The following is a 56,294-nucleotide window of genomic DNA, read 5'->3' as shown; positions in this document are numbered from 1 at the left end:
CTTTTTCGCCCTCGGGGTCAGCGAAGAGGGGCGCTTCCTGCTCTATCTGGGTATTTTGCTGCACGGCGTGTGCTATGACTTTTTCTTTGTCGTCGGCTTTATCTACACCGACCGCGTGGCGGGCGAGAAGGTCAAAGGCCAGGCGCAGAGCATGATTGTGATGTTCACCTACGGGATCGGCATGCTGCTGGGCTCGCAGATCTCCGGCGCGCTGTATAACCATCTGGTGGCCGGCCAGAGCGTGCCGCAGGCCTGGGTGACCTTCTGGTGGATCCCGGCGGTGGCCGCCGCGGTTATCGCGCTGATTTTCCTTTTCTCTTTCCAGTACAACGAGAAAGAGCCGCACTAATTTTACAGGAGGGGGTATGAAAACGATCAAGGGACCGGGCATTTTTCTGGCGCAGTTTATCGGCCCGCAGGCGCCGTTCAACACCCTGGCGGGGATGGCGCAGTGGGCCGCCGGCCTGGGGTACAAGGCATTGCAGATCCCCTGCAACCACCCGGCGATTTTCGATGTCGAGCGGGCGGCGGCGAGCCAGACCTACTGCGACGAGGTCCGCGGCACCCTGGCGGAGCATGGGCTGGTCATCAGCGAGCTGTCCACTCATCTTGAAGGACAGCTGGTGGCGGTGCATCCGGCGTATGACGCGGCGTTTGACGCCTTCGCCCCGGCGGCGCTGCACGGCGATCCGCAGGCGCGCCAGCGCTGGGCGGTGGAGAAAGTGCGCCAGGCGGCGGTGGCCTCCGGCCGCCTGGGGCTGCAGGCGCATGCGACCTTTTCCGGGGCGCTGGCATGGCCCTTTTTTTATCCGTGGCCGCCGCATAATCAGTCGCTTCTGGATGAGGCCTTTGCCGAGCTGGCCCGGCGCTGGCGGCCGCTGCTGGACCTCTTCGACGAGCAGGGGGTCGATGTCTGCTACGAGATCCACCCCGGCGAAGACCTGCACGATGGCGTGACCTTTGAGCGTTTTCTCGCGCGGGTGGATAACCATCCGCGCTGCAATATGCTCTATGACCCGAGCCACCTGCATCTGCAGCAAATGGATTACCTGACCTATATCGATATCTATCATGCGCGTATTAAAGCGTTTCACGTCAAGGACGCCGAATTTCGCCGCAACGGGCGCAATGGCGTCTACGGCGGCTATCAGCCCTGGCAGCAGCGGGCTGGCCGTTTCCGCTCTCCCGGCGACGGGCAGATCGACTTCAAAGGGGTGTTCAGTAAGCTGACCGAATATGATTTTGACGGCTGGGCGGTGCTGGAGTGGGAGTGCTGCCTGAAGGATGCCGAGACCGGCGCGCGCGAGGGCAGCGAGTTTATTCGTCGCCATATCATTCCCGTTGCCGGACGGGCCTTCGATGACTTTGCCGCCGGTGGGAGGGAATAACATGATTCAGGTTGCGATTATTGGGGCTGGGTTTATTGGCCCGGCGCATCTGGAGGCGCTGCGGCGGCTGGGGGATATCGAGGTGGTGGCGCTGTGCGACAGCAGCCTTGAGGCGGCGCAGCGCAAGGCGCAAGCGTTGAATATTGCCCATGCCTACGACAGCGTGGAAGCGCTGCTGACCCATCCGGGGCTACAGGTGGTGCATAACTGTACGCCGAACCATCTGCATGCCCAGATTAACCGGCAGATCCTCGCCGCCGGGCTGCACGTCTTCTCCGAAAAACCGCTGTGTATGACGGCGGAGGAGGCGCGGGAGCTGGTGACGCTTGCCGCCCGGGCCGGCGTGGTGCATGGCGTCAGTTTCGTCTATCGACAGTTCGCCATGGTCCAGCAGGCGGCGGCGATGATCCGCCATGGCGAGGTCGGCAGGATCTTCGCGGCGCACGGCAGCTATTTACAGGACTGGATGCTGCTGGAGACCGATTACAACTGGCGGGTTGATTCGGCGCAGGGCGGCGCATCGCGGACGGTGGCTGACATCGGCTCCCACTGGTGCGATACCGTGCAGTTTATGACCGGTCGGCGGATTGTCGAGGTGATGGCGGATCTGTCTATCGTCTGGCCGACGCGTAAAGCGCCGGTCAATGGCCAAGCGACCTTCAGCGCCGTTCACGAGGCGCAGGGATATGAAACCCGGCCTGTCGATACCGAGGACTTTGGCTCGGTGCTGTTACGTTTTGACGATGGCAGCAAAGGCAGCTTTATGGTCTCTCAGGTGAGCGCCGGGCGGAAAAACCGTCTGGCGGTGGAGGTTAACGGCAGCCGCTGTTCTCTGGCCTGGGATCAGGAAGTGCCCCAGCGGCTGTGGATCGGCCACCGCGAGCAGCCGGATCGGCGGCTCAGCGACGACCCCAGCCTGCTGCGGCCGGAGATCGCTGACAGCGCCCATTACCCCGGCGGCCATATTGAGGGCTGGCCGGACGCCTTTAAGAATATGATGGAGCATTTTTATCAGGCGGTGCGCGCCGGGAAGATGCCGGAGGCCGGGGCCCGGCGCTTCGCCGCTTTCGACGACGGCGCCGATGTGATGTACATCATCGAGGCGATCGTCAAAAGCCATCAGCAGCAGCGCTGGGTGAGCGTCGAACGCTGAGGGCGGGGGAGCGAAGGATTATTTCACCCCAAGATAGCCGTCGAGATAGGCACCGGAGAGTTCGTTGCCGAACAGGACGGCATCTTTATTTTCCATTGCATTATCCCATTTGTCGCTGGCGTTGCCGGTAAAGGCGTGCTCGGTGCGGGTGCCCTGCGCCGCCTGCTGTTTGATGGCCTCCGCGGTGCGGCGGGCGTCGCTTTCGCTCATGCCAGCGGCTTTATCCTGCTGGCCGCGGGCGTACATCGCCGTGAAGGTCGGCAGGTTTAAACGGTAATTTTCCTGGCGGTTGACGGTGAAGTTGCCGCCGACAAAATCGGAGCGGTGGGCGACGAACGCGTAGGCGTGGCGTTCCGGTGACGATTTTGACGAGGTGCAGCCGGTGATCGTTGCCAGGGCACAGCTGAGGGCGAGAATCGCGGTGGAGAGCCTCATGGGGATATCATCCTTAATCATAAAAGAACAAATGGGGCGCAGGCGGTCTGTTGCGCCTCCTGCGCTAATGAGAATATGAAACGGCAAAAGGATGCGCGTTATCGGGGCGGGAGAGAAGCCCTGATTATTAATAGTGTCCCGAGACGCCGTCTTACTGAGCCACGCTTTCGCGCCAGGCTGGCAGGCCAACCAGAGCTCATTTATGATAGCCTGCAGGATCCACCTCTATCGCAGGAAGTGCAGGGTTTATGTCTATTCAGAAAATTGCTCGTCTGGCCGGCGTCTCGGTGGCCACGGTGTCGCGGGTGCTGAACAACAGCGATACGGTAAAAGCCAAAAACCGTGAGCGCGTGCTGCAGGCGATCAAAGAGAGCAACTATCAGCCGAACCTGCTGGCGCGTCAGCTGCGAACCGCCCGCAGCAATATGATCCTGGTGATGGTCTCCAATATCGCTAACCCTTTTTGCGCCGAGGTGGTGAAAGGGATAGAAGAAGAGGCGGAGAAGAACGGCTACCGCATTTTGCTGTGTAATTCCGGGTCGGATCTGGCCCGCTCGACCTCGGGCCTGCAGCTGCTCTCCGGCAAAATGGTCGACGGCATTATTACCATGAACGCGCTCTCCAGCCTGCCGGAACTGACCACCATGATTGGCGATGCACCTTGGGTGCAGTGCGCGGAGTATGCCGACACAGGCAGCATCTCCTGCGTCGGGATTAACGACGTCGAGGCGGCCCAGGGGGCGGTGTCCCGGCTGGCCGACGGCGGCCGCCGTCGCATCGCGCTCATTAATCACGACCTCAGCTATCGCTACGCCCGCCTGCGCGAGCGCGGCTATAAAAGCGTGCTGCACGTGCACGGTCTGGCGTATCAGCAGGTGACCTACGCGCAGGATCTTAGCGCGGCGGCCGGTAAACGGGCGATGGAGCAGCTACTGTCGCAAGACGAGAAGCCCGACGCGGTGTTTGCCGTTTCGGACTCCCTTGCCGCCGGGGCGCTGCGGGCAATTGACCAGGCTGGACTGCGGGTGCCGGAGGATATCGCGGTGATCGGCTTCGACGGCACCGAGCTGGCGGAAGTGGTCTCCCCGCAGCTGACCACCGTCGAACAGCCCTCCCGGGCGATCGGCCGCACGGCGGTGGATCTGTTAATGAAACGCATCGACGATCCCGACGCTGCCGTCGAGCGGGTGATGATGGACTGGCGCGTGATAGACCGCGCCAGCGCTTGAGGTCAGCGGGAGAAGGCGCCCGCCAGCGCGCGAATGTCGTTGCCGGTGGGCGTCTGATGAATGCGTAAGCCAAACTCCTCCACCACGGCGAAGACATGATCGAAAATATCCGCCTGGATCCCCTCATATTCCGCCCACACCACGGTGTTGGTGAAGCAATAGATCTCGATCGGCAAGCCGTTGGCATCCGGCGCCAGCTGGCGCACCATCAGGGTCATATCCTGGCGGATGCGCGGATGATGACGTAAATACTCCTGCAGATAGGCGCGGAAGGTGCCGACATTGGTCATTCGCCGCTCATTGAGAACCGACTGTTCCCCGGCATACTGCTGGTTCCAGGCGCTAATCTCCTCGTGGCGCGAATCCATATAGGGTTTAAGCAACTTCGCCCGGATCAAGCGCTGCTGCTCCTGTTCATCGAGGAAATGAATGCTGGTGGTGTCGATGTTGAGGCTGCGCTTAATGCGGCGGCCGCCGGAGGCCGACATGCCGCTCCAGTTTTTAAACGAGTCGGAGACCAGCGACCAGGTCGGAATGGTGGTGATAGTATTATCCCAGTTACGTACCTTGACCGTAGTGAGGCCGATATCGATCACCGCGCCGTCGGCGCCGTACTTCGGCATCTCCAGCCAGTCGCCAAGCTTGAGCATATCGTTGGCCGAGAGCTGGATACCGGCCACCAGACCAAGGATCGGATCTTTAAATACCAGCATGAGCACCGCGGCCATGGCGCCGAGCCCGCTAATCAGGATCGCTGGCGACTGGCCTATCAGCAGGGAAATAATCAGGATGCCGATAATAATCGCCGTAACCAGCTTAATTCCCTGGAATATCCCCTTCAGCGGCAGCTGAGAGGCGGCGGGAAATTTCTGCGCCAGCTTTAAGATCACATCCAGCAGCGAGAAGAAGGACAGCATGGCATATATCATCACCCATAGCTGAGCCACGGTGGTTAATATTTCCGCAGCCTCGCTGCCTTTTTGCAGCCACAGCACCGCCTGCACGTTGACGATGATCCCCTGCAGGGTAAAGGCCAGTCGGTGAAAGAGTTTATTCTGCGTGATGATTTGCAGCCACAGATGGCTGCTGGCCAATGCCCGTTTTTCAAAAGCGCGCAGCACCACTTTATGCAATATCAGATGCACGACGACGGCGGTGAACAAGATAATGCCGAAGATAATCATCAGCGAGCGGGTGGGAGTTATTTCGATTCCTAAGGCGGCAATTTGCGATATTAATTCCTGCATAACGTCTCCTGAATATCCAGCGGGTATGATGACCGCTGGATAACGATTATGCAAATCACCGCCGCCGGTATTACGACGCTACCGTCGCCGGCTGTCGGTTGAGATGATGACGCAGCCACAGCGCGATGGCCCCCAGCAACAGCATCATAGCCACCTCGACCAGCAGAAAATCAATCAGCGCCTGCGGATAGTTTCCGCCGCCGCGACGGGCCAGCGCCAGGAACAGCGAGCCGAGGATAGCCGGCCCAAGGCCGAGAGTCGCCTGCTGCAGGGTACTGAGGATGGCGCTCCCGGCCCCGGCGTCGCTGGCGCTGATATCGCGCATACCAATCCGGTAAAAGCTGTTGACGATCAGCGCCTGGCCGTAGCCGATCAACGCTGTGGAGGGGACCAGCGTCAGGGCGGTGGTGGCGATCCCGAAGCGGGAGAAGGTAGCGCACAGCAGCAGTAGACCGGCGATCTGCACCGCCAGACCGGTCAGCAGGATCCGCCCCATGCTGTAGCGGGCGATAAGCCGCGGGGCATACAGCGCCGAAATAAAATAGGCCACGCCGAGGGCGATAAAGCTATTGCCGGACTGCCACGGCGCCATCCCCAGCCCTTCCTGCATGGTCAGCGCCATGCAGAACATAAAGCCGGACCAGGCGCTGAAAAACAGCAGGGCGATGGCCATCCCGAAGCGGATACTGGTCAACTGAAGCAGACGCGGCGGCAGCAGGGGATGATCGCCGCGCTGCTGCTGGCGCAGGGCGCTCTGACGCATGGCGAACAGCAGCGGCAGGACCGCCACCAGCATCAGCTGCAGCCACAGCGGCCAGCGCAGCTCCGGACCGAGGGCCATCGGGAACAGCAGGCAGCAGAGGATGAGGGCGAGGTACAGCGTGCCCTGCCAGTCAATCCGCGACGGCGTCTCACGACGGGTTTCCGGCACATAGCGGCGGCTCAGGGCCAGCACCAGCAGGCAGATCGGCACATTGATAAAAAAGGCGTTGCGCCAGCCCAGCCCGGCGATGTCCGCCGATACCAGCCAGCCGCCGCCCATCTGTCCGACAATAAAGGCGATCCCGCCGATCCCGCCGTACAGGCTGATAGCCCGGGCGTGGGCCGGGCCTTTGAGGGTGACGTGCAGGGTGGCGAGGATCTGCGGCACAATCAGCGCCGCACCGGCGCCCTGCAGAGTGCGGGCGGCCAGCAGGGCGCTGATGCTGTTCGCTATGCCGCACAGCAGGGAAGCAATGCCAAAGAGCGCGACGCCCCACATAAACAGGCGCCGGCGGCCATAGTTATCGCCAAGCTTACTGCCCATCGCCAGGCAGACGGCAAAGGCGACACCGTAGAGCGCGACGATAAGTTCCAGCTGCGTGGCGCTGGCCGCCAGGGTATGGGTGATGGCGTCCAGCGCCACATTGGTGATCGAGGTATCAATAAGCGGCAGCATCTGGCCGCCCAGCAGCAGCAACAGACCGGCGCGGCCGGGTGAAACAGCAGACGTTTTCATGGGAATCTCCATTGCGTCATTCAGCAGACCGACGTAGCATTACCGATAAATTAAACGGGTACCAGTTCCTGTCTATACTGGTACTGGAACTACCATGCTGGAGGGGTGATGACCACGATGCCGCAACGGGAGTCGACGTTCGCCGTGCCGGACGATCGGCGCAAACAGCTGGGGGCGTTTCTGCGCGCCCGCCGTGAAAGCCTCGATCCGCAGCGCCTGGGGTTACCCCGGGTGGGCCGCCGACGCACGCCGGGTCTGCGCCGGGAAGAGGTGGCGATGCTCGCCGACGTCGGCGTTACCTGGTACACCTGGCTGGAGCAGGGGCGGGAGGTGAATCCGTCGGAGGCAGTGCTGGTGGGGGTGGCGAATGCCCTGCAGTGCAGTCCGCTGGAGACCCGGCATCTGTTCGTGCTCGCCGGGCTGACCCCGCCGGAATCCACCCAGGTGACGGCGTGCGAAGGCATCAGCCCTGGCACCCGCCGCATGCTGGACAGCCTGATGCCGCAGCCGGCCAGCATTCAGAAACCGAACTTTGATATTGTGGCCTGGAACGATAGCTTCTGCCGCCTGATGGGTGTCGATTTCGCCACCCTTGCGGAAGAAGATCGCAACTGCATTTATCTGTATCTGACCCATGAGACCTGGCGCAGCCGGATTGAAAATCGCGATGTGCTGCCGACTTTTGTCTCCTATTTCCGCGCCGCGATGGCCGAGCACCGTGGCGATCCGGCATGGGAAAACAAACTGGCGCGCTTTTTCGCCGCCTCGTCGGAGTTTGAAGCGCTGTGGCATCAGCGCTACGAGGTGCGCGGCGTGGAAAACCAGATTAAACATTTTAACCACCCGCAGCTCGGGCAATTCAGCCTGCAGCAGATGTACTGGTATTCGGCGCCGCGCAATGGTTCGCGTCTGCTGGTCTACCTGCCGATGGACGAGGCGGGCGAGCAGGCGTTGACGTGGCTGGACCAACATTAATCACAAGGAATCAGATGGCTGGTAATGTGCCATCTTCGGGTATTGCCCGGCCGGCGCTGCTGGACGGTTCCCTCTCCCGCCGGGAGAGGGCCAGGGTGAGGGAAAGCACTGCAGGGAAGTCTTTTATGTTATCTGCGACTTCAGCGCACATTGCGCTCCCGGTTAATTTTTCTTCATTCTGTTTTCCGTGGCGCAGGGAGCGCACAGGGGGCGGCCAGTCGCCGCCGCCACCTGTACCCCGGGCTCCGGCCAGCAACATCGCCACTTCGTGGTGCCTTCGACTTATCCCTGCAGGCTTCGGGTCGGGCCGAGGCAGCGTCCATGCAAAACACGGCCCCTCAGCCCGCATCCATGCGGGCTGCCCCGGCCTTCCGGGAACGTCTCAGCGATGTTGAGGCCGCCAGCACCGGCAGTTTCAGCAGCCCCAGGACCCGCGGTGATTTGGGTTTGTAGGCCGGGTAAGGCGTACGCCGCCACCCGGCAAAGAGGCGAGCATATTAGCGAAAACAGGTTTGTCATCAGTCTCAAGGAATGCCTATGAACGTAACCCGAAAAGAGCAGCGCATTATTCAGCGCGCGCTGAATGCCTGGCAGGCCAGCGGGGAGTTAACCCCGGCGGACAGTCAGCGGCTGGCGCACACGCTGCGCGTCTCCCCCTTCGACTGGCGGCGCCTGAGCCGCTATGCCTTCTGGACCGCGCTGGCCTGCGTGCTGATTGCTCTGGGCAGTCTGTTTGCCGACAGCGAACTGGTGGCGTGGCTGCTGAGCCTGTTCAGCCACTCGGCGCTGACGCGGATCCTGCTGCCTGCACTGCTGGCAGTCGCCTGCTACGGCTGGGGTTTTCGCCGCCAGCGGCGGGAGACGCAGTGGCACTACAGCACCGAGGCGATTTTGTTTCTGGGCGTCGTCTTTACCGCGGTGGCGCTATGGCAGTTGGGTGAACGGCTGGATAACGGCAGCGGCCATATCGCGCCGCTGTTTCTGGCCGGATGCATGATTTACGGCGCTATCGGCTATGTTGCCCGCTCCGGGCTGGTGTGGCTTTTTTTTCTGCTGGCGCTGGGCAACTGGTTTGGCGCAGAAACCGGCTACGTCTCGGGGTGGGGCGCCTACTGGCTGGGCATGAACTACCCGATTCGCTTCGTCCTGTTCGGCGGCGCGCTGCTGGCGCTCTGCTACGGCGCGCAGTCCTTGCTTCGCCAGCGTCAGCTGTTTACCGTCAGCAAGGCGATGGGCCTCACGTACCTGTTTATTGCGCTGTGGATCCTGTCGATTTTCGGCAATTACGACGCTGACAGCTGGTACAACGTAAGCCAGGCGCGACTCCTGCCGTGGGGGCTGCTGTTTGCCGCGGCGGCCGGCGTCTGCATTTTTATCAGCCTGAAAACCGATGACGCAATGCTGCGCGGCTTTGGGTTAACCTTTCTGGCGATCAATCTCTATACCCGCTTCTTTGAGTTTTTCTGGAACGGGATGCACAAGGTGCTGTTTTTCCTGATCCTTGCCGTCTCGCTGGCGGTGATTGGCCGCTATGCCGAGCGCATCTGGCACGCGGGTGAAGGGCGGGGGAAGAACAACTAACCTCGTTTTGAGCATGCTAACCACTCAGGCCGCGCTAAGTCGCGGCTTTTTTTCGTCCCTGATTCCAGTTTTAGCGCATTTTTCTGCGATTGGCTGCAAATGAGAATAGGCTTGCCGGGTATCTCAAAGATTAGCCTTTAAGGCAATTTATCTTCTATGCTAACATTCAGAGGAAGGGAGTCTGATGTTCAGAATGGTTGTGCATGTGGACGTTAAAAAGGAGTTGCAGGCGCTTCCGGCTATTGTCCAGGCTAAGATGATCAGGCAATTAGACAAGTTACGCCAAAATCCCACCGCGCTGAGAGAACCTGATAGTAAACCGCTTGGACAAGGGCTATTTGAAATTCGAGCGTTAGGTTCGGTACAGGGGCGGGGGATCTACGTTTTTCAGCAAAACAAAACGCTCTTTCTGCTACGGGTTTTTGTCAAGAAAACGCAAAAAATCCCGTTATCGGAAATTCGCCTGGCGCTGAAGCGATTAGAGGAGATGCGCAATGAGTAAAAAGATCATTGACTGGGATACGTTAAAAACAGAACTGCTTAGCCAGCCTGAGGTTCAGGCTGCGTTCGATGCGCAAGAACGTAAGCACCGATTACGTACTATGCTGGCACAATGGCGCGAGCAGGCGGGGCTGACCCGAGCCCAGGTGGCGCAGAGGATGGGGGTGAGTGCGCCAACGGTCTCCAGAATGGAAGCCAATATCACCCGCACCAGCCTGGATACCTTAACGCGATACGCGCTAGCGTGCGGTATAAAGCACCCGCAAGTTTTACTTTACTAAATTAGCGCGCCCGGCGGTGCTGCGAGGTGTAAGCCTGTAAGAGGATCCCGTATGCCGGGTCAGGCGCAGCCGCCACCAGGCATAAAATCGGCTCCGTGCCCATTGTCATCGCCCGGCGGCGCTGCGCTTGCGCGGGCCTACGGCGAGGAGTAACTATCTGATATATGGATGGTTATGTGGGCCGGTTAAGGCCTGGCCGCCATCCGGCACTGACAAGCGGCACCAGAGGCGCCCGGTTAAAGGCGCCCGTGGAGAGATTAAATCTCGGTAATGGTCGTCGACTGCGGCAGACGCGACTTCGGCAGGGTAGCGTTGAAATCTTCCACGCTATGGTGGCCAACCGGGACCACCACCAGGCTGGTGTAGCCCTTGGCTTTCAGGTCAAACTCCTCATCGAGGAGCGCAAAATCAACCCCTTCGATCGGCACGGCGTCGAGGCCCATCGCCGCTACGCCCAGCAGGAAATTGCCGACGTTGAGATACACCTGCTTCGCCATCCACTGATCGTCATCTTTCAGCTCTTTGCGGTGCATATCGGCAAAGAAGGTGCGGCCCTTGTGGTTAGCGGCTTTTGCGTCAGGAGTGGCGAAACGGCCATCGGCCTCTTCCTGATCCACGACGCGCTGCAGCCAGGCGTCGTCCATCGCGGTTTTCGCGCAGAACACCACCACGTGCGAGGCGTCAAGAATTTTACGTTCGTTGAACACGTAGGTACCGCTGGCGGCTTTCGCCACGCGGGCTTTGCCTTCATCGGTGCTGGCAACGATAAAGTGCCACGGCTGGGAGTTGGTGCTAGACGGGCTGTACTGCAGCAGCGTTTTCAGCTGTTCCGCTTCCCCGGCAGTCAGCTTTTTCGTGGCGTCAAAGGCCTTGGTGGAATAGCGCTTCAAAGCGACCGATACGATATCCATAACTCTTCCTCACAGTTTACAGCACCTTACCGGTGCGTTCAGGAGAGGAAGAGTACAGCGAAGATCGCAAAATGATAAGGGTGAAAAATGCGATAACACTTATCGCGTTTGGCTGAAAATCAGCGCGGACGCAGGCGCTGCTGCGCCTTTTTGCTCAGCTTGTTCACCACCTGGTGCCACGAATCGTCAATCAGCTCGGCCAGCAGATCCTCGCTGATGTCGTCGCCCGGCACCACCGTGATCCAGTGTTTCTTGTTCATATGGTAGCCGGGTTCGATACTGCGATAAATTTCCTGATTGAGCAGCGACTTCTGCGGCTCGGCCTTCAGGTTGACCAGCGCCCGCCCGCGAATGGTCATGGTGATCATAAAGATGCGGCCGTCGACCTTAAACACATCGTACTCCGGCCCAAAGGGCCAGCAGTGTTCGGTAAACGGGTAGGTCAGGGCGATACGGTGAGCGCAGGGATGCAGTGTTTCCGGCGTCATTAGGCGTCCGCCTCATGCAGGGCGTTCCACATGGCTTCAAAACCGAGGGCGATAATCTCCCGGGCGCGCTGCGGATCGTGGCTGGCGAATTCGATGGTGGTTTCCGCCAGCGACAAAAACAGGGCGTCGCCAAAGGCGCGATACGCCTCGCTGAGGAATATCTCTTTCACCGACAGCTGGCACATTTCGTTGAGCTCCGGAAAGCTCTCTTTCACCTGGCGGCGGGTTTCGTCAGTGATGCGCTCGCTGAGCGCCATACGGCGGATCGCCTTGTGCTCCATCGGGTTGCGCACGCCCCAGTCGATATAGCTGTTCCAGATATTGCGCGCGTTCTCTTTCGGGCGCTTCTCGTCCGGATCCAGCCCGGCGATCATGGTGCGCACCAGGCGCAGCTTAATGGCGAGGTACAGTTCGTTGAGCAACTCATCCTTGGTAGCGAAATAGCGAAACAGCGTCCCCTCGGCCACACCGGCGCTGCGGGCGATGGCCGACGTCGAGGCGGCGATGCCGGACTGGGCGAAAGCCGCGGTGGCAGCTTCCAGTAACGCTTGCTTTTTATCTTCACTCTTTGGACGAGCCACTACTTTTTTCCTCACGCAGGTTTAAACAAACCGCCGATCTTTGCACGTCTGACCTGGTTGCTGCAACGGCGGAACGCAAAAATTGAAAATCGTCTTGACGACTTTCATCACATTCCTAATAATGAGTGCGTACTCACTCATAATCAAGTTATATCATAAAGCCTCCGGGATGGGGGCTTTTGTCTGGTCAGGATATGAACCGTGTCACTTTCAGCGTGGTCGCCATCATGTTACTCGCAGCAGCAACGACATTGCCGTTTGTCCTCAATGCCGGTTTTGGTAAGGCGCCGCAGGGGGCACAGCTTAGCCAGGTGGAAGCGTCCCCCCACTACCGGGATGGCCAGTTCCATAACCAGCTGCCCACGCCGGGGTTCACCGGGCAAAAGAATATGCTGGCGGCATGGTGGGATTTCCTGATGACCAAACGGGAAAACGCCCGTCCCGCGCAGCCGCTGCCGCTGGTGAAGACCGATCTGGCGACGCTGCCCCTCGGGCAGGACGTGATGGTCTGGCTCGGCCACTCCTCCTGGTATCTGCAGCTGGCGGGAAAACGCATCCTGATCGACCCGGTGTTCAGCGATTACGCGGCGCCGTTCTCCTTTATTAATAAAGCTTTTCCCGGCGACTATCCGTGGCGTGCGGAAGGGATGCCGGAGATCGATCTGCTGATCATCTCCCACGATCATTACGACCATCTGGATTACGCCACCATCCGCGCTCTGCTGCCGAAAATTAAGCGGGTCATTACGCCGCTGGGGGTTGGCTCGCACCTGCGTTACTGGGGGATGGACGGGGCGCTGATTACCGAAGCGGACTGGCAGCAGGCGATTCCGGTTAACGACGAGCTCACCGTCCACGTCCTGCCGGCGCGGCACTTTTCCGGCCGTGGGCTGAAGCGCAACCAGACGCTGTGGGCCAGTTTTCTGTTCGTTACCCCGCAGCAAAAGATTTATTACAGCGGCGACAGCGGCTATGGGCCGCACTTTAAAGCGATAGGCGATGAATTTGGTCCGGTCGATCTGGCGATCATGGAGAACGGGCAGTATGACCAGGACTGGAAATATATTCACATGATGCCGGATGAAACAGCTCAGGCCGCCGACGACCTGCGCGCTCGCGCGGTGCTGCCTGGGCATGCAGGACGATTCGTTTTGGCGAAACACAGCTGGGATGAACCGTATCAACGGCTGGCGGCTGCCAGCGAAGGAAGGGCCTGGCGTCTGCTGACGCCTGTGCAGGGCGAGCCGGTGTGGGTCGCCGATAAGACGCAATCATTTAACGCCTGGTGGCGCTAAGCGCCAGTGCAGTATCAGAGGAGAGAGCATATGACGATTTCCGCTCAGGTGATTGATACTATCGTCGAGTGGATTGATGACAACCTGCATCAACCGCTGCGTATTGATGATATCGCTCGCCATGCCGGGTATTCGAAATGGCATCTGCAACGGCTGTTTTTACAGTATAAAGGGGAGAGCCTGGGGCGCTATATTCGCGAAAGGAAGCTGCTGCTGGCCGCCCGCGATCTGCGTGACACCGATCAGCGGGTCTACGATATCTGCCTGAAGTATGGCTTCGATTCGCAACAGACCTTTACCCGCGTCTTCACCCGGACCTTCAATCTGCCGCCGGGCGCCTACCGTAAAGAGAACCACAGTCGCGCCCACTGAGGCGCGCCCTTCCTGGTTTAGCGTTCGAGCGAAAACCAGCGACGCCACACCCAGCGCAGCACCAGATACTCAATGGCGCCCAGTGCTAAGAACCACAAACAAAACAACACCGTATAAAGCTGGTTGAGATCCATCATATGGAATGTCTCAACCAGCTTTTGCGCCAGCGTCAGGCCCAGCGACGGCGCGGGCAACAGCAGACAGGAGAGCAGAGCCAGGAGCAGGATCCCGGCGGCGGAGAGGAGCGTTTCCAGCGGATGTTTCATGTCATGTTAATCATCAGTTAAAAAACATATTGTCCGGCAAAATAATCCCTAACGCAATATGCTTTGTATTTTACTCGCCTTAATGCGCCTCTGTTTAATATTATGGTCTGCCTTTTATTCCCATGTTAATTAATCTGAAATAATTTGTAATTAAATTAAAATCAGTCTCCTGTAAATTACTGTCATTATTATGCCAGCGCTTTTACAAAACTATAAGTGCTATATCCCACCAGCGTGGCAGCGATGATGGCCAGCAGGATGTACAGCGCCAGACGGCGTCCGCGGTAGATTCCAAACATATTTAACCTCGTTTAGTTTTGGTTTATTAATATTCTGTAATAGTTGGCTCGTGGAATTAACTTACCACATATTTTTTATTTTGCGAAAAATTTAGGCTTGTATTGGTTCACATTTTTATCGGCTTTTTCGCCACCTTTTACTGCATTGGCCAGGAATGATTTCAGGCTTTCCGACTCACGGAATTTATAAGGAAAATGTAATTTGACCAAGATGAATAACCCAAAGTTTACGACGCCCTCGGGCGACACCGCGCCACGGCAGGTCTGGCAGCAGACCGTTGACGCAGTGCTGGCGCAGACCAAAAGCCAGGCCGCTGGGTTAAGTTCCGCAGACGCCGCCGAGCGCCTGAATAGCTGTGGGCCGAACGCGCTGCCGGAAAAGAAAGGGAAACCGGCCTGGCTGCGCTTTCTTGCCCACTTTAACGACGTACTGATTTACGTGCTGCTGGCCGCGGCGGCGCTGACCGCCATCATGGGGCACTGGGTCGATACCCTGGTGATCCTCGGCGTGACGGTGATTAACGCCCTGATCGGCCATATCCAGGAGAGCAACGCCGAAAAGTCCCTGCAGGGGATCCGCAACATGCTCTCCAGCGATGCCCGCGTCCAGCGTAACGGCAAACATGAGACTATCCCGACGCGCGACCTGGTTCCGGGGGATATCGTTATCCTGCGCGCCGGCGACCGCGTGCCGGCGGACATGCGGCTGATTGAAACGCACAACCTGCGGGTGGAAGAGGCGATCCTCACCGGCGAGTCGACGGTGGTGGATAAAATCACCGACGCGCTGGAAGGCGACCTGCCGCTGGGCGACCGGGTGAACATGGTCTTCTCCGGGACCACCGTCAGCGCCGGCGGCGGCGTCGGCGTGGTGACCGCCACCGGCGCGCAGACCGAACTCGGCCACATTAACCAGATGATGGCGGGCATTGAGAAGCACCGCACCCCGCTGCTGGTGCAGATGGATAAGCTCGGCAAAGCGATTTTCGTCATTATCCTCGCCATGATGGTGGCGCTGTTTATCTTCAGCCTCGCGCTGCGGGATATCCCGATGGGCGAGCTGCTGCTGTCGCTGATTAGCCTGGCGGTGGCCGCGGTACCGGAAGGACTGCCGGCGATCATCTCAATTATTCTGTCGCTCGGCGTGCAGACGATGGCGCGCAAGCGGGCGATTATCCGTAAGCTGCCGACCGTGGAAACCCTCGGCGCCATGACCGTGGTTTGCTCGGATAAAACCGGCACCCTGACGATGAACGAAATGACCGTCAAGGCGATCATCACCGCCGACTGCTGCTACCGGGTGGAAGGCGACAGCTATGAGCCGCAGGGGCGGATCTTCCTTGAGGGGAGCGATGAGCCCGTGCAGGTTCAGCCGGGTACCGTGCTGGAGACCTGGCTGCGCACCATCGACCTGTGCAACGACAGCCAGCTTATCCAGGATGAGCGCGGCCTGTGGGGGATCACCGGCGGGCCAACCGAAGGGGCGCTGAAGGTGCTGGCGGCGAAAGCGCAGCTCCCGGCGGTGGAGGCCCGTCTGGTGGCCAAGATCCCCTTTGACTCGCAGTACAAATATATGTCGACGCTGCAGCACATCGATGGCGATGCCCGGGTGTTAATCACCGGTGCGCCGGATGTCATCTTCGGCATGTGCCGTGAGCAGATGAGCCGCCAGGGCGCGGTGCCGTTCGAGGCGCAGTACTGGGAAGAGGAGATGGCGCGCTTCGCCCGTCAGGGGCTGCGCATGGTGGCGGCGGCCTGTAAGCCGGCCAGCCTTGATGCCACCACGTTGAACCATGAGGATCTGCAGGAGGGACTGATTTTCCTCGGCATCGCCGGGATGATGGATCCGCCGCGTCCGGAAGCCATTGACGCTATCCACGCCTGCCAGACCGCCGGCATCCGCGTGAAGATGATCACCGGCGACCACCCGCAGACGGCGATGAGCATCGGCCAGATGCTGGGGATCACCAACAGCAGCCAGGCCATGACCGGCTACCAGCTGGAGCATATGGACGATGCGGCGCTGGCAAAGGCGGCGGTGGAGTACGACATCTTTGCCCGCACCAGTCCGGAGCATAAGCTGCGCCTGGTGAAAGCCCTGCAGGATAACGGCGAAGTGGTCGGCATGACCGGCGACGGCGTCAACGACGCGCCGGCGCTGCGCCAGGCCGACGTGGGTATCGCGATGGGTATCAAAGGTACCGAAGTCACCAAAGAGGCGGCTGACATGGTGTTGACCGATGATAACTTCGCCACCATCGCCAGCTCGGTAAAAGAGGGCCGTCGGGTCTATGACAACCTGAAGAAGACCATCCTCTTCATCATGCCGACCAACCTGGCGCAGGGACTGCTGATCATCATCGCCCTGCTGGCGGGGAACATGATTCCGCTGACCCCGGTGCTGATCCTGTGGATGAACATGGCGACGTCGGCGACGCTCTCCTTCGGCCTGGCCTTTGAGGCCGCGGAGCGCAACGTGATGAACCGCCCGCCGCGTAAAACCGGCCAGCACGTGATGGATGGTTTCGCCGTGTGGCGGGTGGCTTTTGTCGGGTCTATGATTGCTATTGCCGCCTTTATCCTTGAGGCCTGGCTGGCGCCGCGCGGCCACAGTCCGGAGTTTATCCGCACCGTGCTGCTGCAGATGCTGGTGACGGCGCAGTGGGTCTACATGATCAACTGCCGCAGCAGCGACAGCTTCTCCCTGAGCATGGGCCTGCTGCGCAACAAAGGCATCTGGCTGGTGACCGGTGTCCTGCTGCTGATGCAGCTGGTGATTATCTATGTCCCGCTGATGCAGAACATGTTTGGCACGGAAGCGCTGCCGCTGCGCTACTGGTTTGTCACCCTGGTCATCGGCATCGCCATGTTCCTGGTGGTGGAAATCGAGAAGCGTCTGACGCGCCGGTTCCGCAAAACGGCCTGATCGATCTCGCGCGCCTCGCCGCAGGCGCGCGTTACTGTCGCAAGGATCCCCTATGATTAAAACCTTCCGCTTTGCGCTGCTGGCTAGCGCCCTGGCCAGCAGCGCCCTGACGGCCACCGCCGCGCCGGCGGTGCCGGTCCGCGTCGCCACGGCCGAACTGGCTCCTCATGCTGAAGAACGCGCCATCCCCGGACGGGTCGAGGCAATCCGCGCCGTCGACATTCGCGCGCGCACCGAAGGGGTGATTGTTCAGCGCCACTTCCAGGACGGGCAGTATGTGACCGAGGGCGACCTGCTGTTTACCCTCGACGACGCACAGCCCCGCGCGGCGCTGGCCCTGGCGCAGGCCGAGCTGAAAAGCGCAGAGGCCTCATTACGCCAGTCGCAACAGCTGCTCACTCGCTACGAGCGACTTATCAACAACCACTCCATCAGCCGCAACGACGTCGACACAGCCCGGATGCAGCGCGACGTCGCCGCCGCCGCCGTGCAGCAGGCGAAAGCCCGCGTCGAGGCCCAGCAGATTGTGCTCAGTTATACCCGGATTGCGGCGCCGGTGACCGGACGGGTGGGCCACAGCGCCTTTCACGTCGGGACGCTGATTAACCCATCCAGCGGAGTGCTGGTGGACATTGTGCAGCTGGATCCGGTGCGGGTCTCGTTCGCCCTCGACGAAGCCGCGTTTTTCAGCAAAACCGGCCAGCATGCCGACATCCACGCTCTGAAGCAGGCGTGGCTGGCGCAGATTGACGTGGATGGCAAACGGCGCGATGGGGTGTTGACCTCCATCGATAACCGGATTGACGCCCGCACCGGCAGCGTGGCGGTGCGGGCCGAGTTCGCCAATCCGCAGCACCGTCTGCTGCCGGGCGGCAGCGTAACAATCCTGTTCCGTCCGCAGGAGCTGCAGTCACGGGTGATGATCCCGGCCGCCGCCGTGCAGCAGGATCCGCAGGGCTTTTTCAGCTGGGTGCTGAAGCCGGACCATACCGCCGGGCAGCGTCGTCTGACCCTCGCGGGGCAGCAGGGGCAGCAGTTTGCGGTTGAGAAAGGGCTGCAGGCGGGCGAGCAGGTGATCACCGACGGCGCGCAGCGTTTACGCGAAGGCGCCGCGGTACAGGTGCTGAACTAAGTAAGGAGAAGGGATGCTGACCTTTTTTATCCGTCGTCCGCGATTTGCCATGGTGATCGCGCTGCTGCTGACCTTTGTCGGCGCGGTGTCGCTGAAGCTGATCCCGGTGGAGCAGTACCCGGCGATCACGCCTCCGGTGGTGAACGTCAGCGCCAGCTGGCCGGGCGCCAGCGCGTCAGACGTGGCGGAGGCTATCGCCGCCCCGCTGGAGACCCAGCTCAACGGCGTCGATCATATGCTGTATATGGAGTCCACCAGCTCGGATGAGGGAACGTACCGTCTGAGTATTACCTTCGCGGCGGGCACCGACGCCGACCTGGCGGCGATCGACGTGCAAAACCGGGTGTCGCAGGCGCTGGCGCAGCTCCCGGCGGAGGTGCAGCAGAATGGGGTCCAGGTCCGCAAGCGCGCCAGCAACCTGCTGATGGGGGTGAGCCTCTACTCGCCGCTGGGCACGCTGTCGCCGCTGTTTGTCAGTAACTACGCCAGCACCCAGGTGCGCGAGGCGCTGGCGCGCCTGCCCGGCGTCGGTGAGGTGCAGATGTTTGGCGCCCGGGATTACAGTATGCGCATCTGGCTGCGTCCGGACCGCATGAACGCCCTCAACATCACCACGGATGACGTTGCCCAGGCGCTGCGTGAGCAGAATGTGCAGGGCGCGGCGGGGCAGGTGGGCACCCCGCCGGTATTCAACGGCCAGCAGCAGACGCTGACCATCAACGGGCTGGGGCGTCTGAACGAGGCGGCCAGCTTTGGCGAGATTATCCTCCGTCGCGGCGCGCAGGGGCAGCTGGTTCGCCTCGCTGACGTGGCGACCATTGAGCTGGGCGCCCGCAGCTACAGCTCCGGCGCGCAGCTCAACGGTAAAGCGTCGGCCTATCTGGGTATCTACCCGACGCCCACCGCCAATGCCCTGCAGGTCGCCAGCGCAGTGCGCGCTGAGCTTAACCGCCTGCACACCCGCTTTCCGGCGGATCTCACCTGGGAGGTGAAGTTCGATACCACCCGCTTTGTGGCGGCGACGATCAAAGAGATCGGCGTCTCGCTGGCGCTGACCCTGCTGGCGGTGGTCGTGGTGGTGTCGCTGTTCCTGCAGAGCTGGCGGGCGACGCTGATCGTAGTGCTGGCGATCCCGGTGTCACTGATCGGCACCTTTGCGGTGCTCTATCTGCTGGGCTACAGCGCCAACACCCTCAGCCTGTTCGCGATCATTCTCGCCCTGACGATGGTGGTGGATGACGCCATTGTGGTGGTGGAGAATGTGGAAACCAAAATGGCGGAAGGGCTGGATCGCCTGCAGGCCACCGCCCAGGCGCTGCGGCAGATCGCCGGGCCGGTGATCGCCACGACCCTGGTGCTGCTGGCGGTGTTTGTGCCGGTGGCGCTGCTCCCGGGGATCGTCGGCGAGCTGTACCGGCAGTTTGCCGTGACGCTCTCCACCGCGGTGGCCCTGTCGAGCCTGGTGGCGTTAACCCTAACCCCGGCCCTCTGCGCGCTACTGCTGCGCCCGCGTCCCGCCCGGCCGGCGGCGGTGTGGCGGGCGTTTAACCGTCTCCTCGACGGCACCCGCGACGGCTATGGCCGGCTGGTTGGCTGGATGAACCGCCGCCCCTGGCTGGCGCTGGCGGCGACGGTCGCGGCGGGCGCGCTGGTGGCGTTCAGCTTTAGCTCAATGCCGAAAGGCTTCCTGCCGCAGGAAGATCAGGGTTACCTGTTTGCCAGCGTGCAGCTGCCGGAGGCGGCGTCGCTGGAGCGTACCGAAGCGGTGATGGCCCAGGCGCGCAAGCTGCTGATGGCTAACCCGGCGGTGGAGGATGTGATTCAGGTGTCCGGCTTCAACATTCTCAACGGCACCAGCGCCTCTAACGGCGGGTTTATCTCGGTAATGCTCAAGGACTGGCATCAGCGGCCGCCGCTGGATGCGGTGATGGCGGATATCCAGCGCCAGCTGCTGTCGCTGCCGGAGGCGACGATCATGACCTTCGCGCCGCCGACCCTGCCGGGCCTGGGCAATGCCTCGGGATTTGACCTGCGCATCCTGACGCAGGCCGGTCAGTCGTCGGCGGAGCTGGAGCAGGTGACGCAGGAGATCCTTCAACTGGCGAAACAGCATCCGCAGCTGAGCCGGGTGTTTACCACCTGGAGCAGCAACGTGCCGCAGCTGACCCTGACGGTCGACCGCGATCGGGCGGCGCTGCTGGATGTGCCGGTGGCGCAGATCTTCAGCAGCCTGCAGACGGCGTTCGGCGGCACGCGCGCCGGTGATTTCAGCCTTAACAACCGTGTCTATCATGTGGTGATGCAAAATGAGATGCAGTGGCGCGAGCGGGCTGAGCAGATTAGCGAGCTGTACGTCCGCAGCCGCGACGGCGAGCGGGTGCGGCTGAGCAATCTGGTCACCATTACGCCGACGGTGGGGGCGCCGTTTATTCAGCAGTACAACCAGTTCCCGTCCGTGTCGGTGAGCGGTTCAGCGGCCGAGGGGGTCAGCAGCCGTACGGCGATGGCGGCTATGGAGCAGATTCTGCAGGCCCATCTGCCGCCGGGGTATGACTACGCCTGGAGCGGCATCTCCTGGCAGGAGCAGCAGACCGGCAATCAGGCGGTGTGGATCGTGCTGGCGGCGGTGGCGATGGCGTGGCTGTTCCTGGTGGCGCAGTATGAGAGCTGGACGCTGCCGGCGAGCGTCATGCTTTCGGTGCTGTTCGCCATCGGCGGAGCGCTGCTCTGGCTGTGGACGGCGGGCTATGCCAACGATGTGTATGTCCAGATAGGACTGGTGCTGCTGATCGCCCTGGCGGCGAAGAATGCGATTCTGATCGTTGAGTTTGCCCGCAGCCGGCGCGAAGAGGGATTGTCGATAGTCGACGCCGCGCGCGAGGGCGCCACCCGCCGCTTCCGCGCGGTGATGATGACCGCGGTGTCGTTTATTATCGGCATCATGCCGATGATGCTCGCCACCGGCGCCGGGGCGCAGAGCCGGCGGATCATCGGCACCACGGTGTTCAGCGGAATGCTGGTGGCGACGATGGTTGGCATCCTGTTTATTCCTTCGCTGTATGTTCTGTTTCAGCGTATGCGCGAGTGGGCGCATCGGCGGGGGTAAGCGCGGCGCTAACCGTCGGTAACGGGGATACTCCAGGCTGCAACGACTACCGGGCGGTCACCTCTCCCTTTGGGAGAGGGGTAGGGTGAGGGGGGGTTTTGCGTTCACGTTGCGTTTGGGCGTGAGCCCCGCCTTATCTGCCGACCTCCGGTTCGCCGATTTCAGCGGGAATCGGCCCTGCTGCACGCCCGTAGATTTCAGGGGCCATATCATAGCGAACAGACTCTGTAGGCCCGGTAAGCGCAGCGCCACCGGGCAAGGACATCGGGCACGGCGGCAATACCTTGCCCGGCCTGTCGTTAATTTATTCACTCTCCTGGCTGGAATGGCCGCCCCCAAACGCGCCCGCTATTTCCTCTCCACCGTTATCATGGTCACGAACGGATGATATTGCCACGGCACGCTGCCGCCTTTGCGGTACATCTTCGACAGGGTGCCGTCGAGATAAAGCATCTGCCGCACCCCAAGCTTTGACTGCGCATAGCAGGCAAAATCATAGAAGTTGGTCTCGCGATCGCTGAGCATAAACACCACCCGGCCCTGCTTATCGATGCCAACCCCGTTGCGCAGTTTGCGCGAGCTGGCGGAGGGCTTCAGCCGCCAGTTGATGACGCCATTCTCAATCAGCATCGGGCCGGACTGCACCGCATAGCGGATGGCGGGAGAGCGTTTGTACGCCGGCAGCGGCACGATTTTCGCCCGGCCGTTCTCCACCAGGAATACGCCGCCGGGGCGGATAAAGAAGTTCCCGCCGCCGGCGGAGCGGTTTACCGGCGTCAGGCGTTTGCCGTCTTCGATATACAGCCCCAGCGGCGCGTAGGCCTTATCGTAAATGCCGCCGTTCATCGCCATCTGCACCCGGCCATCGCCATCGATACCCGCCAGCAGCGAACGCAGGGAACCCCAGGCTTTACCGTGCCGATCCTGCCAGTACATTGCAATGCGCTCTTTCTGCGCATCCACCCGATAGCTCTGCAGGGTTAGCGTCGGGTCGGTGAGGGTACAGGCGGCGCTGGCGACGGCGGCCAGGGGCAGCAGCGCCAGGGGGAGCAGGCAGCGTAATAACATGGGCAATCCTTTCTATGGTCTGCGCCGAGTATACCCGCCTCGCTGTCTTATGCCGCCCAAATCTCACAGTGTTTTTGCACCAGCCCGGAAAGCGAACCGCCGTTGGCGATAAACTCGCGCATCTGCTGCGCCTCGCTGTGCGGCGATTTCGCCTGGCGAACCACCGCCTCCAGCGCCGGCGTCGCCTTCAGCTGATGGGCGAAAGGTGCCAGCCGGTCGGCGAGCTGCAGGATCTCCTGACGGATGCTGCGCTGCTCCCCGCTGCGCACGTCGGTAAGGGTTCCGTCCAGCCCGTAGCGGCAGGCCTGATAGCGGTTAAAAGGATACAGCAGATAATCGTCAGGCTGGTGCTTAAAAGGACGCTCCGTCAACAGCCAGCAGGCCAGGGTCTGAATAAAGCCAGCGATATGGATCGCCTGGGCGAGGGTCAGGGGGGTGTCCATCACCCGCACCTCGACGGTACCAAACTGCGGGCTGGGGCGAATATCCCAGTGCAGATCCTTCATGCTGTCGATCATGCTGGTGTAGCTCAGCTGGCGGAACAGGCGACGAAACCCTTGCCAGTCGGCCACCCACGGCATCGGACCGTTGTCGGGATAAGAGGAGAAGCGGTTGAGGCGCGAACAGGCGAAGCGGCTGTCGGTGCTGTCGAACCACGGCGAGGCGGCGTTGAGGGCGATGAAGTGCGGCACAAAGCGCGACAAGCCGTGCAGCAGATAGATGGCGTCGTCGCCGCTCTGGCAGCCGACGTGCACATGCTGGCCAAAGACCGTCGCCTGTTGCGCCAGATAGCCAAAATGCTCGACGGTTTTGACATAGCGCGGATTGTCGCTGATCTGCTGACGCTGCCAGGCATGAAAGGGGTGGGAACCCCCGCCGCAGATCTGCAGATGATGATGCAGCGCCGCGCGCTGGACCGCCTGCTGGATGGCGCTGAGCTGGATTTGCGCATGGCTGATGTCGCGGCACACCCCGGTGGCGATCTCCAGCATGCTCTCGGTGATATCGTGCTTGGCTTCTCCCACGGTCAGCTCATGCTGGACGTCGGCAATCAGCGTCGAGGCATCCTGGCTGAGGTCGTAACCCGGCGGGTTCACCACCTGCAGCTCCAGTTCGATACCGAGGGTAAAAGGATCGGAGCGGTGAAAATCGGCTAAAGGCATAGTCTCTCCCGGTCGATGTGTTCCCTGAAGTATAGAAGGGATTGATCCCGACGGAGAATACGCCGCGGCGGAGGACGGGGATGAATAAAAAAGTGACGCAGAGTGATTATTTGAAATTTGCCATATAGCGACTGGTGCAATTCTGCAACATATTTCCCGCTGGCGGTGCGACGGAATAAGGTGCAATTATTTTCCCATAATTATCATGGTGATAATATAAGTCCTTCTTATTTTACCGGTCGGTTTCGGCCTATTTCCGCCCGCGCAAGAGCTGGTACGCATTTTGCCTGTTAATTCGTGACACTTTATTTAACAGGGATCATGTGATGCACAAAACAACGTTATTTTCGCGTGCCGGTCGTCTCGCCGTGGCGGTGAGCGGCGCACTGGCCCTGGCGGGCGCCGCCTTACCTGCCAACGCCTCCACGCTGCGGATCGCCATGACCGCCGCGGATATTCCGTTAACCCTCGGCCAGCCGGATCAGGGCTATGAGGGCAACCGCTTTACCGGCATCCCGCTGTATGACGCGCTGGTGGAGTGGGATCTGTCGCAAGGTGAAAAGCCCAGCGGTCTGGTGCCAGGGCTGGCGACCGAGTGGCACATCGATCCGCAGAACACCAGCCGCTGGATTTTCACCCTGCGTCCGGGGGTGAAGTTTCATGATGGGACGGAGGTGAACGCCGACGCCATCGTCTGGAACGTGGATAAGGTGCTGAATAAAGCGGCGCCGCAGTACGCCCCGGGCCAGATCGGCAACACCCTGTCGCGCATGCCGACCCTCACCGGCGCGGAGAAAATTGACGACCACACTGTGGCGCTGACCACCTCGGAACCGGACGCGCTGCTGCCGTACAACATCACCAACCTGTTTATTGTCTCGCCCACGGCGTGGCAGAAGCAGTATGACGCGGTGCCGGCCAGCGCGGGGGATAGCGCCGCGCGCAGCAAACAGGCATGGACCGCCTTCGCCGCCCATGCGGTGGGCAGCGGCCCGTTCAAACTGGAGAAGCTGGTGCCGCGTCAGCAGCTGATCCTCGCGAAAAACCCCGACTACTGGAACAAAGATCGCATTCCCCGGGTGGATAAGGTGGTGCTGATCCCTTTGCCGGAGGCCAACGCCCGCACCGCGGCGCTGCTGTCGAAGCAGGTGGACTGGATTGAAGCCCCGGCGCCGGACGCCATCGATCAGATCAAGTCTCAGGGTTTTCACCTTTACGCCAACACCCAGCCGCACCTGTGGCCCTGGCAGTTCTCCTTTGAAAAAGGATCGCCGTGGCAGGACATTCGGGTGCGCAAAGCGGCCAACCTGTGTCTGAACCGCGCCGAGCTGAAAAGCTACCTCGGCGGCTACATGACCGAGGCCACCGGGGTCTACGAGGCCGACAGCCCGTGGCATGGCAAACCCACCTTCCAGATCAAATATGACCCGGACGCCGCCCGTCAGCTGATGACCGAGGCTGGATACAGCGCCGGCAAGCCGCTGCACGTCACGGTGGCCACCTCGGCCTCCGGCTCCGGGCAGATGCAGCCTTTGCCGATGAACGAGTATATCCAGCAGAGCCTGAAGAGCTGCTTCTTCAATGTGGATATTAAAGTGGTGGAATGGAACACCCTGTTCACCAACTGGCGCCTGGGCGCCCGGGATCCCTCGGCAAAAGGGATCGACGCGATCAACGTCAGCGCCGCGGTCAATGATCCCTATTTTGGCCTGATCCGCTTCTCGACCGCCAAAGCGTTTCCGCCGGTGGCGACCAACTGGGGCTACTTCGCCACCCCAGAGACGGAAAAACTCGCCGCCGCCGTCAAGCACGCCTTTACCCCGGAAGCGATGAATAAAGCCGCCGGCGATCTGCACGCCGCGCTGGTGGATCAGGTGCCGTTCCTGTTTGTCGCCCACGACGTCGGGCCGCGCGCGATTTCGCCCGCGGTGACCGGAGTGGTGCAACCGCAGAGCTGGTTTATCGACCTCAGCCTGGTGAGCAAAAAAGAGTAATCGCGAAAGGGGCAACCGATGATCAATACGCTGCTATACCGCATTCTGCTGGCTATCCCCACCATGCTTGGGGTGGCGGTGATCTGTTTCATGCTGGTGCAGATCGCGCCGGGCGACCCGCTGGTGTCGGTGATGCCGCCGGACGCCTCGGAGGCGCTACGCCAGACGCTGATGCAGGCCTACGGCTTTGATAAGCCGCTGCCTCTGCAGTTTATCCACTGGCTGTGGCGGGCACTGCACGGCGACCTCGGTATGTCGGTCGCCACCGGCCGCCCGGTGATAGACGAGGTGATGACCGCAGTGGCTTACTCCCTGCGCCTGGCGCTGCTGGCGACGGCGATCGGCTTCGTCCTCGGCAGCCTGTTTGGCTTTGTCGCCGGCTATTTTCGCAACAGCGTCATTGACCGTCTGGCCTCGGTGTTGTCGGTGTTTGGCGTCAGCGTGCCGCATTACTGGCTGGGGATGCTGTTGGTGATCCTCTGCAGCGTCAAGTTCGCGCTGCTGCCGGCCACCGGCGGCGGGCCGATAGGCGAGGTGGGCTGGCAATGGGACTGGGCGCACCTGCAGTTCATGCTGCTGCCGGCCATCACGCTGTCGGTGATCCCGACCGGGATTATCGCCCGCACCGTGCGCTCGCAGGTAGCCGATATCCTCAGCCAGGAGTTTATCGTTGGCCTGCGCGCCCGCGGCCTTAACGAATCGCGCATCTTTGTCCACGTCATGAAAAATGCCGCGCCAACCGCGCTGGCGGTGATGGGGCTGCAGGTGGGCTATCTGATGGGCGGCTCGATCCTCGTGGAGACCGTCTTCTCCTGGCCGGGGACCGGGCTGCTGCTCAACACCGCCATCTTTCAGCGTGACCTGCCCCTGCTGCAGGGCACTATCTGGGTGCTGGCGCTGTTTTTCGTGTTGCTCAACCTGTTGGTGGATATTCTGCAGGCCACCCTCGACCCGCGCATTAAGAGGAGCTGACCATGGTGGATACGGCAACGACGAAAGCGGTCCCGGCCGCGCCGGCCAACGCTTCCCGGCAAGGTTACTGGCGCGGCGTGCTGCGCCGCTTACTGCGCGATCCCGGCGGCGTGGTGGTGGGGGTAGTGATCCTGCTGCTGCTGGCCCTGGCGCTGTTAGGGCCATGGCTTATCGTCAAAGACCCCTATCAAACGTCAATGTTCCTGCGCCTGAAGCCCATCGGCAGCGACGGCTTCCCGCTGGGCTCTGATGAGCTGGGGCGCGACATGCTGTCGCGACTGATTCTCGGCACCCGGCTGTCGCTGTTTATGGGGATTGTCCCGGTGGTGTTCGCCTTTTTTATCGGCGGCGCCATCGGGATCATCGCCGGCTACATGGGCGGCAAAATCAATACCGTGATTATGCGCACCGTGGATGTGTTCTATGCCTTTCCCTCGGTCCTGCTGGCGATTGCGCTGTCGGGGGCGCTGGGGGCGGGCATCGGCAATGCGCTGCTGTCGCTGACCCTGGTGTTTGTCCCGCAGGTGGCGCGGATTGCCGAGAGCGTGACCGCCCAGGTACGGCATATGGACTATATCGACGCCGCCCGGGCCACCGGCGCCAGCGCGTTGACCATTATCCGCGTCCAGGTGCTGGGTAACGTGCTCGGGCCGATCTTCGTCTTCTCCACCGGGCTGATTTCGGTGTGCATGATCCTCGCCTCCGGCCTGTCGTTTCTCGGCCTCGGCGTGCGGCCGCCGGAGCCCGAGTGGGGGCTGATGCTCAATACCCTGCGCACGGCAATCTATACCCAGCCGTGGGTGGCCGCCCTGCCGGGCCTGATGATTTTTATCACCTCCATTTCGTTCAATATCCTCGCGGACCGCCTGCGTGCGGCAATGGCGATTAAGGAGTAAGCGATGCAACCCTTTATCAATATCGATCTCGGCGGGCCGGCGCAGCCGCTGCTGAAGGTCAATCACCTGCTGAAGTACTTCCGCGGCGGCAAAGGCCGGGAGGTGGTCCAGGCGGTGGACGATATCAGCTTCACGGTGATGAAAGGCGAAACCCTGGGGGTGGTCGGCGAGTCGGGCTGCGGCAAATCGACCACCGCCCGACTGCTGATGCAGCTGCTCACCCAGGACAGCGGCGAACTGATCTTCGACGGGCTGGAGGTTGGCTCGTCGCGTCTGCCCATGAAAGCCTACCGTCGCCAGGTGCAGATGGTTTTCCAGGATAGCTATGCCTCGCTCAATCCGCGCATGACCATGGAGGAGAGTATCGCCTTCGGCCAGCGCGTCCACGGCGTCAGCGCCAGAGAGGCCAGCGAATACGCCCGCTATCTGCTGGCGCACGTCGGCCTTGAACCGGCGCGCTTTGCCGACCGCTACCCGCATGCGCTCTCCGGCGGCCAGCGGCAGCGGGTGAATATCGCCCGCGCGCTGGCGATGAAGCCGCGGCTGGTCATTCTTGATGAGGCGGTGTCGGCGCTGGATAAATCGGTGGAAGCCCAGGTGCTGCAGCTGCTGCAGGAGCTAAAACGCACCCTCGAGCTGACCTATGTGTTTATCAGCCACGATCTGCACGTGGTTCGCTGGCTGTCGGATCGGATCCTCGTTATGTACCTTGGCGAAGTGGTAGAGATCGGCCCGGCGGAGCAGCTGTTTACCGCCTCCGCCCACCCCTATACCCGGGCGCTGTTAAGCTCCATGCCCTCCATGGACCCGGAACACCGCACCCTGACCTCGCCGCTGAGCGGCGATCCCCCCAGCCCCATCGCGCCGCCGAGCGGCTGTCGCTTTCACACCCGCTGCCCGCATGCGAAGGCGGTCTGCGCCGAAGTGAAACCGCGGCTGGAGGCGGTCGGGGAGGGGCACCAGAGCGCCTGCCTGATGGCGCAGCCGGCCTCGCTCTGGCATCAGAGCATCCCCCTTAAGGAGGTCAGCCATGTCGGATAACGCCTTTGTCCATGTGCGCGACCTGCGGGTCGTCTTTCGCCGCGACGGGCAGACCATCAACGCGGTCAACGGGGTCTCCTTTGACGTACAAAAGGGGGAGGTGATGGCGCTGATTGGCGAGTCGGGTTCCGGCAAGAGCGTGACCCTGCGGGCGCTGATGCGCCTGCACCCGCCGGGGAGCAGTGAGCTCTCCGGCACCCTGCGGGTGGGTGACGACGCGGTGCTGACGATGAGCGCCAGCCAGCTGCGGCGCTACCGCGGCGGGCGCTGCGCGATGATTTTTCAGGAGCCGCTGCTGGCCTTCGACCCGGTCTACACCGTTGGGCAGCAGATTATTGAAGGGCTGCGTCGCCACGAAGGGCTGTCGCGCCAGGCGGCCCGGGACAGGGCACTGGAGGCCCTGCGCCAGGTGCGCATTCCCAGCCCCGAGCGGCGGCTGGACGCTTACCCGCACGAGATGTCCGGCGGGATGCGCCAGCGGGCGATGATCGCCCTCGCGCTCTCCTGTAACCCGCAGCTGCTGCTGGCGGATGAGCCGACCACCGCCCTCGACGCCACGGTGCAAATCCAGATCCTGATCCTGCTGCGCGAGCAGCAAAAGCAGCGCGGGCTGTCGATCGTGTTTGTGACCCACGACATCGGCGCCGCGGTGGAGATCGCCGACCGGGTGGCGGTGATGTACGCCGGGCGGATCGTCGAGGAGGCTTCTATGAGTGAGATCCTGCGCCACCCACGCCATCCTTATACCCGGGTGCTGCTGGGCAGCCGGCCGAAAGAGGGGCTTAAGAAAGGCGATGCCCTGCACTGCATTCCCGGCGCGCCGCCGGATCTGGCGCGCTTGCCGCCCGGCTGCGCCTTTGCCGAGCGCTGCCCGCACCGTCGCCCGGTCTGCGAGCAGAGCCTGCCGCCGACGGAATCCGTCGCGGAGCGCCATGCGGTGAGTTGCCACCGCTGGCGCGAGCTGGCGATTGACGCCAACTCGCAGGCCCTGGCCGTCTGACCGGCGGCAACACACCACGATGAAGACCAGGCGCTGATGCCTTTTTTCCCACCGCCGGTTGCGCTGGCGGCGACCTTGATGTCAGGAGACCACCATGAGCTGTGATGTACTTTTTACCCCCGCCACCGACACCACCGGCTGGCGCATCAATGGCGACCGCCTGTGGGCGTCGTTAATGGATCTCGCGCAGATCGGCGCCACGCCGAAGGGCGGCTGCCGCCGTCTGACCCTCACCGACCTCGACCGTCAGGGGCGGGACCGGGTGATTGGCTGGGCGCGGGAGGCCGGGATGAGCGTCACCATCGATAAAATCGGCAATGTGTTTATGCGTCGGGAAGGGCGCAACCCCAGCCTGCCGCCCATCGTCTCCGGCAGCCATATCGACACCCAGCCCACCGGCGGCAAATTTGACGGCAACTACGGCGTGCTGGCGGCGCTGGAGGTGGTGCGCACGCTCAACGATCTGCAGATTGCCACCGAGGCGCCGATTGAGGTGGTGTTCTGGACCAACGAAGAGGGGTCGCGCTTTGTGCCGGTGATGATGGGCTCCGGGGTCTTTGCCGGGGTCTTCCCGCTGGAGGAGACCTGGGCCGTCACGGATAAAGAGGGCGTCAGCGTCGGCGAGGCGCTGGCGCAGATCGGCTATATCGGCGAGCAGACCCCGGGAGAGCATCCCGTAGGCGCCTATTTTGAGGCGCACATTGAGCAGGGGCCGATTCTCGAAGATGAAGCGAAAACCATCGGTATCGTGCAGGGCGTGCTGGGGATCCGCTGGTACGACTGCGTGGTGACCGGTCAGGCGTCGCATGCCGGGCCCACGCCGATGCGCCTGCGTCAGGATGCCCTGCAGGTGGCGACCCGCATTATGCAGGAGGTGGTAGCGATTGCCGGACGCAGCGAAGAGGGACGCGGCACCGTCGGCAGCGTGCAGGTGTGGCCCAACAGCCGCAACGTGGTGCCCGGAGAGGTCACCTTCTCCATTGATATGCGCAATCTCAGCGATGCGCTGGTGGATGAAATGGATCGCCAGCTGCGGGCGTTTATCGCGGAGGTTGAGCGGGAAAGCGGTCTGCAGGTGGCCCTGAAGCAGGTGAGCCACTATCCGGCGGCGCCCTTCGATGGCGAATGCCAGCAGGCCATTGCCGATGCCGCGCAGCGGCTGGGCTACCCGGCGCGGCCGATCGTCTCCGGCGCCGGGCATGACGCAGTGTATATGAGCTACCTGGCGCCGACCGGGATGATTTTTATCCCCTGCAAGGATGGGATCAGCCATAACGAAATGGAGTATGCCTCGCCGGAGCACGTCGCCGCCGGCGCCAACGTGCTGCTGCAGGTGATGCTCCAGTACGCGCGGCCGCTGTAGGCGGTCGCCATCCCCGGCGGGGCGACCTGTTTCCAGCCGTTTGTCATGTGGTAGCCCGGGTCAGCGGTTACGCCGCCGAAACCCGGGACGGCGGATGTAGGGGCGGTCAATCACTGCTCCTGCTCTCTGCGCTAACCCGCCGGCGGCCACATTTGCGCGAGCCCACCACGCACAGCACCACGCCGAGGGTAACCGCCAGCATCAAGGGGCTGACGGTTTCGTGCAACAGCGCCGCCGACAGGCCAAGCCCGAAGAACGGCTGCAATAGCTGGAGCTGGCCGACGGCGGCGATCCCGCCCGCGGCCAGCCCTTTGTACCAGAAGATAAAACCGATCAGCATACTGAAGAGCGACACATAGCCGAGCGCGGTCCAGGAGGAGGCCGATATGGCATGCCAGGACGCAGGCTGAACCATCAGCGAGGCGGGGAGCATCAACGGCAGGGCAATCACCAGCGCCCAGCAGATCACCTGCCAGCCGCCGAGCTCCCGCGTCAGCTTCGCCCCTTCCGCATAGCCGAGGCCGCAGGCGATAACTGCCGCCAGCATCAGCAGATCGCCGCTGAGCGACGTCGCCGCACTTTGCGTCAGGGCGAATCCCATCACCAGCAGACTGCCCAGCAGCGAAAAGATCCAGAAAGCGCGCTGAGGACGCTCGCCGCCGCGCAGCACACCAAAAATAGCGGTCATCAGCGGCAGCAGACCAATAAACACAATCGAATGCGCCGAGGTGATGCGCTGCAGGGCCAGCGCCGTGAGCAGGGGAAAGCCGATCACCACCCCTGATGAGACGATGATCAAGGGCACAAGCTGCGCCAGGCGCGGGCGTTTCTGGCGAAAGCCGACCAGCAGGGCGACGGCAAGCAGCCCGGCGATGGAGGCGCGCAGAAAGGTCAATAACAACGGATCCATATCCTGCACCGCCAGCCGCGTCGCGGGCAGGGAACCGCTAAAAATAATCACCCCCAGTAAACCATGAAACCATCCGGACCAGGGGCCGGGCGCCGATTTATCCAATATTGAATCTACCACGTTAACCTCGCGTTATCTGATTGGGCTGCGCCCGCTTGAGCATCGTCAGTGGCGATGGTAATGTGGCCAATCTGATACAATCAAATTATTGTCATAGATACATTTCACGATGAAAGCTCGATACAAAGCCGTTGTCGACCGATACGCGCAGGCGATCCGCAGTGGGCAGCTGCCCGCCGGCAGCCGTTTGCCAACGCACCGTACCCTTGCCGCCGATGAACGCCTCTCGCTGGCCACCGCCACCCGCGTCTACCGTGAACTGGAAGAGATGGGGCTGGTTAGCGGCGAAACCGGCCGCGGCACCTTCGTGCGCGACCTCGCGCTGCCGCCGGGGCATGGGGTCGATCAGCAGGTGGTGGCCGCTGACGTCGTGGATCTTAACTTCAACTACCCTTCGCTGCCGGCGCAGGGCGATGCGCTGCGCGAGGCGCTCAGGCAGCTGGCGATGGCGGGCGATATTGATTCGCATCTGCGCTATCAGCCTCACGCCGGGCGGCTCGCCGAGCGGGACATTATCGCCCGCCATTTGACCTGCCGACACTTTGCGCCGGCCGCGGAAAATGTCCTGATCGTTAACGGCGCACAGCACGGGCTGGCGGTGACCGTTATGGGGCTGTTACGTCCGGGCGATGTGGTGGCGGTTGATGCTCTGACCTATTCGGGCTTCAAGGTTCTGGCGGCGCTCTATCATCTGGAGCTGGCGGCCATCCCCTGTGGGGCCGAGGGGCCGGACCTGCAGGCGCTTCATGCGCTGTGCCAGCAGCGGCGAGTGCGGGCGGTGTATACCATGCCGACGCTGCACAATCCGCTGGGCTGGGTGCTCAACGCCGGGCAGCGGCAGGCGCTGGCCGACCTCGCGCGCCAGCACGATCTGCTGATTATTGAAGATGCGGCTTACGCCAGGCTGGTGAGCCGCCCGCCGCCGCCGGTGGTCAGCTATGCGCCGGAAAGAACGGTGTATGTCACCGGATTTTCGAAAAATATCGCCACCGGGCTGCGCGTGGGGGGGGTGATTTCTCCGCCGCGCTATCGGCCGGAGATTGAGCGCGCCATCCGGGCCACGACGTGGAATACGCCGACGCTGATAAGTTCGCTGATTTGCGCCTGGATTGAAGATGGCACGGTGGCCCGCTTTGAAACACAGAAACGCCAGGATGCGCGACAGCGGCAGCAGGTGGCCCGCGAGGTGCTTTGCGGGCTTCCCGTTGTCAGTCATCCCGATTCGTACTTCGTCTGGCTGCCTCTGGGGGAAGAGAGCCGGGCCGATCGGCTGGCGAACGCGCTGATGGAACAGCGTATTTCGGTGTCGACCGCCGAGCCGTTCTGCGTCTCCGCCACGATTCCACAGGCGCTGCGCATTGCGCTCGGATCGGTGCCTTTCGACAGTCTGCGCCCGGCGTTGCTCAGCGTGCGCGATGCCGTTGAGTACGAACAATATCGCTAACCCATCTGCTCCAGCTGGCCGCGCAGGACCTCCACCCCCTGGGCGATGGCGTCGGGGTTAATGGCGTGGAATCCCATGCGAAAGTAGTTATCCGGCGGCGCGGCGCTGAGAAAATGGCGCGCCCCGGGCTCAATCAGCACGCCGGCGTGGGCGGCGCGCCAGGTGAGCTGCTGGGTGTTGATCTGCGCCGGGGTCTGCAGCCAGAAGGCGTTAGCGTGTTCGCTCCCCGCCAGCGCGCGACAGGACGGCAGATAGCGCTGCAGGGCGGCGTGCAGGCGCTCCCAGCGCTGGGCGGAGTCGTAGTGGTAGCGCCGCAGATGGGTTTCATAATGTCCCTGGGCGAGGAAATGGGCCATCTGGTACTGAATGTTGGTCGGCGGATGGCGATAGACCAACCGGCGCAGGGCGCGCGCCTCGTCGATCAGGTCCGGGTCGGCGACCATAAATCCCAGCCGCAGCCCCGGCGATAGCGCCTTTGACAGGCTGCTGACATACACCACCCGGCCGCTGCGGTCGCTGGCCTTCAGCGCCGGCAGCGGGTTGAGGGTAAAGTTACTCTCCGAGTCATAATCATCTTCAATGATCACCGCGTCATGGCGGGCGGCATGATCCAGCAGCTGGCGGCGGCGCACGCTGCTCATTGCCACCCCGGTGGGCACCTGGTGGCCGGGGGTGACATAGTAGTAATCGCAGGGACGTTCGTTAAGCACGATCCCCTCTTCATCCACCGGGTGCGGCACCACCTCGGCGTCGGCGAGCAGAAAGGTGTTGATGGCTTCGCGAAAGCAGGGGTTTTCGACGCCAATGCGGGTGGTGGAGGAGAGCAGCAGCCGGGTCAGCAGGTAGAGGGCGTTTTGCGAGCCCAGGGTAATGAGAATTTCGTCCGGGGCGGCGACAATGCCGCGCTTGGGCAGCACCCGGGTGCGGATCTGCTCGATGAGCATCGGCACATCCTGGTCAATATGGTCGATGACCCACGCCGGGTCGCGCACCCCGCCGTGCAGCCAGTTCGCCGCCGAGCGCCAGGTGGCCAGCGGGAACTGCCGGGTATCGGGCTGGCCGTAGATAAACGGGTAGCGGTAGTGCATCCAGCCCGCCGGTTTGAGGATCGACTCCTGCTGGCTGGGGGTCATCTGCAGCCGGTCGCCCCAGCGTGGTGCAGCCGCTTCGCGCTGCGGTGCACTCTCGACCGCGGGCGGCGAAGCATCGTGATAGTCGGGGTGCAGGTAGTAACCACTTCGCGGGCGGCTAATCAGGTAGCCCTCGTTGACCAGGCTTTCGAACACCAGGGCGGTGGTGTTGCGCGAGACGCGCAGCTGGCTGGCCAGCTGGCGGCAGGAGGGGAGCGGGGTGTCGGCGGCGAAGATCCCGCTGAGAATGGCATTCACCAGCGTCTCTCGCACCTGTTCCTGCAAACCGCGGCCAGGCTCAAAATCAACGTGTAACAGGTGACGGATCATACGGGGCTCCTCTGGCAATAACGCATCGCGACCACCCGCTAAGCTCAGCAAATTCCATACCACCCTTCCGCCATCTGACACAGCGATGCGGCCCATCTGGCTCTATACGGAATTGCAAAACGCTCCCACATTAAAAACGCATTCAGCCGCCGTGGACCGGAACCTCCCGGCCTCTATTTTGCATAAACCTTTTCGCGTTCTGGAATGAACCCGTCTGGCCAATCCATCAGGGGTGAAATAATGAAAAAATCATTGGCATCAATATGTCTGAGCGCTGTATTAACGGTTGCTTTTTCTTATCACGCCGTCGCGGCCGATCTGCCGGAAATAGAAAAATCCGGCACCCTGAAAGTGGCGACGGAAGATGATTATGCGCCGTTTAACTTTATGAATAATGGCCAGGCCGATGGCTTTAACAAGGATATGCTTGAGGAGTTACGTAAATACGCCAAATTTCATGTCGACCAGAGCATATTACCATGGACCGGATTATTAGCGGCTGTCTCCACCGGGCAATATGATATGGCCTTAACCGGGGCGGTTATTACCGATGAGCGGCTGAAGGTTTTTGATTTCACCCCGCCGTGGGCCTCTGCACAGCACTATTTCGTCAAACGCGCTGGCGATACCTCGCTAAATACCATTGCCGATCTCAGCGGCAAAAAAGTGGGCGTGCAGGCAGGCAGCGCGCTGCTGGCGCGTTTGCCGGAGCTGAAGGCGATGCTGGAGAAGACCGGCGGCAAGCTGGGACCGGTGGTGGAGTACCCCTCCTATCCGGAAGCCTACGCCGACCTGGCGAATAAGCGGCTGGATTACGTGATTAACGTGGTTATCTCGGTAAACGACCTGGCGAAAGCCAAACCGAAGGTCTTCGCCAAAGGGCTGGCCGTCTCCGGACCGGGCTATATGGCGTGGCCGATCCCGAAAAACTCGCCGCAGCTGCTGGCCTATATGACCAAGTTTATGAACCACATGAAGGAGACCGGCAAGCTCGCCGAGCTGCAGAAAAAATGGTTTGGCGAAACCTATGACAACCTGCCCACCGAGGCGATCACCAGCCCGGAACAGTTTCATAAGCTTGCCGGTCTGTAATGTTCCGCGGCGGGCGACCGCCGCCTGTTGCTGAGAAGGAGGGCCTCATGGATGCAATTTCCTGGCAGTTATTAATCGAAGGCGCATGGACGACCCTCTGGATTTCGGCCATCGCTATCGCCTTCGGGGTGGTGGCGGGGCTGCTGATCGCCCTGGTGCGGATGCTGCGTCTGCCGGTTATCGACCAGCTGCTGGTGGTCTATATCAGCCTGGCCCGCGCGACGCCGCTGGTGACGCTGGTGCTGTTTCTGTTTCTTTCGCTGCCCGCGATGGGTATTAACCTCGACAAGAACGTGGCCGCGATTGTGGCGCTGACGCTTAACACGTCGGCGTTTAACGCTGAGATCTGGCGCAACGCCTTCCGCACCTTTCCGCGCGAACAGCGGGAGGCGGCAGAGTCGGTGGGGATGCGCCGCTGGACCTACTTCCGCTACATCATGCTGCCGCAGATGTGGATCGAGAGCCTGCCGGCGCTGGTCAATGAGATGTCGTTTTTGATCAAAGGTAGCCCGGCGATCGCCGTGATTGGCGTGGTGGATCTTACCCGGGTGACCAACCGTATCTCCTCGGTCACCTACGAGCCGCTGTCGCCGATCCTTGCCGCCGGCCTGCTGTATGTGGCGATCATCGGCTGTTTGTTGAAGCTGCAGGGGATCGCGGAACGGAAAGCCAGGCGCCTGGCGCGCTAGCAACGGGAGGTATTATGAATCAGTGGGGCGTTATCTGGTCGGTACGCGATAGCTTTATTGCCGGGTTATTCGCGACCCTCGAACTGTTTATTACCGCCGCCCTGGCGGCCCTTATTATCGGTATTGCGCTGTGCTATTTGAGTGAATATCAAAAGAAAGTCCTTAACCGGGTTATCATTGGCTTTGTCAGCCTGATGCGCGCGATCCCTTTTTTGATCCTCGCCTATCTGCTGTATTACGGACTGCCGCAGCTCGGTATTAGCATGGAGCCGTGGACCGCCGGTTTATTGGCCCTGATTATTTATCATGGCGCCTACTTCTTTGAAATATTGCGCAGCCAGCGGCGGGTATTTTCCGGCGGGTATATTGAAGCGGCGATTGCTCAGGGCTTTTCTCGCTATGCCATTTTTCGGCGGATTATTTTACCCAATATCGTCTCTTCCGCCTTACCGCTGATCGGCAATCAGCTGATTATCTGCCTGAAGGACACCGCTTTCCTGAGCATTATTACCGTTCAGGAGATCACCGCCGCCGCCAACAGCGTCCAGGCGACCTATTTTATTCCGTTTAACGCCTTTATCGTCGCCATTGGGCTCTACTGGGCGATCAGCATTCTGCTGGAACTGCTGATTAAGCGCCTGACCGCCTGGGGAGCCAAACGAGGAATGAGCCATGCCTGAGTCTATTGCCGTAAGCGTCAAAAACGTCTCCAAGCAGTTCGATAATGTGGAAGTCCTGCGGGATATTAACCTGACGGTGGAGAAGGGGACCGTGGTGAGTATTCTCGGCTCGTCCGGGTCGGGAAAATCCACCCTGCTGCGCTGTATGAACTGGCTGGAACAGCCGGACCGCGGTGAAATTCATATCGGCGGTCAGCGGCTGGGGATTGATGAACAGCGCGGCCGGGCGATGTCGCACCGCCAGCTGGCCAAAATCCGCGAGCGGGTGGGGATGGTGTTTCAGAGTTTTAACCTGTGGCCGCATCTGACCGTGCAGCAGAACGTCAGCGAGGCGCTGCTGCGCGTTAAGGGCATGAAGCGGGACGAGGCGAAGGCCATGGCCATGCAGCAGCTGGAGAAAGTCGGCATGGCGCACAAAGCCGATGTCTACCCGATCACCCTCTCCGGCGGGCAGAAGCAGCGGGTGGCGATCGCCCGTTCGCTGGCGATGTCGCCAGAAGTTATCCTCTTCGATGAACCGACCTCGGCGCTGGATCCGGAGCTGGTGAACGAGGTGTTAGGAGTGATGAAAGCCCTTGCCGCCGAGGGCTACACCATGGTGGTGGTGACCCACGAGATGGATTTTGCCCGCCAGGTGTCCAATGAGGTGGTGTTTCTGGAGAAGGGGCTGCTGATTGAGAAGGCGCCGCCGGAGAAGTTCTTCACGCAACCTGACTCCGAACGCGTCAGGCAGTTTCTGCAAAGCAGCCGCTAGACCGGCCTGTCCCCCCTGCCGGCAACGCGGCAGGGGAAGCGTCGGGCTTCTCTTAATCCCGATCGATGGCGAACGGCTGCCACGCCTGACGCACCGGCATCACCTCTACCCGGTTAATGTTCATATGCGCCGGCAGCGTGGCGATATAAAACATCTGCTCGGCGATATCGCGCGCGCTCAGCGGCGTGGTGCCGCGATAGAGTTTATCCGATGCCGCCTGGTCGCCCTTAGTGCGCACCAGGGTAAATTCGGTCTCGGCAATCCCCGGCGCCAGATCGGTGACTCGCACGCCGGTGCCAAGCAGATCGCAGCGCAGGTTATAGCTGAACTGTTTCACGAAGGCCTTGCTGGCGCCATAGACATGGCTGCCGGGATAGGGCCACTGTCCGGCGATCGAGCCGATATTGATAATGCTCGCTCCGGCGCCATGGCGAATCAGCGTCGGCAGCAGGGCGTGGGTGACCGTCACCAGACCGGTGACATTGGTGTCGATCATCGTTTTCCAGTCCTCCAGCGCCACCTCCTGCGCCGGCAGCGGCGACAGCGCCAGCCCGGCGTTGTTGATCAGGGTGGTGACATCGGCGAAATCGGCGGGCAGCGACGCCACGGCGGCAGCCACTGCCTCGCTGTCACGAACGTCAAGCTCAATAATATGCACCGGCACCTTAGCGGCGAGGCTGTCCTGCAAGGCCTTCAGTCGCGGATAGCGGCGCCCGCTCAACACCAGCGACCAGCCCGCGTCGGCAAACACCTGCGCTGCCGCTTCGCCAAAACCCGAGGTCGCCCCGGTGATAAACACTACGTTGCTCGTTGCCATCTCATTCTCCTGTGCGGTTGTCTCTTCACTATAAAAACGCCGGACGGCAAGGCACAGGGCCAGACGACGGGCGGGGATGTGACACCGTGTCACATCGTTTTGCGCGCACTGGCTCTATCCGATTTGCGCGGCCGCGGCCAATGATGAAGCCAACCACTACGACATGAGAGAGGGCAGGGTATGAAGCTGGCAATTCACAACGAGGTCGCGGTAAGCAATGACGAAGTTCGGCAATTGGATCGCGCCTATGTGTTTCATTCATGGTCGATGCAGGGCAATCTCAACCCGCTGGTCATCGCCGGGGCGCAAGGCTGCGAGCTATGGGATTACGAGGGGAATACCTGGCTCGATTTCAGCAGCCAGCTGGTGAACGTCAACATAGGCTATCAACATCCCCGGGTGCTGGCGGCCATGAAGGCGCAGCTGGAGACCCTGGTCACCATCGCGCCCGCCACCGCCAACCTTGCCCGCGGCGAAGCGGCGAAGCGCATCGTCGACCTGGCGCCGGCGGGCTTCAGCAAGGTGTTCTTCACTAACGCCGGGGCGGATGCCAATGAGAACGCGATTCGCATGGCGCGGCTCTATACCGGGCGCGACAAGGTGCTCTCGGCCTATCGTTCCTACCATGGCAACACCGGCAGCGCGATCGCCGCCACCGGCGACTGGCGCCGGGTGCCGAATGAGTTCTCCCGCGGCCATGTACACTTCTTCAACCCCTACCTTTACCGCAGCGAGTTCAACGCCGCGACCGAGGAAGAGGAGTGCCAGCGCGCGCTGGCGCATCTGCGGCGGATCATTGAATGCGAGGGGCCGACGTCCATCGCGGCGATCCTGCTGGAGTCCATCCCCGGCACCGCCGGGATCCTCGTGCCGCCGGCAGGCTATATGCAGGGCGTGCGCGCTCTGGCCGACGAGTTTGGCATCGTGCTGATCCTCGATGAGGTGATGGCCGGCTTTGGCCGCACCGGCAGCTGGTTCGCCTTCGAACAGGATGGCGTGGTGCCGGATCTGGTGACCTTTGCCAAGGGGGTTAACGCCGGCTACGTGCCGGCGGGCGGGGTGCTGATTAGCGAGCCGATTGCCCGCTACTTTGACGACCACTTCTTTGCCGGGGGGCTGACCTACTCCGGCCATCCGCTGGCGATGGCGGCGATTGTCGCCACCATCGACGCGATGAAAGAGGAGAAGGTGGTTGAGAACGCGGCCTATATCGGCAACGAGGTGCTGCGACCCGGCCTCGAGGCGCTGGCGGAGAAGCACGCCATTATCGGCGAGGTGCGCGGTCGCGGCCTGTTCCAGGCGCTGGAGCTGGTAAGCAGCCGTAAACAAAAAGCGCCGCTGACCGCCGCCGACATGGCCGCGATCAAAGGGGCCTTAACCGAGGCCGGACTGTTGGCCTTTGTGGTGGAAAACCGCATTCACGTGGTGCCGCCGTGCACCATTACTGCTGAGCAGGTGGCGCAGGGGCTGGCGATTTTTGATGCGGTATTCGCCCGCTTTGCCAGCCTGGCGAAGTAGGGGAGGGGGCCGGATACTGTTGCCCGGCGGCGCTGCGTTTGCACGGGCCTACGGGGTGCGAGCCTGTGTGTGGATCCTGTAGGCCGGGTAAGGCGTCAGCCGCCACCCGGCGAAATAACGTCACAACTGAATATTTCCCTGTTCGCGCTGCGTCTGGCAGGGCTACAGCTTCTGTGTTAATTCCGGGCAGATTGCGCTCCCAATATTTCTTCTGCGTTATGTCATTCATGGCGCAAGGAGCGCACAGGGGGCGGCCAGTCGCCGCCGCCCCCTGTACCCCCGGCCTTCCGGGAACGACTCAGCGATTTTGAGGCCGCCAGCACCGGCAGTTTCAGTCGCCGCAAGTGGGTAAATTAACGGCAGGTCGCACGAATCGTAGGTCGGGTAAGCGAAGCGCCACCCGACAAAACAACCGCGCATCCGCTGCCTTCACCTCATTCGGTGTTCCCCGTTGACCAGCGCGTCGCGATCGAAAAAGCGCTGGATCACGCCCTCCGCCATAAACGCCGCCCGATCGGACATATGGGCGATGACGTCGGCATCATGGCTGACCAGCAGATAGGTCATGCCGTGCTCCTGTTTCAGGCGGTTAAGCAGATTGAGGATTTCCGCCTGTACCGACATATCCAGTGCCGAGGTCGGCTCATCCAGCAGCAGGAGCTGCGGGCGCAGCAGCAGGGCGCGGGCAATGGCCACGCGCTGCCGTTGACCGCCGGAGAGCTGATGCGGATAGCGGCGCGCGGCGTCGGCGGCCAGACCCACCCGCTCAAGGGCGGTGGTCACCAGCGAGGCAACGTCGCGGATGCCGTGGATCTGCAGCGGCTCCGCCAGGGTGCGCCACAGGGTATGGTTGGGATGCAGCGAAGCATACGGATCCTGAAACACCATCTGCACGTTGCGCCGCAGCTCGCCCTGAAAGCGGGCGCCCGGCGTAATGGCCTGGCCAAGTAGATCCACGCTGCCGCGCCATTCGCGCTGCAATCCGGCGAGCACGCGCAAAATCGTCGATTTACCGCAGCCCGAGGCGCCGATCAGGCTGAAGGTTTCCCCGGCGTCGACACGGAAACTGGCGGCGGAGACCGCCGTCTTCGCGCCGAATGTTACCTGTAAATCCTGAAGATTAACGATCGCCATGGGCCGTCTCCGTAAAGTCCTGAGTTCTGTCGAGGGTCGGCAGCATCTGGCCGTAAGTATGCGCATTCGGCCGGCAGGTCCACAGGGTGCGGGTATAAGGGTGCGTCGCCGTCGGTAGCGCCCGCGCTGGCATCTCGTCGACCTGTCTCCCCTGGTACATCACCAGCACGCGATCGCAATGCGCGGCCACTAACGGCAGATCGTGGCTGATCAGTAACATGGCCATCTGCCGCTGCGCGCACTGCTCCACCAGCAGCTCGAGGATCTGGTTGCGCAGGCGGGTGTCAAGGGCTGAGGTCGGCTCGTCGGCTATCAGCACCTTCGGGTTATTGAGCAGCGCGAGGGCGATCATTACCCGCTGCCCCATCCCGCCGGAGAGTTCGCCGGGATAGCGGCTGAGGACCGGGAGATCCAGACCGACGGCGGCGATAGCGTCTTTGACCGCCTCGGCGCGCCCGCGGCGGCTGAGACGCTGATGCAGGGTTAACGCCTCTTCCAGCTGCGTCTGAATGGATTGCACTGGATTCAGCGCATAGCGCGGGTCCTGCAGCACCATAGCGATATCGTTGCCGCGCAGCTCGCGCCAGCCGCGGGCGCTAAGGGTCAGCACATCACGCCCCAGCACCTCCAGCCGTTCGGCGCTCACTATCCCGGGCTTGCGCACCAGGCCCATCAGCGCCCGGGCGGTCATGGATTTGCCGGAGCCGGATTCGCCCACCAGCGCCAGCCGCTCGTTGCCGAGGGTGAAGCTGACGTTGTCCACCACCCGGGCGGTGGGGTAGTCGACAGCGAGTCCCTGCACGGTCAGTCGGATGTCAGTCATGTTGCGGCTCCAGAATATCGCGCAGGCCATCGCCCAGCAGGTTAAACGCCAGGCTGGCGAGCAGGATCGCCGCGCCGGGGATGGCAGCGATCCACCACTGGTCGAAAATCACCTGCATCCCGTCGGCAATCATCGCTCCCCACTCCGCCATCGGCGGGCGAGCGCCAAGGCCGAGAAAGCCGAGCCCGGCGGCGGCGAGAATAATACCCGCCAGATCGAGCGCCAGCCGGACAATTGCCGACGGCAGACATAGCGGCAGAATATGGCCGACCAGCAGCCGCCCGCCGCGGATGCCCAGCATCTCCGCCGCGGCGAGATAGTCGCTATGGCGCAGGCGCTGAATTTCGCTGCGCGCCTGACGGGCATAGGCCGGCCAGGTAGTCAGGGCTAACGCCAGCGCGCCGTTGACCAGCCCCGGGCCGAGCATCGCCACGAACGCGAAGGCGAGGATCAACCGCGGCATCGACATCACCACGTCGGTAAACCGCATCAGTATTCGCTCCAGCCACCCGCCATAGTAGCCGGAGAGGATACCCACCAGCAGCCCGACGGGCAGGGTAATGGCGGTTACCAGCGCCACCAGACCCAGCGCCGGACGGGCGCCGTAGAGCAGGCGCGACAGCAGGTCACGGCCGTAGCTGTCGGTGCCGAGCCAGTGCCCCGCGCCAGGTCCCTGCAGACGGGCGGCGGCATCCTGCCAGTTGGGATCGTGCGGCGCCAGCCACGGGGCGAACAGCGCGGTCAGCACCAGCAGGATCACCAGGGCCAGGCCGCTGAAGGCGGCGGGTGATCGGCGCAGACGGCGTAAAAACAGATAAGTCGGCATCAGCGCACCCTCGGGTCGGTTAACCGCACCAGCAGGTCGGTCAGGTTATTGATCAGCACAAAACTCACGCCAATCAGCAGCGTGCCGCCCATGATCGCCGTGGTATCCCCGGCGAACAGCGCGGTGGTGAGATAGCGGCCGATCCCCGGCCACGAGAAGACGGTTTCGGTGAGCACCGCCCCTTCGAGCATCGAGGTCCAGGCGAGGGCGGTCACCGTCAGCAGAGTGCCGCGGATATTGGGCAGGACGTGGCGCAGCAGAATTGTCATCTCACCAGCCCCTTTGGCCCGCGCCAGCAGAATGTACTCTTTGTTCATCTCGCTCAGGCAGGCGGAGCGGGTCAGGCGGGTGATGCTCGCCAGCGAGTAATAGGCCAGCACCAGCACCGGCAGCAGCAGATGGCCGATGGCATTTTTAAACGCCGCCATATCGCCGGAGAGCCAGGTGTCGATCAGCGCAAAACCGCTGCGCGGCTCGACGGTGTACTGATAAATATCGTCGAGGCGACCCGGGCCCGGCGCCCACTGTAGCCGGGCGTAAAACAGGGCCAGCATCAGCAGGCCGAGCCAGAAAATGGGCACCGAGTTGCCCAACAGGGTAAAGGTGCGCATCGCCAAATCCCACGGCGAACCGGCGTAACGGGCGCACAGCACCCCGGCGACGATGCCCAGTACCGCGCCGACGATCAGCGCCAGGGTCGCCAGCTCAAGGGTTGCCGGAAAGACCGCCAGCAGGTCATGGAGCACCGGCTGGCCGGTGGCGCTGGCGATGCCAAGATCGCCATGGGACAGGTTGACCAGGTAGTGCCAGAACTGGACCGGCAGCGGTTGGTCAAGACCCAACTGATGGCGAACCTGGTCGTAAGTCGACTGACTGGCATGGTCGCCGACGATCTGCAGCACGCGGTCGACCGGCGACAGCGCGGAGAGCGCGAAGGTGACCAGCAGCAGCCCGAACAGCGTCAGCAGCAAGGTAAACAGCCCCTGCAGCAGGCGGGTAAGATGAGTGGAAAACGATGGCATGGAAAATGGAAATTCCTGGTATATCAACATGGTTCCCGGCGGCGCGACGCCCACCGGACTCGGGTGGCGAAACGGTCATCCGGGCAGGGCGAGGCCGCCATGCCCGGTGACATAACCCGCTTACTTGGTGACGTTATCGTACCAGACCATATCGGCGTTCAGCCCCTGCTGATAGCCCTTCACGTTGTCGCGCACCACGATCTGGGTTTTCCCCTGGTCAATAAAGACGTATGGCGAATGCTGCAGCAGGGTTTCCTGCATCGTTTTGTACAGGTCGAGGCGTTTCGCCGGGTCCGGCTCCGCCACCGCGGTGAGGGTGGCTTTATTCAGCTCAGGGATCTGCCAGCCGTTGAGCCCGGCCACGGTGCTGGATTTACCATCGTTCCATGCAAAGGCGCTGGCGTTGGAATGGGCATCAAAGTAGTCCGGGATCCACAGGCGGATCGCCGCCTGATGCTGCTTCGCGCGCACCCGGGCATAGACCTGGCTGCCGGCGGCGGGTAGCAGATCCACCTTCACCCCGCCCTGGGCAAAGCTGGCCTGCAGCGACTGGGCGATGGTGATAAACGGCGGTTTGTTCTCCACGTCGAGGGTGAAGTGGGCATCCTTAATGCCCGCTTTATCGAGGATAGCCTTAGCTTTTTGCGGGTTGAAGGTGAACGGATTGGTCTCCAGCGCCCCCGGCAGTCCGGCCGGCAGGAAGCTTTGATGAATAAAGTACTGTCCTTTCAGCAGATTTTTGGTGATGCCTTCATAATCGACCAGCCAGCGCGCCGCCTCCCAGAAGGCCGGATTATTCAGCAGCGGGTTGGCGCTGTTGGCGGTATTAAACACCAGGTAGTTTTGCTCGGCGGACGGGATGCTCAGCACCTTCACGCCGGGTTTATCCTGCAGGGCGGCTATCTGGTCAGCGCCGAGGTCGCGGGCCACGTCGGCATCCCCCTGCTGGATCAGCAGGCGGCGGGAAGCCGGGTCGGGGACGTTTTTAATAATAATGCTTTTGATCTTTGGCGCGCCGGTGGGGGAGCTGGCGTTGGCCTCCAGCACGATGGCCTGATGCGGCTGGTAGACGCGCATTTTATAGGCCCCGCTGCCCGCCGAGTGCATCTTCAGCCAGTCGTTGCCGAAGTCGTTATTTTTCGCGTTCGGCGCCACCTGTTTTTCATCAACGATGGAGGCGATGGGAGTGGAGAGAATATTCAGCGCCACCGCCGGGCTGACGTCGGCGGTCCAGTGCAGCGTCAGGGTATGATCGTCAACTTTTTTCAGCTGGCTGGCGATGTTGTCCGGCTGCCAGCCGAGCACGTTGAGAATAAACGCTGGCGATTTATTCAGCGTCACCGCGCGGGTGTATGAGAAAATCACATCTTCCGGGCGCAGCGGATTACCGGAGGCGAATTTGGCATCCGGCTTCAGTTTAATGGTCAGGGTTTTCGCCGCCGGATCGGCCTGCCAGCTTTCGGCGAGAATCGGTACGATTTTTTCAGGGTTGTTGCGGTCCGGCTGCACCAGACGCTGGTAGAGGCTGGGGACCGTCTGAATGCTGGAGAGTTCGTTTGCTTCCGCCGGGTCGAGGCTGACGATATCGTCGAGACCCTGGGCGACCACCAGCGTGTTGGGCGGCGTGGCGGCATGCGCGGCGGTGGAGAGCGCCGTCAGTACCAGTAAAGGCAACAGTTTTTTGGTCATGTGCAATCCCTGAAAAATGGTTATTTTAATTTTTTATGCCTCGCTACGTTAGGCCGCATGCCAAAAGGCGTAAAGTCAAAATAAGGATATTCTTATGCTAAAAACGCATAATCAAGAACGACAGGTTATTGCCGGTCGCGCAGAAGCGCCTTTCTCCGCTGCGGGCTTCTTGCTATAACGCATTGTCTATTGCGAGGAGGTGGGTGTGCCGGAAATCAATGAGTTTGGCCAGCAGGTGAACGACCTTGTCCCAGGCTGGCAGGGGGCGCGAGTCCTGCGACGGACGGCGTTAAATGGCCGTTTTTGTCGACTGGAGCCGCTGGACGTTGACCGTCATGCGGCGGATCTGTTTGCCGCCTATGCGCTCGGTGACAACAGCGACTGGACGTGGCTGGCGTCTACGCGGCCGGAGAGCGTGGCAGCGACCGCCCACTGGATCGCGGGCAAGGTGAATGATGATGCCCTGGTGCCGTATGCGGTGATTGACCTGCGCAGCGAGCAGGCGGTAGGCATCGTCAGCTATATGGCGATCGAACGGGAAATGGGCACGGTTGAGATCGGCCATGTCACCTGGTCGCGACGGATGAAAAACACCCCGCTGGGTACCGAAGCGGTCTGGCTGCTGCTGAAGAACGGCTTTGACCATGGCTATCGTCGGCTGGAGTGGAAATGCGATTCGATGAATGTCGCCTCGCGCCGCGCCGCCGAACGGCTGGGCTTTAGCTGGGAAGGACGTCTGCGGCAGAGGCTGGTGCGTAAAGGGCGGACGCGCGACAGCGATATGCTGTCCATCATCGACGGCGAGTGGCCTGCGCGCGATGCGGCGCTGCGGGCGTGGCTGGCGGCGGAAAACTTTACTGCCGACGGGCAGCAGATCAAACGCCTGGAGGCGTTTCGCTAACTCTGCAAAGTGAATGGGCAGAGCGCATCACGCCAGCCCTGCCCATACAAAGGCTATTTCTCGATCATCTGAATAATTTGATCCCGGTTAATGGCATGTTCATTTCCCGCGATATCCTCATAGGTGATTAACCCAGTATCGTCATCGACCTCCGGTTTTCCGTGGGTGATAATCATCTCACCATTTTTTTTCTCTAATACATAATCGCTGGAACACCCCGCAACGGTGAACGTTAATAATGCCAAACCGAATACTGCAACGAACTTTTTCATTGTGCTACCTGTTGTAAGAAAGCCACGGTGGGCCGCAGAATATGACAGACTAACCAGTTATCGAAAGTGGGTCATAATTAACACCGAATAAAGTATTAACATGGCGACTAACGTAATAACCACAATACGACGCTCAAGGGGCGTGGCCTTTTTCTTAGATTCATCATCTGGTTTTGTTAACATAATATTCTCTCTGTTAGCCCTGTCAGTGCTCCCGATTCCGACACCGGCAGAGGTGAGTTCTCGGCAATATTGTCGGGATGAACGACTTGCTAGTTGTTATTTAATACCCAGAGTTAAAGTAACGATTCCAGTGATAACCATTCAAAGACCCGTTCAGGCATTTTTGGCTAACACAACATTAAAAATCTCATTTTTATGGCTGAAGCTGGCTATGCCTGCCGCAGACTCTGTTGCGCAGGCAGCACGCTTATTATCTTTTCGCACGTAACGGATAAAAATAGCTGTTATTATCAATGCTCCGGGGCTGGAAACGGCAAACCCCGGATGACGTTATTAAATGATTCTCACCAAAATATTAAAGAGGCCTATTTAAGATGATGAGAATCACAATTCGCCATTAAGCTAATATAATTTTGCAAATAAACTATAGATTCGTCGGTTTACAAAATAAAGGTACCTTCAATAACCAGACAGGCTTCGCCTGAGAGTTCAACACGTCCGTTATCTTTGATGTGGCAGAAGAGTTCTCCCTTACGGTTACCACCTTGCTGGGCATGAAGCGTTTTTTTCGCCAGTTTCTCACTCCACAGCGGCGCCAGAAAAGTATGTGCCGAACCGGTGACCGGATCTTCGTTGACTCCCACCTGCGGACCGAACCAGCGAGAACGAAAATCGAAGGTCCGTGATGCGGCGGTGACCACCACGCCACGGGTGTTGAAGGCATTCAAGGCGTTAAAGTCGGGTTTAAGCGCGTCCAACAGCGCTTCGTCATCAATGACGACAATAATATCGGAGGCTTGCCAGGTTTCACCTGCGTCTTCAGCCAGTCCCAGCGCCTTGAACAATCCTTGCGGCGCGGCGATGGGTGACGGAACAACCAGCGGAAAATCCAGGGTATATTTTCCATCATGCAACGTGACGTCCAGCGCGCCGCTGCGGGTGAAAAAACGCACCCGTTCGCGCGCTTGTTGATTGAGCAGCACGCTGGCCGCAGCCAGCGTGGCATGACCGCAGAGATCGACCTCGACGGCTGGGGTAAACCATCGCAATCCGAAACCGTCAGGCTGCCTGACAACAAAGGCCGTTTCCGACAGGTTGTTTTCCGTCGCAATGCGCTGCAGCACGCTATCTTCAGGCCACGCCTCCAGCAAACAAACCGCGGCGGGATTGCCGGTAAAGGGGCCTTTTGAGAAAGCATCGACCTGATAAAAGCGAATGCGCTGCTGTGAATTATTTTTCATTCATCACCTCAAGGTCATTATAAACCGTATATCGTGTTACCCCCAGGGCCTGAGCCGCCTGCTGCACGCCCCCGCGCATTTTAAAAATACCTTTCGTATGCATTTCAGCGACAATTTTCAAACGCTGCGCTTTTTGTATTTTTTTACCCGGCACTGAATATTTATCAATGATTTCCTGGATTGACTGATCGATCAATCCGCCTAAATTAAGATCGACCGCCTCTGCGGCCTCCGCCGGCGATGGCAGCAGCGCGTCAAGGCTCTTGCGTATTTGCTCAAAAGGCGAGGGGTCGACATTAATACAGAAGGCGATAAGCGGATATCCCTCTTCGCTGTAATAAATTGTCGATGCGCTATTGAGCGTTTTCCCTGAAGCGGTGACGGTTTTATAATCGCTTATGGTTCTCGGCTTGTTGTTATTCGTCTTCTGCAGAAGCAGCGCAAAACCGGTATCTTTTTCCGGGCCGGCTAATAAATGATCACCATTACCCCTGCCGCTAACATGACCGTTAATAATTTTGATAATGGAATGTTCAGGGGTAGTGAGATTATGCAACACCACCTCCTGATTCGCTGATAACGTTCCCGCCATGGCGTCCATGGCTGCTTCAAGCGGCCCGGCGATCTGTGCAACCTGCTGTGTGTACTCTGATGTCATGGATGATCCTCTGCTGGAATCGTGGTCAGGAAGCGACCCCGGAACGCCATTTTACCATGGGAGATACGCTGACAGGATTAAGTTATACGCACAATGTTTAATTATCAACAAAAAGTTGAATTTTTAGTGCTGGCAGCGTAAATTCCGCTGCGCAAAGCGTCAGCGCTCATGTCGGGTGCGTCTTTATGTTATGGAAATATAATGAGAATTTTTGGCTTGATAGTCATTGCCGTTCTGCTGGTGGCCTGCGGAGTCATTCACCCCTTCGGCGACAAAACCATCTATCAGACTTATTCGGTATCCGATCGGCTGGGGCTGCACTGGCGCTATGACTGCATACGCAGCGCCCTGAAGCCGCATGGCTATGAGGTTGAGCGCATCATCCCCGAGCAGAATGCGCCAAACTTCTTTGATATTTCGCAGCATGGCACACGAGTCGCCCAGATCGATATGTATCAGGTGGCTGGGGCGAGGGCGATAAGTATCACCCTGATATCCGGTGCAAAACAGGTGAATGCTGCTGTTGATAGCATTATTCAGCTGTGCCTTGAGCGCTAAGGGATGCTGGAAAGGTGAGGAGTGTCCTTTCCGCACGGGAAAGGACAAGCGTGGCCTAAACGGTTAGCGGCGAACCGGCGCGTCGCCAGCGACATAATACGCCGCGGTGCTGCGCGGCAGCGGCTGGCGGCCGCGAATAGCGTCAGCCATCTTCTCGCCGATCATAATGGTGGTGGCGTTCAGGTTGCCGGTGATGATCTGCGGCATAATCGACGCATCGATCACCCGCACGCCTTCCAGACCGTGGACCCGGCCTTCGCCGTCGACCACCGCCATCTCGTCGTAACCCATCTTACAGGTCCCGCATGGGTGGAATGCGGTCTCGGCGTGGTTGCGCACAAACTCATCCAGCTCGGCATCGCTCTGGCAGTCAATACCAGGGCTGATTTCGCGGCCGCGATACTTATCCAGCGCCGGCTGGTTCATGATCTCCCGGGTAATGCGAATGGCGTCGCGGAACTCCTGCCAGTCCTGCTCATGGGACATATAGTTAAACAGGATCGCCGGGTGGGCGTGCGGGTCGCGTGACTTCAGGCGCACGTGGCCGCGGCTCGGAGAACGCATCGAACCGACGTGGCACTGGAAGCCATGCTCTTTCACCGCGTTGGAGCCATTGTAGTTAATCGCCACCGGCAGGAAGTGGTACTGAATGTTCGGCCAGGCGAACTCGGCGCGGCTGCGGATAAAACCGCCCGCTTCGAACTGGTTACTGGCGCCGATCCCGGTGCCGCCGAACAGCCACTCGGCGCCGATCTTCGGCTGGTTCCACCACTGCAGCGCCGGGTAGAGCGACACCGGCTCTTTGCATTCATATTGCAGATACATCTCCAGATGGTCCTGCAGGTTCTCACCCACGCCGGGCAGATCGTGCACCACCGGGATATCGAACTGCCTGAGCAGCTCGGGATTGCCGACGCCGGAGCGCTGCAGGATCTGCGGCGAGGCAATCGCCCCGGCGCACAGCAGTACCTCTTTGTTGGCCGTCGCTTTTGACGGGATAGTGCTTTCCCCCTCCAGCCACTCGACGCCCACCGCGCGCTTGCCGGCAAAAATAATATGATCGGTCAGCGCATGGGTGCGGATGGTCAGGTTGGGGCGACCGCGCGCCTGGTCGAGATAGCCGCGGGCGGTGCTGGCGCGACGGCCCTGCGGCGTCACGGTGCGGTCCATCGGACCAAAGCCTTCCTGTTGGTAACCGTTAAGATCGTCGGTGCGCGGATAACCCGCCTGCACCCCGGCTTCAACCATCGCCTCGAAGAGCGGATTATTGCCCGGCTTCGGCGTGGTGACGCTCACCGGGCCATCGCCACCGTGGTAGTCGTTGGGCCCGATATCACGGGTTTCCGCTTTCCGGTAGTAGGGCAGGCAGTCGAGATAGCTCCAGTGTTCCAGCCCTGGCGCGGCGGCCCAGTTATCGAGGTCCAGGGCGTTGCCGCGTATGTAGCACATGCCGTTGATCAGCGACGAGCCGCCGAGCCCTTTGCCGCGTCCGCACTCCATGCGGCGATTGTTCATGTACGGCTCAGGTTCGGTCTCGTAGGCCCAGTTGTAGCGCTTGCCCTGCAGCGGATAAGCCAGCGCGGCGGGCATCTGGGTGCGGAAATCGAACCGGTAGTCCGGGCCGCCGGCTTCCAGCAGCAGGACGGTGGTGTTTGGATCTTCAGTCAGTCGTGTCGCCAGAACGTTGCCGGCGGAGCCGGCGCCAATAATGATGTAGTCAAATTGCAAAAAAACCTCCCGGTTAAAATATGGACTGGAATTTACCCATCTCAACCTGGATGGACTTCACCTGGGTGTAACTCTGCAGGGTCATCACGCCGTTCTCGCGGCCAATGCCGGAGTGCTTATAGCCGCCGACCGGCATCTCCGCCGGGGATTCCCCCCAGGTGTTGATCCAGCAGATACCCGCTTCGAGCTGATGAATGGCGCTGTGGGCGCGGTTCAGGTCGGCCGTGACGATACCCGCCGCCAGACCGTAGTCGGTATCGTTGGCGCGGCGGATCGCTTCTTCATCGGTGTCATAGGTGAGGATGGACATCACCGGGCCGAAGATCTCCTCGCGCACGATGGTCATCTCATCGCTGCAGTCGGTAAACACGGTCGGGGCCACCCACGCGCCGTTGTCAAAGCCTTCGCCCTTCAGCACGTCGCCGCCGCACAGCAGGTTCGCGCCTTCTGCTTTGCCTTTGGCGATGTAGCGCAGCACATTGTCACGGTGCGGGAAGCTGACCAGCGGGCCAAAGTTGGTGCGTTCATCGAACAGATCGCCCGCACGGATGCGGCCCACGCGCTCAACGATTTTCTGCTCAAACGCCGCCTTAACCTTCGCGGGGACGAACACCCGGGTGCCGTTGGTGCACACCTGTCCGGAGCTGAAGAAGTTGGCCATCATGGCGATGTCGGCGGCGAGATCGAGATCCGCATCGTCGAAAATAATCAGCGGCGATTTGCCGCCCAGCTCCATCGTCACCTCTTTCAGGGACGAGCCCGCCGCGTTGGCCATCACCTTTTTGCCGCTGGCGACGCCGCCGGTAAAGGAGACCTTAGCGATACCCGGATGCTCGGTCAGGTACTGGCCGGTCTCCGCGCCCACACCCGGCAGGACGTTAAACACGCCGTCCGGCAGACCCGCTTCGGTATAGATTTCCGCAAGTTTCAGGGCGGTGAGCGGGGTCACTTCGCTCGGCTTGAAGATCATCGCATTGCCGGCGGCCAGCGCCGGGGCGGATTTCCACAGAGCGATCTGGATCGGGTAGTTCCATGCGCCAATCCCGGCCACCACACCCAGCGGTTCGCGGCGGGTGTAGACGAACGACGTCTCGCGCAGGGGGATCTGACTGCCTTCCAGCGCCGGGATCAGCCCCGCGTAATACTCCAGCACGTCCGCGCCGGTGACGATATCCACGGTTGAGGTTTCGGAATACGCTTTACCGGTGTCGAGGGTTTCCAGCTTTGCCAGCTCGTCGTTCCGTTCGCGCAGGATATCGACGGCGCGACGCAGGATGCGCGAGCGTTCCATGGCGGTCATCGCCGCCCAGATTTTTTGCCCACGCCGCGCGCTCTCGACGGCGCGGTCGACATCCTCGCGTCCGGCAGCCTGTACGCTTGCCAGGACTTCACCGTTGGCCGGGTTAATGGTCTCGAAGGTGCGACCGCTGGTGGCGGATGTATAACCACCATGGATATAAAGCTGCTGTTCTGCCATTCGGGACATAAATTCTCCTCGGTTATTCGGTCGGTAAATGCTGGCTGATGAAGTGGCTGGTCAGCGACTGCGCCAGCGTCTTATCCAGCGGTTTGCCGCTCAGGGCGGCGCGCAGCCACAGGCCGTCTATCAGCGCCGCCAGCCCGTAGCCGGCCTCCTGGGCCTGCTGGCGCGGCAGCTCGCGGCGGAACTCGTACACCAGGTTCGACAGCAGGCGGCGGCTGCTCACCTGCTGCAGGCGGTAGAGCATCGGCTGGTGCATGCTGCTGGCCCAGAAGGCCAGCCAGGCCTTCATCGCCGCGCTGCTGATCTGCGTCTCATCAAAGTTGCCGCCGACTATCGCCTGGAGACGCTCTCCGGCGCTGCCGTCCGGCAGGGCGTGCAGACGGTTAAGCACCGCGTCGCGTAGCTGGCTGGTGATGTCGCGCATGGTCGCCTCCAGCAGACCATTTTTGTCTTTGAAATAGTGACTGATGATCCCCGTCGACACGCCCGCCCGCCGGGCGATCTGCGCGATGGTCGCGTCGTGCATTCCGACTTCATTTATTGCGTCCAGCGTGGCGTCGATCAGTTGCCTGCGCCGGATTGGCTGCATCCCCAGTTTGGGCATTTTTGCCACTCCATTCATCAGCGTTGGTTAACTATTAAAGCGGTTTTTGATTGGACGTTCAATATAAAATGTGTCTTAATTGTTACGTGATTGAATTTTAATAGTTACAAAAACAGTGGGGATACTGGATGACAGATCTTTCGCAAAACAGAGAAAAGGACAAAATCAATCCGGTGGTTTTTTACACCTCTGCCGGACTGATTTTGTTGTTTTCCCTGATGACGATCTTTTTTCGCGATTTTTCTGCCGAGTGGATTGGACGCACCCTGGGCTGGGTGTCGAAAACCTTCGGCTGGTACTATCTGCTGGCGGCGACGCTGTATATCGTCTTCGTCGTCTGCATTGCCTGCTCGCGCTTCGGATCGGTGAAGCTCGGGCCGGAGCAGTCCAAGCCCGAGTTCAGCCTGCTGAGCTGGGCGGCGATGCTGTTCGCCGCCGGGATCGGCATCGACCTGATGTTCTTCTCCGTGGCCGAGCCGGTGACGCAATATATGCAGCCGCCGGAAGGGGCGGGGCAGACCATCGAGGCGGCGCGCCAGGCGATGGTGTGGACCCTGTTTCACTATGGCTTAACCGGCTGGTCGATGTATGCCCTGATGGGCATGGCGCTGGGATACTTTAGCTATCGTTATAATTTGCCGCTGACCATCCGCTCGGCGCTGTACCCGATTTTCGGCAAACGGATCAATGGGCCCATCGGCCACAGCGTCGATATCGCGGCGGTGATCGGCACCATCTTCGGCATCGCCACTACCCTCGGCATTGGCGTGGTGCAGCTCAACTACGGTCTGAGCGTGCTGTTCGATATTCCGGACTCGCTGGCGGCGAAAGCGGCCCTGATTGCGCTGTCGGTGATCATCGCCACCATCTCGGTCACCTCCGGGGTGGACAAGGGCATCCGCGTGCTCTCTGAACTGAACGTCGCCCTCGCGCTGGGGCTGATCCTGTTCGTGCTGTTCATGGGCGATACCTCCTTCCTGCTCAATGCGTTAGTGCTCAACGTCGGCGACTACGTCAACCGCTTTATGGGCATGACGCTGAACAGCTTCGCCTTCGACCGCCCGGTAGAGTGGATGAACAACTGGACGCTCTTTTTCTGGGCGTGGTGGGTGGCCTGGTCGCCGTTCGTTGGCCTGTTCCTGGCGCGCATTTCGCGCGGGCGCACCATCCGCCAGTTTGTGATGGGCACCCTGATCATTCCGTTCACCTTTACCCTGCTGTGGCTGTCGGTGTTCGGCAACAGCGCGCTGTATGAGATCATCCACGGCGACGCGGCCTTTGCCGAGGAGGCGATGCTCCACCCGGAGCGCGGCTTCTACAGCCTGCTGGCGCAGTATCCGGCGTTTACCTTTAGCGCCTCGGTGGCGACCATTACCGGTCTGCTGTTCTACGTCACCTCCGCCGACTCCGGCGCGCTGGTGCTGGGGAATTTCACCTCGAAGCTGAAGGACATTAACAGCGACGCCCCGAACTGGCTGCGCATCTTCTGGTCGGTAGCTATCGGCCTGCTAACCCTCGGGATGCTGATGACCAACGGCATCTCGGCGCTGCAGAACACCACGGTGATCATGGGGCTGCCGTTCAGCTTTGTGATTTTCTTCGTGATGGCCGGACTGTATAAATCCCTGAAAGTGGAAGATTACCGCCGGGTCAGCGCCAGCCGCGACACCGCCCCGCGCCCGATGGGCCTGCAGGACCGGCTGAGCTGGAAGAAGCGCCTGTCGCGGCTGATGAATTACCCGGGCACACGCTATACCAAACAGATGATGGAGACGGTGTGCTACCCGGCGATGGAGGAAGTGGCCCAGGAGCTGCGGCTGCGCGGCGCCGCGGTGGAACTGAAGAGCCTGCCGCCGGAAGAGGGGGAGAACCTTGGCCACCTCGACCTGCTGGTGCACATGGGCGACGAGCAGAACTTTATCTACAAGATCTGGCCGCAGCAGTACTCGGTGCCGGGCTTTACCTATCGGGCGCGCAGCGGGAAATCCACCTATTACCGGCTGGAGACCTTCCTGCTGGAGGGCAGCCAGGGTAACGACCTGATGGACTACAGCAAAGAGCAGGTGATCACCGATATTCTCGACCAGTACGAGCGGCACCTGAACTTTATCCATTTGCACAGGGAAGCGCCGGGGAACAGCGTGATGTTCCCGGATGGCTAGCCAGGGAGCCCCCGTCGGCGAAAGACTGACGGGGGCGACGGGCGGTTACTGGTAGTTAAAGGCGTCCGGATGGTTGTCGAGGCTACCGCTGAGGGCGGCAAACAGCACGGTTTTGCCATCGATGGACAGGGCGTCGCTGACGTTAAGCCAGGTCAGCTTCTCCTGGTCGGTTTTTTCATCGACCACCGAGTAAACACCTGACATCTGTTTGCTTTTCTCCGACCAGATCACCGCGATACGCTCGTGGCCGCAGTCGTGGGGTTTGCAGGCGCTTAACACCTGCCAGGATTCGCTGCCCAGCTTCACCGTCTGCGCCGGCGAACCGGTGCCGCCGGTGGTCACCCAGGCGGGCAGCTGATGGCCTT

Annotated in this window: 52 protein-coding genes (2 of these 52 only partly in view); 28 read left to right on the top strand and 24 right to left on the bottom strand. The window is 61.0% G+C overall.

From position 1 onward, the window contains the following. The 3 genes in view from ABLV76_RS13495 to ABLV76_RS13485 are tightly spaced (at most 16 nt apart) and all read left to right on the top strand, a layout consistent with a single transcriptional unit that may run on beyond the window. Positions 1–349, top strand: the end of a protein-coding gene (locus ABLV76_RS13495) for an MFS transporter (RefSeq protein WP_025999301.1). 857 nt of this gene lie to the left of the window's left edge; the window shows 349 of its 1,206 coding nt (coding positions 858–1,206); its start codon lies off the left edge, out of view; its stop codon occupies positions 347–349. 16 nt (positions 350–365) lie between these two features. Next, the gene (locus ABLV76_RS13490) at positions 366–1,388 is read left to right on the top strand and encodes a sugar phosphate isomerase/epimerase (RefSeq protein WP_004202459.1); all 1,023 of its coding nucleotides are present in this window, start codon (positions 366–368) and stop codon (positions 1,386–1,388) included. Between the two features lies 1 nt (position 1,389). Further along, positions 1,390–2,541 (top strand): Gfo/Idh/MocA family oxidoreductase, encoded by a 1,152-nt coding sequence (locus ABLV76_RS13485; protein ID WP_348878351.1) that lies wholly within the window; start codon positions 1,390–1,392, stop codon positions 2,539–2,541. Positions 2,542–2,559: 18 nt separating this feature from the next. Here the strand turns inward: ABLV76_RS13485 and ABLV76_RS13480 are convergent, their stop codons facing one another. After that, positions 2,560–2,976: an Exc2 family lipoprotein gene (locus ABLV76_RS13480; RefSeq protein ID WP_004202462.1), complete on the bottom strand. Its 417-nt coding sequence runs from the start codon at positions 2,974–2,976 to the stop codon at positions 2,560–2,562. Positions 2,977–3,224: 248 nt separating this feature from the next. Here ABLV76_RS13480 and ABLV76_RS13475 point away from each other — a divergent pair, with 248 nt between their 5' ends. Beyond that, complete coding sequence (locus ABLV76_RS13475; RefSeq protein ID WP_108450632.1) at positions 3,225–4,205, top strand: LacI family DNA-binding transcriptional regulator; 981 nt, start codon at positions 3,225–3,227, stop codon at positions 4,203–4,205. Positions 4,206–4,207: 2 nt separating this feature from the next. Here the strand turns inward: ABLV76_RS13475 and ABLV76_RS13470 are convergent, their stop codons facing one another. Further along, positions 4,208–5,452, bottom strand: a complete 1,245-nt coding sequence (locus tag ABLV76_RS13470; RefSeq protein ID WP_004202471.1) for a mechanosensitive ion channel family protein — start codon at positions 5,450–5,452, stop codon at positions 4,208–4,210. A gap of 70 nt (positions 5,453–5,522) precedes the next feature. Then, complete coding sequence (locus tag ABLV76_RS13465; protein ID WP_023319904.1) at positions 5,523–6,950, bottom strand: MFS transporter; 1,428 nt, start codon at positions 6,948–6,950, stop codon at positions 5,523–5,525. Between the two features lie 108 nt (positions 6,951–7,058). Here ABLV76_RS13465 and ABLV76_RS13460 point away from each other — a divergent pair, with 108 nt between their 5' ends. From ABLV76_RS13460 to ABLV76_RS13445, 4 genes are all read left to right on the top strand, one after another. Next, on the top strand, positions 7,059–7,925 hold the full coding sequence (locus tag ABLV76_RS13460; RefSeq protein ID WP_348878350.1) for a helix-turn-helix transcriptional regulator: 867 nt from the start codon (positions 7,059–7,061) through the stop codon (positions 7,923–7,925). Positions 7,926–8,462: 537 nt separating this feature from the next. Further along, a complete protein-coding gene (locus ABLV76_RS13455; RefSeq protein WP_060656299.1) occupies positions 8,463–9,506 on the top strand; it encodes a hypothetical protein in 1,044 nt (347 codons plus the stop codon). A gap of 184 nt (positions 9,507–9,690) precedes the next feature. Further along, positions 9,691–10,008, top strand: a complete 318-nt coding sequence (locus ABLV76_RS13450) for a type II toxin-antitoxin system RelE/ParE family toxin (RefSeq protein ID WP_108450630.1) — start codon at positions 9,691–9,693, stop codon at positions 10,006–10,008. Then, on the top strand, positions 10,001–10,288 hold the full coding sequence (locus ABLV76_RS13445) for a helix-turn-helix transcriptional regulator (RefSeq protein WP_108450629.1): 288 nt from the start codon (positions 10,001–10,003) through the stop codon (positions 10,286–10,288). The genes ABLV76_RS13450 and ABLV76_RS13445 overlap by 8 nt, the downstream gene beginning before the upstream one ends. Positions 10,289–10,545: 257 nt before the next feature. Here ABLV76_RS13445 and nfsB read toward each other — a convergent pair whose 3' ends face one another. The 3 genes from nfsB to ABLV76_RS13430 all read right to left on the bottom strand — a co-directional run bounded on the left by nfsB (position 10,546) and on the right by ABLV76_RS13430 (position 12,268). Then, entirely contained in the window at positions 10,546–11,199 is a 654-nt protein-coding gene (nfsB, locus tag ABLV76_RS13440; protein WP_108450628.1) for an oxygen-insensitive NAD(P)H nitroreductase, read from the bottom strand. A 119-nt stretch (positions 11,200–11,318) separates the two neighbouring features. Next, entirely contained in the window at positions 11,319–11,687 is a 369-nt protein-coding gene (locus ABLV76_RS13435) for an MmcQ/YjbR family DNA-binding protein (RefSeq protein WP_004202487.1), read from the bottom strand. Next, entirely contained in the window at positions 11,687–12,268 is a 582-nt protein-coding gene (locus ABLV76_RS13430; protein ID WP_017899014.1) for a TetR/AcrR family transcriptional regulator, read from the bottom strand. The genes ABLV76_RS13435 and ABLV76_RS13430 overlap by 1 nt, the downstream gene beginning before the upstream one ends. A gap of 179 nt (positions 12,269–12,447) precedes the next feature. Between ABLV76_RS13430 and ABLV76_RS13425 the strand changes: the two genes are divergently transcribed. Beyond that, complete coding sequence (locus tag ABLV76_RS13425) at positions 12,448–13,563, top strand: MBL fold metallo-hydrolase (protein WP_025999133.1); 1,116 nt, start codon at positions 12,448–12,450, stop codon at positions 13,561–13,563. 30 nt (positions 13,564–13,593) lie between these two features. Next, positions 13,594–13,935, top strand: a complete 342-nt coding sequence (locus ABLV76_RS13420) for a RamA family antibiotic efflux transcriptional regulator (protein ID WP_004202492.1) — start codon at positions 13,594–13,596, stop codon at positions 13,933–13,935. Positions 13,936–13,952: 17 nt separating this feature from the next. Here ABLV76_RS13420 and ABLV76_RS13415 read toward each other — a convergent pair whose 3' ends face one another. After that, positions 13,953–14,201, bottom strand: coding sequence for a DUF1158 domain-containing protein (locus ABLV76_RS13415; protein WP_002893037.1), 249 nt, complete (start codon positions 14,199–14,201; stop codon positions 13,953–13,955). 501 nt (positions 14,202–14,702) lie between these two features. Here ABLV76_RS13415 and ABLV76_RS13410 point away from each other — a divergent pair. Genes ABLV76_RS13410 through ABLV76_RS13400 form a run of 3 tightly spaced genes read left to right on the top strand, consistent with a single transcriptional unit; the run spans position 14,703 to position 21,664 of the window. Then, complete coding sequence (locus ABLV76_RS13410) at positions 14,703–17,426, top strand: cation-transporting P-type ATPase (protein ID WP_017899015.1); 2,724 nt, start codon at positions 14,703–14,705, stop codon at positions 17,424–17,426. A 52-nt stretch (positions 17,427–17,478) separates the two neighbouring features. Beyond that, positions 17,479–18,558, top strand: coding sequence for an efflux RND transporter periplasmic adaptor subunit (locus ABLV76_RS13405; RefSeq protein ID WP_004202498.1), 1,080 nt, complete (start codon positions 17,479–17,481; stop codon positions 18,556–18,558). A gap of 13 nt (positions 18,559–18,571) precedes the next feature. Then, a complete protein-coding gene (locus ABLV76_RS13400) occupies positions 18,572–21,664 on the top strand; it encodes an efflux RND transporter permease subunit (RefSeq protein ID WP_348878349.1) in 3,093 nt (1,030 codons plus the stop codon). Between the two features lie 348 nt (positions 21,665–22,012). On the opposite strand, the gene ABLV76_RS13395 is transcribed toward ABLV76_RS13400, so the two are convergent. Both ABLV76_RS13395 and ABLV76_RS13390 read right to left on the bottom strand, forming a co-directional pair. Continuing rightward, a complete protein-coding gene (locus ABLV76_RS13395; protein WP_017899017.1) occupies positions 22,013–22,732 on the bottom strand; it encodes a phosphodiester glycosidase family protein in 720 nt (239 codons plus the stop codon). Between the two features lie 47 nt (positions 22,733–22,779). Further along, positions 22,780–23,895, bottom strand: a complete 1,116-nt coding sequence (locus tag ABLV76_RS13390) for a YbdK family carboxylate-amine ligase (RefSeq protein ID WP_032455676.1) — start codon at positions 23,893–23,895, stop codon at positions 22,780–22,782. Positions 23,896–24,221: 326 nt separating this feature from the next. On the opposite strand from ABLV76_RS13390, the gene ABLV76_RS13385 reads away from it, so the two are divergent. The 6 genes from ABLV76_RS13385 to ABLV76_RS13360 all read left to right on the top strand — a co-directional run bounded on the left by ABLV76_RS13385 (position 24,222) and on the right by ABLV76_RS13360 (position 31,161). Continuing rightward, positions 24,222–25,889 carry an ABC transporter substrate-binding protein gene (locus ABLV76_RS13385; protein ID WP_106479152.1) on the top strand — a complete coding sequence of 556 codons (1,668 nt, stop codon included), beginning with the start codon at positions 24,222–24,224 and terminating at the stop codon, positions 25,887–25,889. A gap of 18 nt (positions 25,890–25,907) precedes the next feature. Then, positions 25,908–26,861: an ABC transporter permease gene (locus ABLV76_RS13380; RefSeq protein WP_017899019.1), complete on the top strand. Its 954-nt coding sequence runs from the start codon at positions 25,908–25,910 to the stop codon at positions 26,859–26,861. A gap of 2 nt (positions 26,862–26,863) precedes the next feature. Then, positions 26,864–27,757 (top strand): ABC transporter permease, encoded by an 894-nt coding sequence (locus ABLV76_RS13375; RefSeq protein WP_032455678.1) that lies wholly within the window; start codon positions 26,864–26,866, stop codon positions 27,755–27,757. A gap of 3 nt (positions 27,758–27,760) precedes the next feature. Next, a complete protein-coding gene (locus ABLV76_RS13370) occupies positions 27,761–28,798 on the top strand; it encodes an ABC transporter ATP-binding protein (RefSeq protein WP_017899021.1) in 1,038 nt (345 codons plus the stop codon). After that, entirely contained in the window at positions 28,788–29,798 is a 1,011-nt protein-coding gene (locus tag ABLV76_RS13365) for an ABC transporter ATP-binding protein (RefSeq protein WP_194417577.1), read from the top strand. The genes ABLV76_RS13370 and ABLV76_RS13365 overlap by 11 nt, the downstream gene beginning before the upstream one ends. Before the next feature lie 94 nt (positions 29,799–29,892). Continuing rightward, positions 29,893–31,161: a Zn-dependent hydrolase gene (locus ABLV76_RS13360; protein WP_032455679.1), complete on the top strand. Its 1,269-nt coding sequence runs from the start codon at positions 29,893–29,895 to the stop codon at positions 31,159–31,161. Positions 31,162–31,267: 106 nt separating this feature from the next. On the opposite strand, the gene ABLV76_RS13355 is transcribed toward ABLV76_RS13360, so the two are convergent. After that, positions 31,268–32,176 (bottom strand): DMT family transporter, encoded by a 909-nt coding sequence (locus ABLV76_RS13355; protein WP_043521142.1) that lies wholly within the window; start codon positions 32,174–32,176, stop codon positions 31,268–31,270. A 124-nt stretch (positions 32,177–32,300) separates the two neighbouring features. Between ABLV76_RS13355 and ABLV76_RS13350 the strand changes: the two genes are divergently transcribed. Next, positions 32,301–33,635, top strand: coding sequence for a PLP-dependent aminotransferase family protein (locus ABLV76_RS13350; RefSeq protein WP_146411352.1), 1,335 nt, complete (start codon positions 32,301–32,303; stop codon positions 33,633–33,635). Here ABLV76_RS13350 and ABLV76_RS13345 read toward each other — a convergent pair. Further along, the gene (locus ABLV76_RS13345; RefSeq protein WP_108450624.1) at positions 33,632–35,095 is read right to left on the bottom strand and encodes a PLP-dependent aminotransferase family protein; all 1,464 of its coding nucleotides are present in this window, start codon (positions 35,093–35,095) and stop codon (positions 33,632–33,634) included. The two genes, ABLV76_RS13350 and ABLV76_RS13345, sit on opposite strands and share 4 nt — an antisense overlap. A gap of 240 nt (positions 35,096–35,335) precedes the next feature. On the opposite strand from ABLV76_RS13345, the gene ABLV76_RS13340 reads away from it, so the two are divergent. Genes ABLV76_RS13340 through ABLV76_RS13325 form a run of 4 tightly spaced genes read left to right on the top strand, consistent with a single transcriptional unit; the run spans position 35,336 to position 38,310 of the window. Further along, positions 35,336–36,187, top strand: a complete 852-nt coding sequence (locus ABLV76_RS13340; protein WP_023319919.1) for a transporter substrate-binding domain-containing protein — start codon at positions 35,336–35,338, stop codon at positions 36,185–36,187. Between the two features lie 47 nt (positions 36,188–36,234). After that, entirely contained in the window at positions 36,235–36,876 is a 642-nt protein-coding gene (locus ABLV76_RS13335; protein WP_108450623.1) for an amino acid ABC transporter permease, read from the top strand. 14 nt (positions 36,877–36,890) lie between these two features. Then, on the top strand, positions 36,891–37,556 hold the full coding sequence (locus ABLV76_RS13330) for an ABC transporter permease subunit (protein ID WP_004885631.1): 666 nt from the start codon (positions 36,891–36,893) through the stop codon (positions 37,554–37,556). Next, a complete protein-coding gene (locus ABLV76_RS13325) occupies positions 37,549–38,310 on the top strand; it encodes an amino acid ABC transporter ATP-binding protein (RefSeq protein WP_004151676.1) in 762 nt (253 codons plus the stop codon). The genes ABLV76_RS13330 and ABLV76_RS13325 overlap by 8 nt, the downstream gene beginning before the upstream one ends. A gap of 52 nt (positions 38,311–38,362) precedes the next feature. On the opposite strand, the gene ABLV76_RS13320 is transcribed toward ABLV76_RS13325, so the two are convergent. After that, entirely contained in the window at positions 38,363–39,127 is a 765-nt protein-coding gene (locus tag ABLV76_RS13320; protein ID WP_004885636.1) for an SDR family NAD(P)-dependent oxidoreductase, read from the bottom strand. Positions 39,128–39,307: 180 nt separating this feature from the next. On the opposite strand from ABLV76_RS13320, the gene ABLV76_RS13315 reads away from it, so the two are divergent. After that, positions 39,308–40,645, top strand: a complete 1,338-nt coding sequence (locus ABLV76_RS13315) for an aspartate aminotransferase family protein (RefSeq protein WP_064150523.1) — start codon at positions 39,308–39,310, stop codon at positions 40,643–40,645. Positions 40,646–41,074: 429 nt separating this feature from the next. Here the strand turns inward: ABLV76_RS13315 and ABLV76_RS13310 are convergent, their stop codons facing one another. From ABLV76_RS13310 to ABLV76_RS13290, 5 genes are all read right to left on the bottom strand, one after another. Next, positions 41,075–41,779, bottom strand: a complete 705-nt coding sequence (locus tag ABLV76_RS13310; protein WP_348878348.1) for an ABC transporter ATP-binding protein — start codon at positions 41,777–41,779, stop codon at positions 41,075–41,077. Further along, positions 41,766–42,602 carry an ABC transporter ATP-binding protein gene (locus tag ABLV76_RS13305; protein ID WP_064189908.1) on the bottom strand — a complete coding sequence of 279 codons (837 nt, stop codon included), beginning with the start codon at positions 42,600–42,602 and terminating at the stop codon, positions 41,766–41,768. Before ABLV76_RS13305 ends, ABLV76_RS13310 begins: the two co-directional genes overlap by 14 nt. Beyond that, positions 42,595–43,428, bottom strand: a complete 834-nt coding sequence (locus tag ABLV76_RS13300; protein ID WP_004885647.1) for an ABC transporter permease — start codon at positions 43,426–43,428, stop codon at positions 42,595–42,597. The genes ABLV76_RS13305 and ABLV76_RS13300 overlap by 8 nt, the downstream gene beginning before the upstream one ends. Further along, positions 43,428–44,450 (bottom strand): ABC transporter permease, encoded by a 1,023-nt coding sequence (locus tag ABLV76_RS13295; RefSeq protein ID WP_057213877.1) that lies wholly within the window; start codon positions 44,448–44,450, stop codon positions 43,428–43,430. The genes ABLV76_RS13300 and ABLV76_RS13295 overlap by 1 nt, the downstream gene beginning before the upstream one ends. 120 nt (positions 44,451–44,570) lie before the next feature. Continuing rightward, positions 44,571–46,139 (bottom strand): ABC transporter substrate-binding protein, encoded by a 1,569-nt coding sequence (locus tag ABLV76_RS13290; RefSeq protein WP_064189907.1) that lies wholly within the window; start codon positions 46,137–46,139, stop codon positions 44,571–44,573. A 205-nt stretch (positions 46,140–46,344) separates the two neighbouring features. Here ABLV76_RS13290 and ABLV76_RS13285 point away from each other — a divergent pair, with 205 nt between their 5' ends. Beyond that, the gene (locus ABLV76_RS13285; protein WP_049004473.1) at positions 46,345–47,040 is read left to right on the top strand and encodes a GNAT family protein; all 696 of its coding nucleotides are present in this window, start codon (positions 46,345–46,347) and stop codon (positions 47,038–47,040) included. A gap of 53 nt (positions 47,041–47,093) precedes the next feature. On the opposite strand, the gene ABLV76_RS13280 is transcribed toward ABLV76_RS13285, so the two are convergent. From ABLV76_RS13280 to ABLV76_RS13270, 3 genes are all read right to left on the bottom strand, one after another. Beyond that, positions 47,094–47,312 (bottom strand): YgdI/YgdR family lipoprotein, encoded by a 219-nt coding sequence (locus ABLV76_RS13280; RefSeq protein ID WP_004885657.1) that lies wholly within the window; start codon positions 47,310–47,312, stop codon positions 47,094–47,096. Positions 47,313–47,935: 623 nt separating this feature from the next. After that, on the bottom strand, positions 47,936–48,736 hold the full coding sequence (locus ABLV76_RS13275) for a PhzF family phenazine biosynthesis protein (protein WP_022064793.1): 801 nt from the start codon (positions 48,734–48,736) through the stop codon (positions 47,936–47,938). Continuing rightward, positions 48,726–49,394, bottom strand: coding sequence for a PAS domain-containing protein (locus ABLV76_RS13270; RefSeq protein ID WP_004885662.1), 669 nt, complete (start codon positions 49,392–49,394; stop codon positions 48,726–48,728). Before ABLV76_RS13270 ends, ABLV76_RS13275 begins: the two co-directional genes overlap by 11 nt. Positions 49,395–49,595: 201 nt before the next feature. On the opposite strand from ABLV76_RS13270, the gene ABLV76_RS13265 reads away from it, so the two are divergent. Beyond that, positions 49,596–49,952 (top strand): hypothetical protein, encoded by a 357-nt coding sequence (locus ABLV76_RS13265; RefSeq protein WP_048323311.1) that lies wholly within the window; start codon positions 49,596–49,598, stop codon positions 49,950–49,952. Between the two features lie 63 nt (positions 49,953–50,015). Here ABLV76_RS13265 and betA read toward each other — a convergent pair whose 3' ends face one another. The 3 genes from betA to betI are packed head-to-tail and all read right to left on the bottom strand — an operon-like array spanning position 50,016 to position 53,767. Next, positions 50,016–51,680, bottom strand: coding sequence for a choline dehydrogenase (gene betA / locus ABLV76_RS13260; RefSeq protein ID WP_017899036.1), 1,665 nt, complete (start codon positions 51,678–51,680; stop codon positions 50,016–50,018). 13 nt (positions 51,681–51,693) lie between these two features. Then, positions 51,694–53,166 carry a betaine-aldehyde dehydrogenase gene (gene betB, locus ABLV76_RS13255; protein WP_004885669.1) on the bottom strand — a complete coding sequence of 491 codons (1,473 nt, stop codon included), beginning with the start codon at positions 53,164–53,166 and terminating at the stop codon, positions 51,694–51,696. Positions 53,167–53,179: 13 nt separating this feature from the next. Continuing rightward, positions 53,180–53,767 carry a transcriptional regulator BetI gene (gene betI / locus ABLV76_RS13250; protein WP_017899038.1) on the bottom strand — a complete coding sequence of 196 codons (588 nt, stop codon included), beginning with the start codon at positions 53,765–53,767 and terminating at the stop codon, positions 53,180–53,182. 128 nt (positions 53,768–53,895) lie between these two features. On the opposite strand from betI, the gene betT reads away from it, so the two are divergent. Further along, positions 53,896–55,929, top strand: coding sequence for a choline BCCT transporter BetT (betT, locus tag ABLV76_RS13245; protein ID WP_004885674.1), 2,034 nt, complete (start codon positions 53,896–53,898; stop codon positions 55,927–55,929). 45 nt (positions 55,930–55,974) lie between these two features. Here betT and ivy read toward each other — a convergent pair whose 3' ends face one another. Beyond that, positions 55,975–56,294: the 3' portion of an Ivy family C-type lysozyme inhibitor gene (gene ivy / locus ABLV76_RS13240; RefSeq protein ID WP_017899040.1), read on the bottom strand. The gene runs 127 nt beyond the window's last position; the window shows 320 of its 447 coding nt (coding positions 128–447); its start codon lies beyond the right edge, outside the window; its stop codon occupies positions 55,975–55,977.

This window comes from Klebsiella sp. GB_Kp047, from assembly GCF_040065235.1.
Lineage (GTDB): Bacteria > Pseudomonadota > Gammaproteobacteria > Enterobacterales > Enterobacteriaceae > Klebsiella > Klebsiella quasipneumoniae.
This window is presented reverse-complemented; position numbering and strand designations above follow the sequence as displayed.

What these genes read in the sequence shown, in the direction of transcription:
- ABLV76_RS13485 (WP_348878351.1), top strand. Translation starts at nt 1,390, where the DNA reads ATGATTCAGGTTGCGATTATTGGGGCTGGGTTTATTGGCCCGGCGCAT.
- ABLV76_RS13395 (WP_017899017.1), bottom strand. Translation starts at nt 22,732, where the DNA reads ATGTTATTACGCTGCCTGCTCCCCCTGGCGCTGCTGCCCCTGGCCGCC.
- betT (WP_004885674.1), top strand. Translation starts at nt 53,896, where the DNA reads ATGACAGATCTTTCGCAAAACAGAGAAAAGGACAAAATCAATCCGGTG.
- ABLV76_RS13305 (WP_064189908.1), bottom strand. Translation starts at nt 42,602, where the DNA reads ATGACTGACATCCGACTGACCGTGCAGGGACTCGCTGTCGACTACCCC.
- ABLV76_RS13325 (WP_004151676.1), top strand. Translation starts at nt 37,549, where the DNA reads ATGCCTGAGTCTATTGCCGTAAGCGTCAAAAACGTCTCCAAGCAGTTC.
- ABLV76_RS13300 (WP_004885647.1), bottom strand. Translation starts at nt 43,428, where the DNA reads ATGCCGACTTATCTGTTTTTACGCCGTCTGCGCCGATCACCCGCCGCC.
- ABLV76_RS13345 (WP_108450624.1), bottom strand. Translation starts at nt 35,095, where the DNA reads ATGATCCGTCACCTGTTACACGTTGATTTTGAGCCTGGCCGCGGTTTG.
- ABLV76_RS13270 (WP_004885662.1), bottom strand. Translation starts at nt 49,394, where the DNA reads ATGACATCAGAGTACACACAGCAGGTTGCACAGATCGCCGGGCCGCTT.
- betB (WP_004885669.1), bottom strand. Translation starts at nt 53,166, where the DNA reads ATGTCCCGAATGGCAGAACAGCAGCTTTATATCCATGGTGGTTATACA.
- ABLV76_RS13265 (WP_048323311.1), top strand. Translation starts at nt 49,596, where the DNA reads ATGAGAATTTTTGGCTTGATAGTCATTGCCGTTCTGCTGGTGGCCTGC.
- ABLV76_RS13365 (WP_194417577.1), top strand. Translation starts at nt 28,788, where the DNA reads ATGTCGGATAACGCCTTTGTCCATGTGCGCGACCTGCGGGTCGTCTTT.
- ABLV76_RS13385 (WP_106479152.1), top strand. Translation starts at nt 24,222, where the DNA reads ATGCACAAAACAACGTTATTTTCGCGTGCCGGTCGTCTCGCCGTGGCG.
- ABLV76_RS13310 (WP_348878348.1), bottom strand. Translation starts at nt 41,779, where the DNA reads ATGGCGATCGTTAATCTTCAGGATTTACAGGTAACATTCGGCGCGAAG.
- ABLV76_RS13490 (WP_004202459.1), top strand. Translation starts at nt 366, where the DNA reads ATGAAAACGATCAAGGGACCGGGCATTTTTCTGGCGCAGTTTATCGGC.
- betI (WP_017899038.1), bottom strand. Translation starts at nt 53,767, where the DNA reads ATGCCCAAACTGGGGATGCAGCCAATCCGGCGCAGGCAACTGATCGAC.
- ABLV76_RS13290 (WP_064189907.1), bottom strand. Translation starts at nt 46,139, where the DNA reads ATGACCAAAAAACTGTTGCCTTTACTGGTACTGACGGCGCTCTCCACC.
- ABLV76_RS13335 (WP_108450623.1), top strand. Translation starts at nt 36,235, where the DNA reads ATGGATGCAATTTCCTGGCAGTTATTAATCGAAGGCGCATGGACGACC.
- ABLV76_RS13460 (WP_348878350.1), top strand. Translation starts at nt 7,059, where the DNA reads ATGACCACGATGCCGCAACGGGAGTCGACGTTCGCCGTGCCGGACGAT.
- ABLV76_RS13390 (WP_032455676.1), bottom strand. Translation starts at nt 23,895, where the DNA reads ATGCCTTTAGCCGATTTTCACCGCTCCGATCCTTTTACCCTCGGTATC.
- nfsB (WP_108450628.1), bottom strand. Translation starts at nt 11,199, where the DNA reads ATGGATATCGTATCGGTCGCTTTGAAGCGCTATTCCACCAAGGCCTTT.
- ABLV76_RS13295 (WP_057213877.1), bottom strand. Translation starts at nt 44,450, where the DNA reads ATGCCATCGTTTTCCACTCATCTTACCCGCCTGCTGCAGGGGCTGTTT.
- ABLV76_RS13350 (WP_146411352.1), top strand. Translation starts at nt 32,301, where the DNA reads ATGAAAGCTCGATACAAAGCCGTTGTCGACCGATACGCGCAGGCGATC.
- ABLV76_RS13450 (WP_108450630.1), top strand. Translation starts at nt 9,691, where the DNA reads ATGTTCAGAATGGTTGTGCATGTGGACGTTAAAAAGGAGTTGCAGGCG.
- ABLV76_RS13315 (WP_064150523.1), top strand. Translation starts at nt 39,308, where the DNA reads ATGAAGCTGGCAATTCACAACGAGGTCGCGGTAAGCAATGACGAAGTT.
- ABLV76_RS13415 (WP_002893037.1), bottom strand. Translation starts at nt 14,201, where the DNA reads ATGAAACATCCGCTGGAAACGCTCCTCTCCGCCGCCGGGATCCTGCTC.
- ABLV76_RS13340 (WP_023319919.1), top strand. Translation starts at nt 35,336, where the DNA reads ATGAAAAAATCATTGGCATCAATATGTCTGAGCGCTGTATTAACGGTT.
- ABLV76_RS13475 (WP_108450632.1), top strand. Translation starts at nt 3,225, where the DNA reads ATGTCTATTCAGAAAATTGCTCGTCTGGCCGGCGTCTCGGTGGCCACG.
- ABLV76_RS13400 (WP_348878349.1), top strand. Translation starts at nt 18,572, where the DNA reads ATGCTGACCTTTTTTATCCGTCGTCCGCGATTTGCCATGGTGATCGCG.
- ABLV76_RS13455 (WP_060656299.1), top strand. Translation starts at nt 8,463, where the DNA reads ATGAACGTAACCCGAAAAGAGCAGCGCATTATTCAGCGCGCGCTGAAT.
- ABLV76_RS13380 (WP_017899019.1), top strand. Translation starts at nt 25,908, where the DNA reads ATGATCAATACGCTGCTATACCGCATTCTGCTGGCTATCCCCACCATG.
- ABLV76_RS13275 (WP_022064793.1), bottom strand. Translation starts at nt 48,736, where the DNA reads ATGAAAAATAATTCACAGCAGCGCATTCGCTTTTATCAGGTCGATGCT.
- ABLV76_RS13480 (WP_004202462.1), bottom strand. Translation starts at nt 2,976, where the DNA reads ATGAGGCTCTCCACCGCGATTCTCGCCCTCAGCTGTGCCCTGGCAACG.
- ABLV76_RS13375 (WP_032455678.1), top strand. Translation starts at nt 26,864, where the DNA reads ATGGTGGATACGGCAACGACGAAAGCGGTCCCGGCCGCGCCGGCCAAC.
- ABLV76_RS13280 (WP_004885657.1), bottom strand. Translation starts at nt 47,312, where the DNA reads ATGAAAAAGTTCGTTGCAGTATTCGGTTTGGCATTATTAACGTTCACC.
- ABLV76_RS13435 (WP_004202487.1), bottom strand. Translation starts at nt 11,687, where the DNA reads ATGACGCCGGAAACACTGCATCCCTGCGCTCACCGTATCGCCCTGACC.
- ABLV76_RS13420 (WP_004202492.1), top strand. Translation starts at nt 13,594, where the DNA reads ATGACGATTTCCGCTCAGGTGATTGATACTATCGTCGAGTGGATTGAT.
- ABLV76_RS13370 (WP_017899021.1), top strand. Translation starts at nt 27,761, where the DNA reads ATGCAACCCTTTATCAATATCGATCTCGGCGGGCCGGCGCAGCCGCTG.
- ABLV76_RS13445 (WP_108450629.1), top strand. Translation starts at nt 10,001, where the DNA reads ATGAGTAAAAAGATCATTGACTGGGATACGTTAAAAACAGAACTGCTT.
- ABLV76_RS13470 (WP_004202471.1), bottom strand. Translation starts at nt 5,452, where the DNA reads ATGCAGGAATTAATATCGCAAATTGCCGCCTTAGGAATCGAAATAACT.
- ABLV76_RS13405 (WP_004202498.1), top strand. Translation starts at nt 17,479, where the DNA reads ATGATTAAAACCTTCCGCTTTGCGCTGCTGGCTAGCGCCCTGGCCAGC.
- ABLV76_RS13330 (WP_004885631.1), top strand. Translation starts at nt 36,891, where the DNA reads ATGAATCAGTGGGGCGTTATCTGGTCGGTACGCGATAGCTTTATTGCC.
- ABLV76_RS13320 (WP_004885636.1), bottom strand. Translation starts at nt 39,127, where the DNA reads ATGGCAACGAGCAACGTAGTGTTTATCACCGGGGCGACCTCGGGTTTT.
- ABLV76_RS13465 (WP_023319904.1), bottom strand. Translation starts at nt 6,950, where the DNA reads ATGAAAACGTCTGCTGTTTCACCCGGCCGCGCCGGTCTGTTGCTGCTG.
- ABLV76_RS13360 (WP_032455679.1), top strand. Translation starts at nt 29,893, where the DNA reads ATGAGCTGTGATGTACTTTTTACCCCCGCCACCGACACCACCGGCTGG.